This is a genomic window from Pseudoalteromonas sp. MMG005 (assembly GCF_018101015.1).
In the GTDB taxonomy this organism is placed as follows: Bacteria; Pseudomonadota; Gammaproteobacteria; order Enterobacterales; family Alteromonadaceae; genus Pseudoalteromonas; species Pseudoalteromonas aurantia.
In genome coordinates, this window is sequence record NZ_JAGJEK010000011.1 from 115,343 (window position 1) to 173,013 (window position 57,671).

The following is a 57,671-nucleotide window of genomic DNA, read 5'->3' on the forward strand; positions in this document are numbered from 1 at the left end:
GATGCTGCACAGCTAGACTTAACATTTACACAGGTTATAGCGCCGATAGATGGGGTGGTTTCTCGCGCAGAGATCACAACAGGAAATACAGTTCAGGCGGGGCAAAGTGAATTGACTCACATTGTATCTGATTCTCACTTATATGCGTATTTTGATATCAATGAGCGGACTTGGCAAAATGCTTTCGCAACCTTAAAAGGTGATAAACAAACGCCCGTATTAATGCAGCTAACGGCCCAGCAAAGTTTTGCTCACCAAGGTGTGATTGATTTTGTTGATAATCGGATCAACGAGCAAACAGGTACATTAAGAGTACGCGCCATTTTTGATGCTGAGTCACATTTAAAACCGGGAGCATTTGCACGTATTCGTCTCGCAACAAGTGATATTAAAGAACAAGTATTGGTGCCCGAAAAGTCAATTGGTACTGATCTGAAAAACCGATTTGTACTGGTAACCGATGAAAACGATGTTTTGCAATATCGCTTAGTGACGCTAGGTGAAAGATACGGAACATTGCGTGCCATTATTTCGGGCTTACAAGTGGGTGATAAAATTGCAGTCAATGGGCCTGCGCGAGTTGGGCCGGGCATGCCAATCTCTCCAAAGATAGTAGAAATTAGCACAAAAGATCAATTACTCGTATTAGGTAATACCCAGCGCGTGTTGCCAGCGTTAACAATGCAGCGAGGAGAGTAGTATGTCGTTTTCTCACTTTTTTATAAAGCGACCTATTTTTGCAGCCATGCTGTCACTGGTGATCCTCATAGCGGGTGCAATTAGCTTGTTTCAATTGCCGGTGAGTGAGTACCCAGAGGTGGTGCCACCGACGGTTGTAGTAACTGCGAATTACCCTGGTGCGAACCCTAAAGTCATTGCTGAAACCGTCGCCACACCTTTAGAGCAAGAGATCAATGGTACTGAAAATATGCTGTATATGTTTTCACAGGCGACCAGTGATGGACGTATGACATTGACCGTGACGTTTGCATTAGGTACTGATCTGGATAGAGCGCAAGTACAAGTTCAGAACAGAGTAAATAGCGCATTGCCACGTTTGCCTCAGGAAGTTCAACGCTTAGGTGTCGTTGCTGAAAAGGCATCACCAGATCTTACTATGGTGGTCCATTTGTTTTCACCAGAAAAGACCCATGATACTGCTTATTTATCAAACTATGCCGACTTATACGTAAAAGACCAAATCGCCCGTCTTCCAGGTGTGGGGGATGTACAATTATTTGGTGGTGGTAAGTACGCGATGCGTGTTTGGTTGGACCCAGATGCACTGGCCGCGAACCAACTTACTGCGATGGATGTCGTAAGTGCGCTTCGAGCGCAAAACCAACAGGTTGCTGCGGGTAGTTTAGGTGCTCAGCCTACAGCGAATGAAGCCCAATTTCAGGTACTGCTTAATGTCAAAGGTCGCTTAAGTAGTATTGAAGAATTTAATAAAGTTGTTATCAAAGTTGGTAGTAATGGCGCATTGACACGTCTAGGCGATGTGGCACGAATTGAACTAGGTCAGAATTCATATGCACTTCGGGCAATGTTGAACGGACAGCCAGCATTAGCAATGCCTATATTTCAAAGACCGGGTTCGAATGCAATCGAGTTATCAGATCAGGTTCGAGAGACAATGAAAAGGCTGAGTCACTCTTTTCCTGAGGGTGTTGAATATGACATTGTCTATGATCCAACTGTATTTGTAAGAGGCTCAATTGATGCGGTAATTGCGACATTGCTGGAAGCGATTGTATTGGTTGTTTTAGTTGTGATTTTATTTTTGCAAACATGGCGTGCATCTATTATTCCGCTTATAGCAGTACCCGTATCTTTGGTTGGCACATTTGCGGTTATGCAATGGCTGGGAGTGTCTATAAACACCTTATCACTGTTTGGACTCGTACTCGCAATTGGTATTGTGGTGGATGATGCGATAGTGGTTGTGGAAAATGTTGAACGTAATATTGCGAAAGGACTGAGCCCGGTTGAAGCTACAAAAGTCGCTATGAATGAAGTAACAGGCCCTATTATTGCGATTGCGCTCGTCTTATGTGCTGTGTTTATTCCTACTGCGTTTATTACCGGTTTGTCGGGGCAATTTTATAAGCAATTTGCACTAACCATTACTATTTCGACGATTATTTCTGCAATTAACTCTTTGACATTATCACCCGCTTTGTCTGCGATGTTATTAAAGCCTCATGGCAGTAAACCAGACTTTTTGACCAGAGTATTGAACACATTGTTCGCTAAGTGGCTATTTAATCCATTTAACCGGTTTTTTGATAAAAGTAGTGCAGGGTATGAAAAACTTGTCAAAAAGTTGATTAGGATGTCGGCTGTTATTGCAGTGGTTTATATTGCACTACTGGGTTCAACGGTAAAGCTCTTTGATATGGTGCCTGGCGGTTTTATTCCGGCACAAGACAAACAGTATTTGGTGGCCATTGCACAATTACCGGATGCGGCGAGCTTAGATCGTACCGAAGACGTTGTGAAGCAAATGGAACAAATCGCACTGCAAGTGCCAGGTGTTGCAAATACCGTTTCTTTCCCTGGCCTATCTGTGAATGGTTTTACGAATAGCCCTAATGCAGGCATTGTATTTACACCATTGGAACCATTTGAGGATCGAACAGATCCAAGCCAGTCGGCGATGGCAATTGCCATGGAACTAAATAAACGCTTTACGGCAATTGATGCGGCGTTCGTGGCTGTATTCCCGCCGCCACCCATTCAAGGGCTAGGTACTACGGGTGGATTTAAGCTACAAATAGAAGATCGTGACAACAAAGGTTTTGAGGCATTATTCGCGGCATTGAATACCGTGACCAATGAAGCACGAAAAGACCCTGCGTTAACGGGCTTATTTTCAAGTTTTAGAATACAAGTGCCACAAATGGATATTGACATAGACCGCGAACAGGCCTTAATTCAAGGGATCCCTTTATCGGAAGTGTTTCAAGCCTTGCAAGTTTATATGGGCTCGCTATATGTTAATGACTTTAATTTGTTTGGCAGGACATATCAGGTAACGGCACAAGCACAAGCGGAACATCGTTTAGACCCGAAACAAATATTGGACTTAAAAGTACGAAATGCCAGAGGCGATATGGTGCCATTGGGGTCTGTGCTAACGGTGACGCCGACGACAGGACCGGATCGAGTGATGCATTATAATGGCTATCCAAGTGCTGAGTTAAATGGTAGCCCCGCACCCGGTTTTAGTTCAGATCAAGCACAGCAAGCAATGGAAGCAATACTTGCAAAACATTTACCAACAGGTATGGCTTTTGAGTGGACAGACGTGACTTATCAGCAAATATTAGCGGGTAATACTATGATGTACATATTTCCACTGGTTGTACTGTTAGTGTTTATGGTTCTTGCGGCACAATATGAAAGTTTACGCTTACCGTTGGCAATTATATTAATTGTCCCTATGACTATTTTCTCTGCATTGCTTGGAGTGTGGTGGATTGGTGGAGACAATAATATTTTCACTCAAATTGCATTAATCGTACTGGTCGCGTTAGCGTGTAAAAATGCCATTCTTATGGTGGAGTTTGCAAAAGAGCAGAATGATGCAGGACAGAGTTATTTTGAGGCCATTATCGAAGCATGCCGTTTACGATTAAGGCCAATTTTGATGACTTCGATTTCGTTTACCGCTGGGGTTATCCCATTAGTGATGGCATCCGGCGCCGGTGCTGAAATGCGCCATGCAATGGGGATTGCGGTATTCTTTGGTATGATAGGTGTGACGGTATTTGGACTATTATTCACGCCCGTATTCTATATGCTTGTAAATCGTAGAAGCCCCAAAGCGGTCGAGCAAGAGCAGCAAGCGGCAGCCTCTTGTAAAGTTTAGGTTGAGACAACCTTAATAGAATGTTCTAATAATTGACACAATATTGGCTCATGATAGTGAGTCGGCACGGACGCCATAAGTCATTACGTAATGTATTAAAGCTGAGAGAGTTATGGTTGATTTTCCAAACAAAATGAAAGCAATTTTATTGACCGAGGTTGGTCCGGACTTTAAATTGGAGAACGCACAGATACCTATGCCTGTGTGTTGCGACCAAGAAGTACTGGTGAAAATCGAGTATGTCGGTTTAAATGGTTTGGATGCCAAGTTTGCTCAACAAGGCACACCTTGTTGGCAGTACCCTCGAGTGTTTGGGTTAGATGCGGTCGGTACTGTTGTTGCTGGGCCCAAAGGTGTGCATCCAGAAGTTGGCACTAGGGTCATGTGGCATAACGATATAGCCAGTGAAGGGGTACTAAGTGAATATGTAAAAGTGCCTAATTTTGCATTGACTGTATTACCACCGGACATTAACCCAGCAGTTGCAGCTAGTTTACCAACGCCGGGTATGACCGCGCTTATTGCCCTCTACAAGCTGCAACTAAATGAGGGCGATACGGTGTTTATTGAAGCTGGAAATACATGTGTTGGACAGTTGGCGATACAAATGGCCAAACAGCAAGGGTTAACAGTTGTCACAACGTCGCCTAAACAGTGTAAAACGGCCTTGAAAAAACTCGGAGCAGAACTGGTCATTGATGATAAAGAAAATGATATTGCAGAGAAGATCCAGCAGTACTTTGGTGTTGATAATGTTCAAGGGATCATTGACTTATCTGGTCAAAATACCAATAAATTGCTTGAACTGTTGCAATTTTGTGGCCGCATAAGTTGTGTGTCAGGGCTGGCTAAGCTTGATGAGTCATTGCTCTTTATGAAAGCCCCAAATATTGGCATAGTTTCTCTGCCTGGTGCGTGGTTGGCAAAAAGTATTTGTGCTCAGCAACGGATGTCATTTTTGGGTAATGTTTTGACTGATTATTTACAGCAAGAGCAACTGTGTTTATCTGAAAAAGAAATTATTGCATTTGATGCTGAGAATATTCATTCTGCGTTGTCTGCACGTATGACAGGTACTAGCCACTTTTATCAAGTTGTTAAAGTCGCATAGGTAGTATCATCTTGAAATGTAAGCACATAAAGTACTGTTGTGTGCTTACACCTGCGGGTCTAAAGCGTGCAATTACGTCTTCTGTTATTTTGATGGATGCAATATACAGTATCTAACTGAATTTAATCTAATTTTTTATTTTTATTCTTGACACATTTCTTCAATATTCCTTACAAATTCTCACATTTATTTTGTCAATAATTAGATAAAATACGTGTTATCGGAATATGTTACGACCTTTAAATTTAATTGGTGCCACAAGGGCATCAAATATGTGCTTTATTGTATCTTCTATAGCATGATGTTTTTACGTAACATAGCACTATTGAACATTGAGGATGTTACTTATGAACAAATTACTAGTTGCCACTTTATTTCTTTTTTCTACATTTAGCTTTGCCGCTGAATCGCCATTTCAGTTGATAAATCAAGTTGGCGACAAAATGTTTGCAGATATAAAGCATGTGAATGCGGATGGAAATGCAGACAGCAGCACCATGAAAAACATTGTTCGTAGTCGGTTGATGCCTCACATTGATGTTAAATTTGTTTCGTTCAAACTACTAGGTAAACATATTAAAGGGCTTAAGCGCGCAGAGGCGGTTGAATTTATTTCTGCCGTTGATAATTATTTGGTTAGCACTTATGCATCGGCTTTGTTGCAATACAAAGGGCAAGAAGTCATATTTGAAGAGTTGCCACTGAGTAAAGAGAGTGACTTTGCAACTGTGAAAGTATTGATTAAAGAACAAGCTGGTCCAGATATTGATATGCATTTCAAGTTTAGGCAAAGTAAAGATGGCTCTTGGAAAGTGTATGACATGGTTGCAGAAGGTATTTCTTTATTGAGTGCAAAACAAAAAGAAATCACAGGAAGAATATCGCAAGTTGGGTTAGCGACAGTGACCAATGAGTTAAAAAGCAAAGTGTAAAAATTTAACTTTCCGACTTAAAGTTAAAGCTAAAGAGCGGCCCGTTTGGGAGCGCTCTTTTTTTGTATTTAAGCTGTGAGTGATTAAAACTCCCTTGGTGAAACAAATGTACCATCTTGGATATTATTAAATGTTTCAGCTGCTAAGTCATCAAGTGGCGCAAGAGACTGACCTCTACTGGTGATTTGATGTGTAACCGGTAATATATCGATGTCTTCAAACCCTGACATCAAAGCAACTTTAGAAAATATATACGCATGCTTAAACTTTCTTTGTTTGAAGAATAGGCTAGTAAGGGAGGTATACACTTCAATATTCGGCTTTTCACCTTCTTTATTGAGCTCAAGTACTCTATAAAGCAAGTTAATGGTTTTTTCGTCATCAAACTTTGCATAATACGAGGCTAAGAATAATTGAATTTCTGGATCTGAGGTGACTTTTGGTGAGTCTTCCATTTTGAGTAGTTTATTCATCGCTGTTTGATTATTGTTGCGAGACCAGTGGTAGTAAAGTAATCCAGGGTGTGTCGTATCAAGAGAATCTTGGTAAATTCGATTCATTTCTTTTAGGCTCGTAAGGTGTCCTTCAACACGTGACGTTGTCTTTTCTTTTAATTTAATATGTTCAATCTTAGCAGCCAAAGAAACACACTCATCATACTTTTCAAATAACTTTAATAATTGATACGCGTTATCATCTGTAGGGTCTTTGTATTCTATATATCGGGCAATTGTTACTTCAGCACGCTGATCTTTACAATGGCTATCTTTATTTAAATCGGTACAAAAGCCAGGTGTTTCTTTACAAACACGACTCAATGTAAGTGGCTGATCACAAGCCACAAGTAGCAGTGTTGATAAGACAAGGGATTGTCTTAATACCATTTTCGTTTCTCTCTTTCTTCTTATATTTACCATTTTAACGCAATGATTTAATCGGTAACAGTGGAGAATCATAGCAGTTTAAATTAGAATACCGTTGCCCAGAAGGGCTATCCGTTCAAAAAATTGTTTATTAGGCAGAAAAAAATGACCTTATCTCACGAGCAAGAATATCAAAATAGTTGGCAAGAACGCCAAGATTACGCAGAAAACATGCAGCCAATTATTGGCCGTTTATACCGTAATTCAGGTATTGAAATCGCCATCTATGGTCGTCCTCTTGTAAATACCAGTGTTATTGATGTAATTAAAGCACATAAAACAGTGGCACGCTTTGAAGAAAGTAAATTGCGTTTACGTGAAAGCTTCCCGTTCTTAGAAGCGATTAGCAAAATGGACCTCGCACCAGCTCGCATTGATCTTGGTAAATTAGCTTATGCATATATTTACAAGAATGCAGGCGAAGGCCGTTCAATCGAAGAATATCTTAATGCTGAACTGTCTGAATTATTAAATAAAGGCGATGGCCAGAAACCAAGAGATGTGGTTTTATATGGTTTTGGTCGCATTGGTCGTTTATTGGCGCGCTTATTGATTGAACGTGGCGGCTCTCACGCTGATTTACGCCTTCGTGCAATTGTTGTTCGTGGTGGCCGAGACGGTGACTTGGAAAAACGTGCAAGTTTATTACGCCGTGATTCAATCCACGGTCCGTTCAACGGATCTATTACAGTCGATCATGAAAAGAAAGCCATTAAAGCAAATGGTAATTACATTCAAATCATCTATGCAAATTCACCAGATGAGGTGGATTACACTAAATATGGTATTGAAAATGCTCTAATTGTAGATAATACCGGTATTTGGAAAGATGAAGATGGTTTAGGGTTACACCTTAAATCGACAGGCGCAGCAAAAGTGTTGTTAACTGCACCTGCCAAAGGTGAAATTAAAAACGTAGTATATGGCGTAAACAACCAAGATATTGCAAGTGAAGATAAAATTGTTTCAGCAGCAAGCTGTACAACCAATGCAATTACACCGGTGCTAAAAGCTATCAATGATAAGTTTGGTATTAAAAATGGTCACGTTGAAACTGTGCATTCTTACACAAATGACCAAAACTTGATTGATAATTACCACAAGGCAGAGCGCCGTGGTCGCAGTGCTGCATTAAACATGGTTATTACTGAAACAGGTGCTGCTAAAGCCGTTGCTAAAGCGTTACCTGAACTTGCAGGTAAACTAACGGGTAATGCAATCCGAGTTCCTACTCCAAATGTATCGATGGCAATCATTAATTTGAATCTAAATTCAGAAACAGATCGTGATGAGTTAAATGGTTACCTACGTGATACGTCATTGTATTCAGACCTACGTGATCAAATAGATTACACTTCGTCTACTGAAATTGTATCTACCGACTTAGTTGGTAGCCGCTATGCAGGTGTGGTTGATTCACAAGCGACAATTGTTGATGGTGATCGTGCTGTACTTTATGTGTGGTATGACAATGAATTTGGTTATAGCTGTCAGGTTGTACGTGTAATGCGTGACATGGCTGAAGTTGCATTTCCAAGCTTACCGCGTTAATTTGTAGTTTGTTCGAAAAAGCCAGCATTTGCTGGCTTTTTTAGTTTTTGAACGTGTATGGGTATGATACCCTTGCTGTTGTGTGTTACACAAAACTAACATTTTAGATGTGTATTTATCAAAGTAAGGTTAAACACGACGTTTAGATCTTACATATTGCAAAAAAGACTCAATTTAGGGTAAAGAATGAACATCACTAGTAACTTTGACAGTGGTAATATCAAGGTGATCTCACAACAAGATCCGCTAGATATTCAGCTTGAAATTAATAAGGACCATGAGTCTGATTTTTTCCAATGGTTTCATTTTCGTTTAGAAAGCACACCATTTTTATCTCATAAACTACATATTAATGGCTTAGAAAAATCTGCTTATCCTGAAGGATGGGAAGGTTACCAAGCGGTTGCATCCTATGACCGTCAAACTTGGTTTCGTGTGCCAAGTACCTATGAAAATGGTTCATTAATTATCGATTTTGAACCTGAGTTTTCACATACGTTCTTTGCGTATTTTGCACCTTATAGTTATGAGCGCCATTTAGATTTAGTTTATTGGGCACAAAGCCACGATATTTGTGAAATTGAGACGCTAGGCGAAACACTTGATGGGCGAGATATTAGCTTGCTAAAAGTGGGAGAGCCGAACGACGATAAGAAAGTGATTTGGATCACTGCACGTCAACACCCTGGTGAGACCATGGCTGAATGGTTTGTCGAAGGTCTACTACATAAATTACTAGATGATGAAGATCCGCATGCAGCTGCTCTATTATCTAAAGCTGTGTTTTATATTGTACCAAATATGAACCCTGATGGCAGTGTTCGCGGCCACTTACGTACCAATGCGAAAGGCGTGAATTTGAATCGTGAATGGGCCACTCCATCGTTAGATAAATCACCTGAAGTATTTCATGTGTTGAATAAAATGCATGAGTCAGGGCTAGATTTGTATCTTGATATTCATGGCGATGAAGCTTTGCCATATAACTTTGTGGCTGGCGGAGAAGGTATTCCAAGTTATGATGCACGTTTAAAAGACTTAGAAGAGTCATTTAAATCAGCATTATTGGCAATTACTCCGGAGTTTCAAGATGAGTTTGGGTATGACAAAGATGCACCGGGTGAGGCTAACTTGACCGTTGCTTCATGTGCTGTTGGTGAAGCATTTAAAGCCTTGGCATATACCATTGAAATGCCATTTAAAGACAATGCCGACTTACCTGACCCATATTATGGATGGTCAGATAGAAGGTCTTATCAATTTGGCCAAGATACGTTAGCAGCTATTGTGAATGTAGTTGATAAATTAAGATAATAATAAAATTTCAAAAGGCAATTCAGCAATGAATTGCCTTTTATGTATAACAACAATGAGGATGAGTCGTGGATGCATTTGGACAACTGCTAGATAATCTAGATGGTTTATTAGGAGGAGCTTTCTGGTTCCCATACGTTTTACTAGGTGTTGGTTTATTTTTTACCATTTACCTGAAATTTCCCCAAATACGTTACTTTAAACACGCCTGCAAGGTCGTTACAGGTAAGTTCGATAAAAAAGACCAAGAAGGAGATACCACGCATTTTCAAGCGTTAGCAACGGCCCTTTCTGGTACTGTTGGTACGGGTAACATTGGTGGGGTGGCACTTGCGATTTCAATCGGTGGGCCTGCAGCATTGTTTTGGATGTGGATGACCGCTTTTTTTGGTATGACAACAAAATTTGTGGAAGTGACCTTATCTCATAAATACCGAGTGAAGACGGATGATGGTACGATGGCTGGTGGCCCAATGTACTACATGGACCGTCGTTTGAATATGAAATGGTTGGCGGTATTGTTTGCTATCGCCACTGTTATTAGCTCATTTGGTACAGGTAGTTTACCGCAAATTAATAATATTGCTCAGGGTATGGAAGCGACGTTTGGTTTTGAACCTTGGCATACTGGTGGTGTTCTGTCTGTATTGTTAGCTTTAGTTATTCTTGGTGGCATTAAACGTATTGCGGCAATCACATCACGCGTAGTACCACTGATGGCTGCTGTTTATATTATTGGTGCTTTAGGTGTGATTTTATATAACATCGAAAATATTGGTCCGTCATTCGCATCTGTATTTGTTGATGCTTTTTCAGGCTCAGCTGCGGCAGGCGGTTTCTTAGGTGCTTCATTTGCTTATGCATTTAACCGAGGTGTTAACCGCGGGTTATTTTCTAATGAAGCGGGGCAAGGTTCAGCGCCAATCGCTCATGCATCGGCAAAAGGCGACGAACCGGTATCGGAAGGCATGGTATCTATACTAGAGCCATTTATTGATACCATCGTGATCTGTACTTTGACAGGATTAGTTATTTTATCGTCTGGCGTATGGACAGAAAAATTTGATACGCACTTTGAACGTTCATCAATGACCATTGTACAAGGTAAGTTTGATGAAAATGAGCCTGCACAACGAGACGCGTTGTATAAATATTTAAATGGCCACACTGGGCATGGCGTCGAGTTGTATAATGGCGGCATTAACGTTGTTCAAGGTCGCGCAGTTAATAATGACTTTACGATTATCCATTCTCGCTCTATTGGCGAAGATATTCGTTTTGGTATTACACCGCGTCACGTTTATACCGGTGTGGTGAAAGTAGAAAATGGTGTACCAGTTGACAATAGTATCAGTATCATGGGTAAATCATTAGTGCATTCTGCGGAGCTTACAACAAAAGCATTTACGCGAGGTTTTTTTGGTGAAAATGGTAAGTACATCGTATCTATTGGCCTATTATTGTTTGCATTTTCAACCGCAATAGCTTGGTCTTATTACGGTGACCGAGCGATGATTTACTTACTCGGTAGTAAATCAGTTATGCCATATCGGGTCTTTTACGTCGCAGGCTTTTTCTGGGCATCATTTGCAGATACGACACTTGTTTGGAAGTTAGCGGCAGTTGCCATTGTGGTTATGACCTTACCTAACTTGTTTGGTATTTTCTTACTCCGCAAAGAGATGAAAGAGTCAATTGACGACTATTGGACTAAGTTCAAAAAAGAAAATCCGCAAGAAAAATAAACTCATGGTGAATGAATGTAATTGAACAAAGACATTCATTAAGAAAACAAGTAAAATGGCGCCTTAGGGGCGCCATTTTTTTGTAGCATTAGGAGTAGTTATTTATGGCAATTGTGCAATGTCCTAGTTGTAATAAATCAATTTCGAGTAAAAGTATGGTTTGCTCTCATTGTCAAACACAATTAGGTGATGTAACTGAAGAACAGTTGGCTCGAATAGCATCAACTAAACGGATTCAGAAACAACAAATGTTTATTAACCATTCTTTTTTGGCGTTGATTTTATTCTTAGGTGGATTTTTATATTTGTATTGGCAGCAGCCCGCAACTGGCACAGTTCAAATGGCACTGACAAAAGCGGCGATTGGCATTGGGTGCTTTTGGTATCTCGTTAATCGTGTGATCTTGGTTTATTTGAAAAAGAAAAAGTAATATGAATATTGATAGCTTAGTTAACAATTTGACCCCAGAATTATTTGAGCGCTTACAATATGGCGCAGCAACAGGAAAGTGGCCTGATGGCACAATTTTAACGCAAGAACAGAAAGAGCAAACGGTGCAGCTGGTTATGCTGTATCAAGCAAAAGTTGCGAAGAGCAACGAACAATTCACCATAAACTCAGAGGGTGAAATGGTTCAAAAATCTAAACGCGAGTTACAGCAAGAATTCAAAGCCCAAAACGAAATAGCTAGGTTCAGTGAACATGATCTTTAAACACCTTTTTACGCCCAAATGGAAACACCCTAAAACGGAAATACGTTTAGCCGCAATCGATAAGTTGGATACAGGTAAAGATGCCAATTTATTACAAACAATTGCATTAGAAGATAGCTCAGCAGAGATCCGTAAAAAGGCACTTCATAAAGTTAACGACTTAGTTTTGTGGTGGCAGGCATATAAGCAAGACCAAAATTTAAAAGATCTTGCAGAGCAACAGATATCCAGTGCGGTACTAAACAGCAATAGCGCATTGTCAAACGACATTCGTAGTGAATACATAGACCGCTACGCGCCGGCTAAGTTTTTAGAAAAATTGGCATTTGCTGAAAAAGAATTGCAAGTACGATTCAAATTATTGAAGCGTTTAGCGAATGCAAAATTAATTGAAAAAGCCTTTAGAGAAGGCTCTGAAGAATTACAAGTGGTCCTGCTGCCGTTGATTGAACAATATCAACTTGAAAAGTCAATTTTGAAAGTAGCACAAGGCGCTGCCCTTATACATTTACAAGATTATTTAGAACAGCAGCGCTTAGTGAAAGTTATGCCAAAGCAAGTCGAACAGCAGACGAAAATGGTATTAGCTAAATTGAATGCACTGCGTGATAAAACCAGCTATCAATTAGTAGATGAGACGAGTAAAGCTTTATTTAGTGAATGGCAAAGTATTGAATTGAAATGGCTAAGTGAAGAAGATATTAGCATAGTTGATGATAAGTTTAAGCGTATTAGTGAAAAGCTAAACCATCATATCAGTGCGTTAAAAACTCAGTATGATGATGAACAAACAGCTTTATTGGCAAAGCAGCACAAAGCTATGGCATTGGCTGAATTGACTGCGGATATTGATGCCTTTGATATTACATTGACGAATGCATTACAGGCGTTAGATACAGAGCAATCAGTACAATTATCTGCTAAGGTGCTTGAGTTAACAGGCAGCGTAGCTACATCTGAATATCAATCAGATGTGGCGTTCATTGCACAGTTTAACCGCATTGAATCGCTACAAAAAGAACTGGCTCGTTTACCTGAGTTAGTGATTGCTAACTCAGAAATGCAGGATGCATTAACAGCATTAGCAGCTATTACAGCAACAGACAACTTAGCGGAGTTAGATACGAAACTGGTTGCACAAAAAGCTGCGTATGATGTCTGTAAAAAAGCACTCCAGCCTTTGCCACATTCGCTTCGTCAAGTTGCTTCAGAGAAATTACGGACGATAAGCACAGAGTTTAAAGCCGCAATGGAGCCATTAGTAAATAGGCAAGAAGTGCACTTAAAACAGGCTCGTCGTAAAGGAAAAGACGTACAACGTTTATTAGATCAAGGTCGTTTCAACGTTGCTTTTGGTGTTTTTAATGGCTTTTTAGAAAGTTATGCTGAATTGACAGAACGCAATCAACAAAGTATTGAAAAGGTGCATACCGCTCTTTCAACTGCTTTGGCGGATGCCAGAGATTGGCAGAAATATGCAGCCACGCCAAAACGAGCTGAATTATTACTTGCGCTTGATGAAAAGTTAAAAGAAACAGATGTTGATGCAAAGAAACGCGCAGCTGAAGTTAAGTTACTGCGTACACGGTGGAATGAGTTGGGTCGAATTGATACCGACGAAGAGAAGGCTCAGGCTGCGGTATTCGATGAAAAAATTGAATTGTTATTTGCACCGTGTCGTGCACATTTTGCAGAACAAGAAGTACAGCGTAAAGCCGCAAAAACTGAACGAACGCAAATAATCGAGCAAATGAGCGTGCTAACCAATGCACCAACGCAGACATCAGATTTTGATTGGCGTCATTTTGAGAGTCAGTTTAATCGACTAGCAAAGGCTTGGCGAAGTGCTGGTAGCGTTGATGGTGCAGCGTATAAAGCACTTAATGAGCAATATCGAGATGCGCATAGTTGTGTGAATGGCATGTTGAAGTCATTTCATCAAGCCAATGCAGCTGCAAAGCAAAAATTAGTAACTCGCGCGCAAGAGTTAGTGTCAAGCGATGAGTTAGCTACAGCTTGCGATGAGCTAAAGTCATTACAAAAGCAATGGCAAACTCTTGGATTTGCCGGTGCAAAACAAGAGCATACTTTGTGGCAAACATTTAGGCAGCATAACGATACGGTATTTTCTTTGCGCAGTGAGCAGTTTAATGCCCAAAAACAACAGCAAGTTGAAGTAGAGAAAACACAGAAAGCTGAGTTAGCGCAAATTTCGGATACACTTGTCGATACCATGTCAGTTGGTGAGCTTCAAGCTGTTAAAGAGCAGGTTGAAACCTTTGATGCCTTACCAAGTGTACGTAAAATGAAAGCAAGCTTAGCTAAAAAAGTTGATTCGATTTTATCGCAAAAGCAAATTCAAAGAGATAAAGAGAAGTTTGTTTCTTTGTTATCGGCACTGGAACAAGGCACAGAAATCCCAAGTCAGTGGTCTTCAACGCATAAACATATTTTAAGTGCAGAGCAGTTACTACTGCGCCTAGAAATATTGAGTAATATTGACTCTCCGACAGAGCAAAAGTCACAAAGAATGAGAGAGCAGGTGGCGTTACTCGATGATAAATTACAAGGTAATTTAGAGTCGTTTGAACAATATTTGACGGCTTATGTGAACGGCGCAGTGGAGACGTTAAATGTTGAAAGACTGGCATCTGTACTAAAAGCAGACTAGGTAATGGGTTTGTATAAGTTTTAATAAAAAAGCGCCTGATAGGCGCTTTTTTTATGAGAATAGCGCCATGGTTTCAACAATATCTACTTTCTCTGGCAGCTCCTAGTTAATTGTGTCGAGTTTATATTTGCTTGATCATATGAGACTCGATAGGCTCTTTGCATTGAAACAAACGAAAAATGCGGTTAAATAACGGACTGTGACGACGAACACTGGGATATGGCAGGTAAGTTTAAACGAAGATTTATCTACAATAGAAAAAACGATGACAATTGAAATGATCACTGAATTGCAAAGATGCTGAGTGTTTGTGATTCTACTTCTCACTTGTTTTGAAGTTATTGAGTGATTTATTGAAAGATCACATGTTTTTCTATGCTTCTCCACAATAAAGCACCAAACAGGTTAAATTCTTAACCCTTTGAATTTAATGTTAACAATTTAATGTGCCTTCTTTACTTTCCACAAAACTCAATAATTTTTGTTTAGAATGTTAATTTTTGGTTGAATTTTGATCGTTTATTCACAATACTGAATTCCGCCTTAGTGATCTGAGGTCTGACATCTGATGTGTTGGTAATATTAGATTTAAATGACAACAACAAGCTGAGAATTGATATGAAAAAAAATAAAAGCAGTATCACATTAAGCAGTTTATGCGGCATTATCATTGCATTGAGTACGAGCTGCTCTGTGATGAGCAAAGAATATAAAACAATCCTAATCCATGGATTACAACCACAACAACTGATCAGTGCGTCTGCGACTAATGTTGAGGCAGATGGGGCATCTTATTGGTCGTCGTATTGGGGGCAAGTGTCAGACGAGCGCATTGACTGGCCGTCATATGAAAGAATTGAAGGAAAAATAGCGACAGACTGGATTTGGCCAAAATTAAAACAGTTCTCTGAGGCGAACTTATGTGACTCTGGTTGTGTGCTTGTTACACACTCTACAGGGGATCTGGTGGCACGCTATATTATCGACAATCAAGCAAATTGGTTAAGAAATGCAGGGTTACAGCCTCTCAATATTGTAGCAACATTTGACATTGCAGGAGCCGGTGGTGGTAGTGAGCTTGCTGATATTGCCGTGAGTGCATTAACGGGTGCAGCCTCTTGGAGCTTTGTTATTGATCAAGCATTAACATGGTGGTTAGGCAGTGACGTAACAGAAGCGGTTGGTGTACTTCATGACTTGAAAGTGAACAATGCGCGTAAAATATCGCCTGTACCTGATGATAGAGCACCCAGGCTTAGATTTGTGGCTGATGGAGATGATTTCTTTGGTGCCACGAAGTTGTTCTTAAAAGGCAGCGATGACGGTGTCGTTGCATCTCACTCTTCATGTGGCGCAAGTCGTGTAGATTCTTTTAGTAGCTGTAGCCGTCATATTGCATCAGATGGTCAGGTGGGTCATCAAGGTAATGGAGTTTCAGGGTTTATGCCGAATCATTATCCAATGTTAATGTCAGACAATTATAGTCATAACTCAATTCGAAATGCAGGCCACAAGGGGAAGGTGACTGTGGCGAATTACGCTGCCAATGTTGGAGGTAAGCAGGTGTCTTTTCAAACATATGATGAAACAACGGGTCATTGGTTTTGGAAGAAGCAGTATCGATTTGTAGCGGACTCCAATAGGCTAAGTGCATCCGAATTAATCTATGACGCAATCCCTTAAAGCTGATAAATCACGCGCTTTGTTGAAGCATATGGCATAGCAAAGCGCATAAAGAGTGCCAGAATATGAAACATTATAAATTAGGCGTTGGAGTTACTGTATGTGTTTTATCGCTATTTTGGTTTTTTACCGATGATAGCCAAGCAAAAAGTAATACAGTCTCTACAAACAATGGTCAAACTCGTGAAAGCTCAGCTGAATCGATAGTACAAATTGTCAATAAAGCAGAGCAACGTCAGGCACAATTAACATCGCATTTTGATGGCAGCATCAAACTTGCCGCAAAGCAAGTGGCTGTCCAGTACGAAGCGGCATTACGCTATCCGCAATACTCTCAGCCACTAACGAGATTTGATGAAGATAGACTAAAACCAAATGCGTTTTATCCCCTCTCAATCCCCCTTGATGAGAGTGGAAATAAACTGACAATGCGCTTAGAAAAATATCGATTTGTGTACCCTGACCATATCGAATTAGAGATAGAGGGTGATAATATTGAAAATATTGCGGTGAGTTTGATGGATGTAGAGACAAAAAAGATATTTTCACAACGTACGATTTATGGTGAGCAACTCAATGACAAAATCGTATTTTCGGGCGATAAAAGCTACTCTAGGAATTTACAAATTGTTGCGCATGCTAAAATTAAGCGTAAACAGGTCCCAATTGTGGCGCAAATACAATACATGCCGCCTAGTGCGAGGTTAGTTGGCTTTGGTGATGCACGGCCAGATGATGATAAAATGAGTATCCCTGCAAAGCTACAAGTAGAGAAAGCAGGCTTATACAGAGTAAGAGCAAACTTATATGCCGCAGGTGAACCTATCGCACATTTGGTCACGAGAGGGCTGTTGCGCAAAGGGCAACAAAGTATTGACCTATCAGCACATTGGTCTGTACTTAATCCAGATATAGAGACTATGACACTGAGCGGGTTTGTGGTTGAGTTAATGTCACCTAGCCCAGCCCAACCGAGTATCTTTGGTGCGAGTGATATAAAAGAGTTTGATATTACAGAATTTGCCTATGATAGCCTGCAACAAACACCTTATGAACCTTTAGCAAAAGAACGTCAAAGCCTAACTTTTTTACAACATTTAGCCGGCAATTCGGAATAAGTCACTGCCTTACCAAAATCATGGAGCAATCTATATTTGGTGAATCGGGATAGGAAAGCTCAGAGGACAGTGTAATGGTCGTTGGACTACCTAACGCAACATCGTAAGCATTAAGCAGGTTTAATGTAATGCTACGATGTTCGTGTGCTGCGAGTTCTATATAGTCGTGCTCCGTTGGTTTTGCGCGTTTTGCCATCGGACCTTGATAGAGTAGCTCGACACCACTTTGCTCGACATGTAAAAATTGACTCCACCAGCCTTCAAAAGGCGTGTGCCACTTTAGAAACCGAACTGGTTCGTTTGTGGTATTTGTAAATATAAAGGTCACTAAATATTGATTGTCCCCTGACTTTTTTGACTTAATTGTGCAAGTGAGTGAACTATTAGAACCCAAACCAATGAGATTTTTCATGTTCTGATCACACCCACTTGCGAGTAACACTAATCCAACGATAAATGAGCGATACACCATCATATTAATCAAGAGCGTGTTGCCACGCTCCCCCTTTAAATTTAATTTTGCTGCGGAGTATTCTCAGCAAAGTATTCATAACTATCGGCGTTTTCAATCGCTTTCCTAACGTTTGAAATCGCTAAGTTTTTAGCGCCATAGTGCCCATAAGCATGGTCATCGGTTCCTGCAACCGCATTAAAGTGGCTGACTTCATGAATTATAGTCCCTGCTTGTGAATCTGTGCCAGTACGGGACGCATTCCAAAATGCACCACAAAAATACACTTTATAAGGCTGGTTTGGGTATACATATGCAAATGTCCCTGAGCTGGTGCAACCGCAGTCAAATGAAAGCGGCTTATTTTTTATGGCATCTGTGATATCTGAAAAATTCTCTTCAACACGCTCATGGGCCTTGGGTGACCAAAAAGCACCCACGCGTATTGATGGATCACCAAACCATGTTTTGTATCTCGGTGCCGTTTTTAATTGTGTCGTACTGCGGCTACTTAAATAACCAATCGCACTAGCTGACATGTTTTTGGCACTGCTCCATGCACTATTAATGGTGTTTTTCTGACTATTACTACACGATGTATAAGATGTCGCTAGCGTTTGTGTATTGTATGTCACAGTGGAGTTTGCAGCGACTGTTTCTGCTATCGGATCACCTGTAACCCAAGTTGAAATTGCAGTAGAGCGCAAAGCTGAATATGCAAAAGGTACCGCATTGTTCTTTAATGACTGCATATGCTCATTTTTTGGCGCTTTAAATAGATGCAAAGAATTTGCCTGATATTGAACACGATATTCACCTGGGAGTGCAAAATTATAGAGTGAAGAGAGTTCGATTGAGTAGTTAATACTTTGGCCTGGTTTGAGCATTTGGTAATCATTTTCACTCGGTGCTGTGCGCTTGTACAATGCGCCTGTATATTCAACGGGCTCGCCATCGCGGGTAATGTTAAATATATTACCTTGTACGCCATCAGCTGCGGTGTACCATTTAAGCACTTTAACTGGGGAGTTGTCATGGTTGGTTAGTACCAGTTCCACATGAATATCACCTTCAGTTGTCAGTAGAGAGCTTAGGAAATTTATTTGGGCAGAAACTTGCGCAGCACTTGCCGTATTAGCCACAAAGATGGCTGAAGAGAGCGCACTTATTAAAAGTCTTCTTTTCATTACTTTATTCCTTTATGTTGTTGTCTCTAGGAATAATAGCAGCGAAGAACAAAAAATAAACAGCATGTCGTTTTTTTGTTTGTTTTTTGTTAATTTTTGACTCTTTACTAGTGAGGATTTTATGCCATTGTTGGTGGGGGGAGAAAAAATAGGCGCCACAAGTAGGGTGGCGCCTATTGGTTACTTACATGTAATTAAGGGTAGATCACTCTGCCTTAACGCTAAAGGTTACCCCCTTAAAGGTAGAGTTCGTATTCAAGGTGATGTAGCGCCAGCCACGATTTGCCGTAACAACAAGACTTTGTGCTGTGCCAGCTTCATCTGATTTATTTTGTGCATTGGCCTTACTAGCCCAAGTATCGGCGTTGAAGTAAATACCGACATCACCTTCACCACCTTGGCTTTGCAGTGTTAGTGTGGTGTTATCTGCTGCGACCCACACATAGAATGAGTTACGGCCCCCAGCGACACATTCATTTTTGCCAAGTGTTAATTGTCCATAATTAATTGTGGCAGCGCCACAATCTTGAATAGCCCCATTATTAGGATCATTCGGGAACGGGTCACTATTGTCACCCATGCCATCCCCATCGCTGTCGAGCCACTCTGAGCTATCACTTGGAAATGCGTCTTTGTTGTCTCCAAAACCGTCACCATCGGTGTCTTTTGTTTCAGTTGGATCATTTGGGAAAGCATCTTCTGAGTCGATTACGCCATCGCCATCGGCATCGTTATTATTGCCGTTACCATTATCGAGAATATCATTGGTGATCACGTAGTCATTGAGGGTGTTTTCTTCACTCATGACGGCAACGGCTAAACACTGTCCAGACGGTGTGGTGATAGCTGCGCGTCGATTACCAAACCATTTCCAAGAGTCGGCACTTGAGTATGTTTCACCTTGTGCTAATGTTTTAAACTCAAAGCTGTCACTCAATGCACCTGTTTCGTTGTCTACACGATAGATACGTACGGTGGTATCAGTGGTATTGGTGAATTTGAAATCAGCTTCAAATGGACCTGTTAGATGTTTTTCCATTAAGTCACAAGAACCTAACTGATTCGCTGCTGGTAGCACTTCCGGGCTTTTTGCGTTGGCAACCATCGCTTCATCAATGGTAAAGTTGCCAGTTGGGTTATCAAGAACACCCACGCTCAAACAATTTAAGCGTGCATCGGTGATCATGAATCTGCGATTGGCATACCAAATATCAGACGTATAGCTTTGTCCTTTTTGTAATGTGCCATAGCCATAATCAAAACCATCCGCCGCACTTTCATATTTAGGCTTGCCAGTCAGATTGTCTATACGGAATAATCGAACAGGGTAATCTGTGGTATTTGTAATGCTAAATTGATGTGCTTCGTCACCAATAATATGCGGTTTAACTAATTCACAGCTCCCCAAAGTATGCTGGGCCGGCAATGTTTCTGGCACAACATCTTTTACTAAATCTGCGTTTATTGTGAAAGTGTTACCCGCCGACTTCAATGACGCAACGCCGAGACAATTGAGGTTATTGTCTGACAACATGATTCTGTCGAATTCTCGCCAATTTGTTGCGTTATAAGTGTCACCTTGACCTAATGTCTTGTAGTTTTTCGCAAAGTTGGCTGTGCCTTTTTTATTATCAATCCAGAAAATAGACACCGGTGTATCAGTGTTGTTGGTGATCGTGTAGTCGGTGTTATTTGCGTCAACGGGGCGCACATATTGCTGTGTGAGATCACAGCTACCGATTTTTCCAGCGTTAGGTATGACTTCAGCTTTTGCAGCAATGGCTTCAGAATTGGCCATAACAAATGCTTCAAAGTCCGCTTGGCTGCGCTGCGCAACTGCTTTTAAAGAACTTACGTAACCTTCTTTGCTGCCATTTCTTAATGCATCTTTGAGCAAGTGCATATCGCTATTGTGTTGCTCATCTAAGTAACGCATAGCAAAATAGCTCCATGGGTATAACTCATCATAGCCATAAGCCATGAATAACAAGTTATAAAGGGGCGGGATCACTTTGCCTTTTATTGACTTTAATGTACGAGCGATATCAGTGCCATTTGCTAAATATTCAGCCATGCCTTCAGACCAAGACACGTTGTAGTTGTAATAATTAAAACCACCAACTTTGACATACCTGCCATCTAGATAATGTACATATTCGTGGCGTAGGTTGTAAATTTGATCTTCATATTGACAAGAATTACCGACCCAAGCATCAGGGCACTGCATCGCTAGGAATCGTGCTTGGTTCCCCTCTTTTTCTGGTGTCCCTTCTAAGTATATTCCGCCATTATCTGTGTCTACATTATCAAAAAACTCAGGCGCATATTTTTTATATTCATCTGGGCTTGAGAATACGACAACCTCCAGCGTGGTGTTCTTATCGTTAGCAACCGGGCTGCCTTGGGTATTAAAAAATGCATGAAACTCAGTTTCTTGCGTAGCCATTTCAGCGCAAGACTTATTTAGAATTGACTGGCTGATCGTGCTTTGTGCTCGAATAGTGACCGAGTCAGAGCATTTATGAGTCACAGTTAAAATATCAGACTCTTTTGGTGGTACGATACAATGACCAAAGAGTGGATCGGTACTTTCACATAGTCGTTTAGCCGAATCTAGGTACTTTTTAGTGGTCATAGTTTCAATGGTTTCAGTGCTCAACCATGCGATGAGCTTTTCATGGGTTTCAAGCACAATACTGTCAAAGCGTGCTTTTGCTTCGTCAGTGGCAATGGTGGCAATTTTCCCCAATGCGATATAACTGTGTGGCACAATCCATTTACGGTCAGACTCTTTACTCCAACGCAAATCAATGGCCGTTTCACCTAATACTGCAAATGAGCGAATAACAGACATCACATCTAAAATCCGCTCATTAATTGCATTTTTCGCAGCCGGATCACCATACATTGCGGCATTAGCAACCGCACCAAGCATTTCCATCATGGCATCACTGGCGTTGTTTGCCTTGAATGGGTCTGTTTGCAATGAATGATATTGGATTGCGGCCAGTATGTGGGGAAGCTGGTCTTTAAAGTGGTTTGCGCCATTGCCACGTTGAAAATTATTGATGGCCTTTGCATAGCCTTCTTGGATAACACTGCCCGTCGGTGATAAAAACGCAGTCATTTTTGCAACGGCTTGCATCGCGGTATTTAGATTACTTGCTTCTGTTGTGGTAATTGCTTGCGCATAAAATTTATATGACCCAAGGAAATACAATAGTTGGTTTAAATCAGGGTCGGCAATGTCATCGGCATCAGCAAGATAATGAATTGCTTCGAGTACATCAGTGAGTGGGTCATTTTCAGCGCCGGCGAGCGCTTCAAAATCGGCATATTTTGCCGCTAAAATAGTGGGAATTATGCTTCCGTATTGAGATTTTGAACTGATAGCCGGGTTAGGTAAGTTAACGGAGACATTGGTGTTGTAAATAATGTAGTCGCCAAGTGGAGGTGGAATATCTCCTCCAGTAATGTCGACTCTTAATGTGGTTTGCGCAATATTACCGTCGATTTTAAAGTAACGTCTTCCTGCTCGTGATGTTTCTGATACTTGCTCTGTGTTTGTGTCTGCTGTGTCACTGCGCTGTGTGACAGTGCCACTCCAGTGGTTACCCTCATATAGACTTATTGCTGCATCAATTCCGTTGTACGTACCACCTGAAGTGCTGATAACTAGTTGGCTGTTCTCATAGGGGACTTCTACATAGAAATAGTGACCATAATTCGTAATACAGTGTGTTTGGTTGGCGCTTACTTCACCTTGGCGAGGCAGAGTAGGGTCCCCACATTGGGCGTTGGCCAAAGTAATGTTACTACTGAGAGAAAGTAGTACCGCACTTGCTAGAACCGATTTTTTCATAGTTTTATTCATTATTATTATCAACATGTTGTGGTTATATGAACGTAAAGTTTGTTATTCCTTCGCATGACAAACATTTTTGCCAAGCTTACGCACTGTCATCCATTATTTTTATTCGTATTTTTACAATCTTGTCATATTGTCTTAATTTTTATACCGTAAATTGTATACTGTATGCAAAATAATCTTGCCTAATTTATATATCTTTTTTGTCTATAATTATTCTAATTTAAAATTTTCTTTTAAATTCAATTGATTAGTTTTTTGTTTCATCGAGTCTTAAGTAAGAAACTCTCAGTGGTGTGATGCGATTGTTCGCGAAAAGTAAGGAGTAGGTTAATTTAAAATATTTTTGTCATATGCTATTTTTGCTTGAATGATAATTGCCCAGATTCATACCTTACGTTAATCACTCAAACCACAATTTACTAGTGCTTATGTATGAAATAGCTTTAACGTCATCGCTCAAAACGTTTATATGAATTGAAAAATGATTGAAGACAAGTGGGGGAGGTATTAAAAAAGTGGAGGATGACGTTGTGGTAAATTCGGTATAGGGTAAATAGCGACGCCTAAAAGGGCGTATTCACCGAATATGAATAACCCACTCAGGATAAAGGATCCAGATGAGAGGGGGCTTGTATTTTTTATTTATAGTATATGGGTTCGTTATACTTGATTTTAAGGAGAGGAAATAAGGTGTTTAAAATAGAAAGTGAGCGGTTATTAATGAAGCATTTCTCATTCAATGATGCTGACTTTATCATTGAGCTATTGAATGAAGACTCATTTATTAAAAATATTACGGATAAAAATGTGCGCACGATTGCGGATGCACATCAGTATCTTCGCTCTGGGCCGATGGCAAGTTATGAGATGTTTGGCTTTGGACTCACCTTAGTCACTTTAAAAGAGTGCGGTACACCAATCGGTATGTGTGGGTTACTTAAACGAGAAGAGTTGCCTCATGCCGATTTGGGTTATGCATTATTACCGAGATTTTGGGGTAAGGGTTATGCGTATGAAGCGGCTAAAACGGTATTGACATATGAGTTAATGAAGCATGGGTTAGAAAAGGTATTGGCTGTAACTTCACCAACCAATATCAGCTCCAATAATTTACTCGTTAAATTGGGGTTTGAACGAATAGGGTCACTCGAATTGTACGGTAAGCTAAATAACCAATATGCGTTCACATTGAACGTATAGATATGGGGTGTGGATGTCGGTGGTGGTTAAGTTGCGCTGGAAATTTAATTGTGCGATGTTTTGATGGCCAAACCAGCAAGCGAAATCCCGATCATCATAATGATACGCGTGATTTTAGCGCTACTCGTTGATAAAAAACAACCAAAATCAACATTTTTTCAGCAGGTTAGCAGAATAATAGCAATGTGAAACAAAAGCTTGCTAATATTGGCAGAAAATGACGGCTTAGGGTAAATATGGGTAATAAAGACGAAGTTCGGGTAGGTGTTGGCGTGATCATTGTGCGTGAAGGAAAAATATTGCTCGGAAAGCGAATTGGTGCGCATGGTGCCCAAACTTGGGCAACGCCTGGAGGGCATTTAGATTTTACCGAAACCCCTGAGCAGTGCGCAGCTCGTGAAGTGTATGAAGAGACTGGTTTAGTATTGGGAGCAGTAAAAAAACTTGGTTTTACCAACGATATCTTTAAGTTGGAAAACAAGCATTATGTCACCTTATTTATGTTGGGTGAAAGTGAGCAAGGTGAAGCACATATTATGGAGCCAACAAAGTGCTTGCGATGGCAATGGTTTGATATGGATGCACTGCCGGAGCCCCTGTTCTTGCCGTTGGTAAATTTACTGAAGGAACACAATGATCTGAAACAATTTATGAGCGTGCTATAAAGCATGCTGACAGGGGGAAGTTACAGAGTGCGTTAGAGTAAAGCGAATCGTTATATAAGGGGGAACGTACAGTACTAGCCCAATCATGGATATTCTTATTTTCATCATATAATTAATAGCTTATCAATGCTTATGATTATCGAATTAATACTTATGATCACCGAACCGCCCTATAAATCAACCTTGTTAGGTGTTGAAATAGAAACACTTTTAATACCTTTACTATGGCGATAACGTATGTCAAATCACCCACCAGCACCATTTCACGATAAAGTGGTATTTATCAGTGGTGCAGCGTCAGGAATGGGGAAAGCTGCCGCCCTAGCTTATGCTCAACAGGGGGCTAAGTTGGCGTTACTTGATATCAATGAATATGCTTTAATTCTGCTGGTTGAGTCATTGGAGTGTGAGGTACTCTCTTTTGCTGGCGACATTTCCGATGAGGCGTTTATTGTTGATGTATTTGCGCAAATAGATGCGCATTGGCATCGAGTTGATGTTGCCTTTAACAATGCCGGGTATGGCGTAATGCGTTCTGTTATTGAGTGTACCAGTGAACAATGGGATCAAGTACAGAATATTAATTTGAAAGGTACTTGGTTGTGCGTACGGGAGCAACTAAAACTCATGTATCAGCAAGGTTCTGGCTCCATTGTCAATAATGCCTCGGTGTTAGGGCTTACAGCTGCAAAAGGTGCAGATGCCGCTTATTGTGTTGCGAAACATGGCGTGGTTGGACTAACTAAAATGGCGGCATTGGAAAGTGCTGAGTATGGTGTCCGGGTTAATTGCATCTGTCCTGCAAGTGTTAATACACCGATGTTAGCGACTATGGCTGATGATATGCTTGAGCGACTGGCACAGTTACAACCAATTGGCCGAATAGCTTGCAGTGAAGAAGTAATTGCAGCCGTATTATGGCTCTCTTCAGAGCAAGCAAGTTATATGACAGGCGTTGCACTGCCTGTTGATGGGGGAGTATTGGCTGGGATTAATATGGTGTAACGTGTATAACGGCCATCGTCACTGGCGCCTAACTTATAAAATCGATGTATACACACAGCTTAGCATCTTTGTCATTAAACGTCGGAGACGCACTAATAAGTGCGTTGTGTTCATGTTCAAGCCAACTGGTCCCTTTGTAGATTGCAATATCGCCATCACATAAACTGTTGATAGTATGTGCTTGCGGTGGCTTGATCTGTGCGGTAGTTTGATTTTTCTGTAGTGGAAAGTACTGTGCATCTTGTCGTTCAATCCATTGCTCTCCAGAGCCGCCAAGGCTCGATGTCATACGTGCGATCATTCTGTTTTCATGAAATGCAGGGCTGTGTGCATGCTGACAAGCTATGACTCGAAGGCCAATCTCTTCAGGTTGCAATAAGGTGTTGAACATTTCCAGCATGAGCTCGATGTGGCCCAAGATCAAATTACCATGGGGGGATGGCGTAAATTTGCTGCTGAGTTGTTGTATAAGCTTTGGGCTGATTTCCCCTTGATAGGTGAACCTATCGTCAGGATGACGCGTAACAAAACTCTGTGCGGCGCGTGAAAGAGCCCAACTCGCGGGCTGACAATAACATACCAATGAGGTTTCTGAATTATAAATATGCGGTAACACGCTGGCGTTGCTATCGATAATGTAGTGTGAGGAGTACTTTTGTATTTGCAAATTACTTTTCATCAGAATATGAAGTTTTGTTATGTGATATTATATCAATTTAACATTTAAATTGATGACTGAAAAGTATTTTAGGTTGAGACTGGACATTATCCTTTGAAAATGGAAAAGATGTGATACAGCTCACTTATGCTTGTGAGATATTGCAGTATCATCTTGATGTTGAAGAGTATGGTTTTGAATAGCTTTACCGCTGCACGTTTTCGTCTGAGTTTTTTGTAAAATATAGGACTAACATGGCCAATAAATGACGGTGTGCGTGTTATGTTTTTAGCATCATGATTTCGCGAAGTTGTGAGGGAGTCATACCTGTCCAGCGCTTAAAAGTGCGACGAAAGTTGGTTAAGTCGGTAAAGTTTAATTGCTCAGCAGCTTGTTCATTAGAGTAGCCTTTTTCACCAATACTTATTACCGCAAGCTGCTTTTGTAATGTGTCTTTGAGCGTTTGCATTGAAGTATTATGCTGCTTGAATTTTCGCTTTAACGTTGCGGGACTTATGTCTAATTGTTGTGCAATATCATCACAAACACTTTTTGGTTCTTGCAATAAAAGATCACATACATACTGTATAAAACCGACAGTGTGTAGTGTGTTGTGTGCTTGCTGTAAATGATAGTGACACATGATTGGGGGAGTTGATACTTGTTTAACGTGAAGTAATTCATTTGGAATACAAAGACTGAAACAAGGGTAGTCAAACTGATATTGAATCGCTAAGTGGGCATAATATTGCTCAATATGTTTAGGTTTGCTGAAGGGTAGTTTGATCGTTATCTTATTAACAAAACCGAACCGCCACTTACATAAAGCGCTAATTTGCGCTGTGATCATCTCGAAGTAAAATGCAGCAACTAAAGGAGGGGGCGTGGCAATTGCAAAGTTAAGGATATAGTGGGTGTGAGTTTGGCTTCGATAGGGGACAAAGAATACAAATGGGCATAACTCAAACTGCTTAATTTGCAGCACACGGCTCATTTGCGTCAAGTGCTTGCTGTTTAAAAGTGCTTGTCCACTGTGACTCGTTTGATTGAATAACCAATGCTGACCAAGCAAAAAGCTCAGTCCGTCATCGGGCAATAAACGAACCGCATTACTTACGAGTGTATTGAGTTGCGTAAAGCTGATTTTTTTTTGCGGGTTTTGCAAATCTTCATGAAATAGCTTAGTGCCTTTTAGTAACCTGTTACTATTCACGCCACGTTGTATGGCTATTTCAACAATAGGTAACGCCAAAGTATGGCTTGTTAAGCATTCCGTGTCGGTATCAAAGTAATGCTTCATGCTATTGATGCCTTACATTGCGCTAATCCATTGTTAAGCTGTGCAAGTAACCCATCGATGCTATCTGTATGTGCTGCTTCAACGCAATGCCAGCGTATTTCACTAAACCCGGTTATTACCTTCTTGTTGTTGTATGGCGTATGGTACGACACCATTTTTGTGACTTGCTCAACAACGTGTATAGCTTCCTGATAGGATGTATTGGGAAACAGTACAATAAAGCAATCGGAAGCGAAGCGACACGCTAAGTCGGTACTACGCAGGTTTAATGTCATGATTTGCCCTATGTCGAAGAGCAAATTATTGGCTTGAATAACGCCGTATTGTTGATTAAAGCGTGTGAAGTTTTTTATATCAAATAACGCTAAGCAAAAGCCGTGAGAGTGGCTGTTTAGTAGTGCAAGCTCTTGTTCAATGTGTTGCTTCATATAATCCGCTTTATATAACCCTGTAATGTAATCACTGAGGCCATGCGTACGGTAAAAACGCTCTTTTTTTTGTAATAGGTGGTTGAGCACTTGTTGTTCATGAAACCAATAATACATCGCAAAACTCATCAGGATCATGCCAATAACTGCAGGAAAAGCTTCTAAGCTACTTAACCAGTTATAACGTTCTGAAAATATAAAGAATTCATCTAAAAAATCTAATAACATGGAGATATGCATGGCACTTAGGCCAAAAAAAAGCAGATTTGTGACTGCGCCTTTAGGACGGGTAACGAGTGTTGCCAGTAGCCAGATCAAGGTCATAACGGCAATGCCCCCTTCTCCAATGCTGTCAATCCATTCAATCTCATCAAGGTGTTTGAGAGTCCCTAATTGACTCACAGTGAATAGCGTGAGCATTAACATCAATAGCAGTGTGCTAAGCAAGGTAACATGGAGTTTTATAAAGGGTTGAGGCATGGGGACCTTTGTTTTAACTAAATTATTAATCTGAATATGTAGGCCATATTATAAATTTCACTATTTATCTAACAGGGTCACTTTAGCTCACCAAAGTGGATGAATTTATGACAAAAGTTGCCTTTAAATGTGGATTAAGCCCCTTTATTGCAAAAAAAGGCATGTTATAGGGGGTGAAATTGGCTCAAAATGACAGAAATTGGCTAAAAAAATGCGTTATAAGGCATTTTTTTGAAACCGATATAATGTGCTGACATATTTCTTTCATGTGTTTTTTTTACCTTTGCAGCATTGCCGCTTATAGCGGGACAACTAACCTCCTGTGCAAGAGAAAATCACATGAAATTACAAAAACCGTCGAATTTTACCTATACAAAACTGGCGTTAGCAACCGCCGGTGTTTTATTTACCGCACAGAGTTACGCCAATACTCTGCAAGGTCGTATTAGCGACCATGATCAAGCCGTTTATTTTGAAGGAGCAAAAGTCACCATTAAAGAGCTTTCTCGCAGTGTCAGCTCTGCCAGAGATGGCTCATTTAGACTGGCGAATTTACCTGAAGGAGAATATACCTTAGTTGTAAATTATTTAGGTGCGCCACCTGTCGAGCGCACAGTTCGGATCCATCAAGGTGAAACGCTTAACACACATATTCAATTAGGCACAGGTGATGCATTATTAGAAGACGTACTTGTTGTTGGGCACAGAGCAGGTCAAGCTGGTGCACTAAATAGACAAAAAAATGCACTCGGGATTAAGTCGATCGTAAGTAGTGATGCAATAGGCCAATTACCCGATCAAAATGCTGCAGAAGCATTACAAAGGTTACCGGGAATGTTTATTCAGCGTGATCAAGGTGAAGGTCGTTTTGTCGGGATCCGAGGCATCGACCCTAGCCTAAATAACGTCACCATAAATGGGGCTAACGTACCTTCACCAGAGTCTGGCGTACGCAGTGTCGCTATGGATGTGATCCCCAGTGAATTAGTACAAAGCTTAGAAGTGAGTAAGACCGTTACGCCAGATATGGATGCCAGTGCAATTGGCGGGAGTATCGAAGTGAAAAGCCTTAGTGCATTTGATAGACAAGGGCAAAGCTATAGCTTCACAGCTCAAGCAACTCATAATAAACAAGTAGATAAAACCAGTCCAAAAGTATCGGGTAGTTTTACTGATGTGTTTACGCTTTCTAAGCAGTTTGATTTAGGAGTGGCAACGGCTTTGTCGTGGTCGGAACGTCAATTCGGTTCGCACAATATGGAAACGGATGGTGGTTGGCAAATGCTCGATGTTGAGGATACAGCAGGTCAATCAGTGAGCTTGTTTGGTGCTGAGGAAATAGAGCAGCGTCATTATGTGATCAAACGAGAACGACTAGGTGCAGCGTTGAACCTAGATTTACACTCTTCACAGTTAAGCAAATATTACTTTCGATCGTTGTTTAGTGAATTTTCGGATGATGAATTTCGCCTGAGAAACGAGTATAAATTTGCAAAAGGTACACTGGTTGCGGGTTCGAATACATCAACAGCCGCAGTATATAGTGGCGCTGAAATGGACCGTGATACAAAAGACCGATATGAATCACAGACAATTATGTCTGTTGTACTGGGCGCTGAGCATCAGTTTAGTGATTGGTTTGTTGAATATAGCTTAGGGTATTCTAAGTCGAGCGAGGAGGAGCCTAATCGTATTGATGCAGATTTTGCTGGTGAGGATTTAACATTAGGATATGGTAGTTTGGGTGATACCCCTACCTTAAGCCGCACTGAGGCTGCACATGATTTGAATTTGTTTGCATTAGATGAAGTCGTGAGAGAGAACAATAATACAGAGGATGAATCGACTAGTTTCAAAATAGATTTAAGTCGAGAATTCACCATTGCTGGTTTTAACAGTGAATTGAAATTTGGTGCTAAGTATTCAGAACGAGACAAATTTAACGACACACAAACGACAATCTTTGATGGGGGCTTCGATGATGCAACCGCTCTGCAATTTGCGACTGTGGCGCCTGAGTACCACAGTGGTGATTTCGGTCCAGGGCTGTCTAGAGGCAGCATTGCACAATTTGTGATGCAAAACCATCAGCAGTTTGATATTAATCAACAAGACACTGACATAGACAGCAAAGGTAAAAGTTACCAAATTACCGAGGAGGTTGTTGGCGCATATGTGATGATGACCCTAGATATGGGGCGCTGGCAGCTGATCAGTGGACTGCGCTATGAGGGCACTGATTTTAGTACTTCGGGTAATAAAGTCGAGTTAATTAAAGATGAGGTTGCTGATAGTGAACGTGTTGATATAACGGCTTGGCATGCACAAAAAGACTATCATCATGTGATGCCAAACTTGACCGCAAGATATGACGTTAGTGAACAGGTGTTAACGCGTTTTGCGTACACCAACACCATCGCCCGCCCGAGTTTTTCTGATTCATCTGCATTTCAAATCGTAGAAACGGAAACAACACAAGAAGATACCGGCATTGTGATTGAACGTCAGGCCGAGGTGGGTAATCCTCAATTGAACCCTTATGAATCCCACAACTTAGATGTGTCTATAGAGTATTACCCTGGTAAGGTTGGTGTGATATCAGCAGGACTGTTTTATAAAGACATTGATAACTTTATTAGCGTTGAACAAGTCCAAGACAATGGGCAATGGCAAGGCTATAAGAAAGTGACACAAGCGGTGAACGGAGGCGCTGCGAGCTTACGTGGGATTGAACTTGCGTATACAAAACACTTTGAAAATGGAGTGATGTTCTCAGCTAATGGGACCTTTATTGACGCTGATGACGCTTTACCCAACCAGTCAGATACCGTTGCTAACATAATGTTAGGATATGAGAGTACTACCTTAAGTACCAGGTTAAGTGCGAGTTATAAAAGCAAAAGTTTCATGTTTGAAGAAGGAAATGCACGCGTTTTGCAAGATGATCATCTGCAATTGGATTTCAGCGCTAAGTATTACGTCACAGATCAAACCCAACTGTACTTCAATGCCGTCAACCTAACCGATGAGCCTTATTATGCCTATCATGGTACTGCGCAATATAACTATCAATATGAAAGTTATGGACGCTCTTTTGAATTTGGCTTTACGCTCACTTCACTTTGATCCGAATTAAACACGAAAGGACCGCAGGTGTGAGCCTGCGGCTACAATATGAACAAATTTTCTTTAAGATATATTATTGCCGCTATGACCGTTTTAGCGGGTGGAAGCAGCGTAATATACAATGCCACAGCTCAACCTAGCGTCAACAACATTGCATTTTTAGCATTGGGCGATGGGGGATATCACGTTGATTATCCAAAAACAAAGCACATTTTAAATCCCAAAACCAGAACTGAATTTATTGCTGCGGAGAAGGCTGATTGGTTAGAGGAACATAGGCCATTAACTGAGTTTAATCATGCACCTATCTATGTATATCCAAACTCTGACATTGCCACGGAGCAAAGTGGCGCGATTGCAGTAGGTAAAGCAATGGCTGAATTGTGTACGTCTGTCTCATGTGATTTTGCGATTCAATTAGGTGATAATATTTACCCAGATGGCGCTGATGCCAATGATGGTAAAGACGACCAAAAGCGCATGGATGATTTAATTTTAGCACCACTTAAACCTTTGTTTGAACAGCAACCGGAGTTGGTTGTGTATTCGGCATTAGGTAACCATGATTGGAAAACATCAAGGAAAGGGGTGGCATTACAGACTAAATGGATGGATGCACAAGCAAACTTTTATATGCATGAAAAAGGGTATTACAGCTATAAGCAAGGGGCGCCTGGAAACGATGTAGAGTTTTTTGTGCTCGACACCAATATGTTATTAGCTGGACAGCATTACTATGAAGTGCCATTGCGCGAAGACGGGTCTGAACAAGGCTTGGCGAGTGCGCTTGCAAACAAGCAAGCGAGTATAGAAGATATTGAAAAACATGAAACACCAATTAATGGAGAGGATCATAGACAGCTTGCATGGTTAGCCAATGGTTTAAAACACTCTAGTGCAAAATGGAAAGTAGTGTATGGTCACCATATTTTATGGTCAATTGGTGGAAGTAAATATGATGAAGGGCATGTGTTAAGGCGCTTAATTCTACCTGAATTGTGTCAATATGCAGATGCATATATTGCAGGGCATGAGCATGACCTAGAGCTACTCACGGATGATTGTAGTCGAGTATTACCCGGTAATAACCTGCCCAAATTACCATTGATTATTAGTGGTGCGGCTTCAAAAATGCGCGGTAAACATACTCCGTTCGCTGAGCAACAAGAGCGGCGTTATGCAGAATATGATTTGGTGTGGTCGAAAAGTTTTGTGTGGGGTTTTGCACATATTGAGCTTAACAATCTGGCTGATGAACTCAAGGTCGGTTTTTATACTACGCCACATTCTGGCACCGGAGAGTTAGTAAAAGAACGTACATTTAGCTTTAAACACCGAAGCAAATAATACCTTACGACTACAGCACTGTAAGTGACAATAAATGGCAACAGGAGAAAGTGTAGATGATGAAAGCCTTTCTCCATTTATGTTACTCAACAAAGGCTACTTGGCCCATGTTTTAATATATTAACGGCCTGTTTTATACCAAATGACATTAAATGAATAGGCAATTAGCACACCCAAAAGATAGTTCGTGTTTTAAGGTCGTGATTGTTACTCACTGTGCTCAAAATAAATACGATAAGTTGACGACCAAATGGGAAACTCAACCTCCATCGCGTAGCAAGCAAAATGTGTATCATCTAGTTCACTATAGTTCAATAAAAAGCCAATTTTCTCTGCTAGCTCAGGATGTTCGGTTATATAATTTTGTGGGGACTCCAACGAGACGACTTGAAGCTGTGGAAAGTCAGGTAGTCGCTCAGTCCACATATCAGCCGCATTGAGTTTACCCTCATCGACTTTTTGATTGCCATGATAGCAGCCCACTTTAACATTGCTCGTGGCGTTAATTTTTTTGTCGACAAAGACCAATAATGTGAGTTTTTTTGCTGGATTTTTAATTGAAATACTGGTTGATGTGCATTGACTGCTGTGTGTGAGAGGGTTGACGAGCTCATCTGGGTTATTAAAAATAAACGTTGCATCGGTCGTATCATTGTTTGGAATATCGTCAAAGACCATGCCTGAGTTACTCACGGAGTAACTACTATAAGCATCATATAAACCAGACGATGAGTAACGTTCAACAATCCCCATGCTAAATTCGTTGGGTATGATCCGAGAGGCATGTGTTATGAGGGTTGGCTTGTTAAAGTCACTTGGATGAGGGTGACTATAAAATTGCACAAAAGGGGCTGCTTCCTGTGTTCTTGATATCCCTAACTTACTGATCATAGCAACTTCTTGTAGAAAGTTGGGGTTAGTTTGGTTAACGGTCAGAATATAACTGCAACATACATGTTCGACGCTAAAACCAAGTAAAGACTTTGCTGCGTAGTATACTTGCGCGCGGTTATCACTTTTTGATGGCGCATGTTTGGTGTGCATGGCATCCAGTTGTCGTTTGAGATCCGCATGGCTTGTCGCATGGCATGCTATGGCTTGCGCATAGAGTAAATGTGCTTTACTTAGCTTCTCATACGTTACGGTGCTGATGTACGGTTTGGATTTATCAATAAACTCTTCAAATGCTTTAACCCCCGGCAATGCACAAAGTACCTGATGCCCGTCGGTAGACTTTTGCGCATTAAAAATACGTTGACTGTTTGAGCGATGATAGCTTAGAAATTGCGTCATGCTATTGATGCTATGTACATGCGGTGATAACTCAGTGAGCACGAGTTTTAAAACACTTTTTATTCGCTCTCCAAGACGCATAAGTTCTGAAGAAGTTAATTGATTAAGTCCCATGATATTAAGCAGTTCGATTTATCATACTGTTCAGATTACATGGGACTTAGGCTTTTTAAAAGTCAGGTTGAGAACTTATAAAAATTTTATAGGCATTTTCCAACGTCAGTCCATGCGCCCCACGGACCTGATTCCTCAGGGTTTTCACCTTGTACCCACCAATTTGCCTGATATACCGTGTTATTCAGCGTCACTTTATCGCCAGCGGTATATACCGTTGAAGGCGACCATGGTTGAATACCATTACAACCAGAAGTATCGCCATTCGTTACCGTGACCGTCTCAACATGTTGACTCACTTGGCCTTGGTCATCAGTAACATTAAGTGTCACTTGATAGCTTCCAGCCGCTCGGTAGCTGTGGGTTGGAGAAAATTCGGTACTGCTGTTACCATCTCCAAATGACCAATTGCTAGCAACAATTTGACCATTGTCACGACTTAAATTGGTAAATGTGGCGTTCAATTTAGATGTTGTAACGGAAAAGTCAGCGCTCGGCAGCGGATCTGTGGTAACAGAGCAGGCTTTACCCTTTTTCCATACTTGGCTATATAGATCTGGTGCTGCTCCTTGTGACCACCATGTTGCTTCATATTCAAAGCCTTTATAACTGACTTTATCACCCAGTGCGTAAGATTGTGCTGCATCCCATGCTTGAACACCATTACACGGGGTTGTCGTGACACCTATCTCTACTAATTTAGAAGTTGTATGTGTTTGCTGGGCAGTATCAGTCACAGTTAGGCTGACAGTGTAATTACCTGCTTGAGAAAACTGGTAGCTAGGACTGGCGGCATTTGAAGTCCCCCCTTGTTGATCGCCAAATGACCACGCGTGTGCGATGATTCCGTTATCGTCGCTAGAACGATCATTAAACTGTGCAGTGAGTTGACTGACTTGAACATCAAAGTCAGCAACCGGTAGTGCGTCAATTGGGTCTATCAGGCCTGTTTTGTCTTGTATCCAATTTAAATAGCTGGTGGTTCTTGTAAATGCAGTTGCGCCACTACAGCCAATGCCCCAGCTTACTGTACCAATACTGTAAAAATCGTTACCAACACGCACGGCATAGGGCCCGCCACTGTCGCCGTTACAAGCGGACTTCCCACCTTGGCCACCGCCACATATGACCGAACTTGGGATATTATAGTTGAGTTGGCTTGAACAACTGGCATTGCTGATCACTGGTAATGCAACTTCAAGTAGTCGATCACTTGGACGGCCTCTGTTTGAGGTTAACCCCCATCCAGATACGGTTACAGAGTTACCGATATTTGCGTATTGTTGCTCTATGTCGGCGGTTGGAAGCTTAGCTGGCGTATATTTGGCATCAGCCGGCGAAGCTAATCGTAAAACGGCAATGTCGTAACCTGAACGAATCCCATTGGCACCACGCCATTGTTCATGATTAATGATCTGAGATACCCGCAACACTTGACCATCATTTTGTGATAGGGAGTGCGCGCCCACTTTCACAGTCAGGTTACTGGTTGAAGCACTGTCTAAACAATGCGCAGCGGTGAGTACCCAATCTCGGCTTAGCAGAGTGCCGCCACAGCCTTGACGACCATTCATCAACAGCGCAACTTGGTAGGGTCTAGAGTATGCCGGTGTTTCACTACCACCAACGATATTTGGCGTGATATCCAATTCTGAGGCGCTAATACCAGCGCTCAAAAGTGAGGTAAATACTGCCAGTGCAGAAAGTGTAATTTTCATGTTATATCCTTAGATTCTCATTATTGAGTGATCTAGAAATAATCTGAGATACACCTTGGATGCAATAGGTGGTTGATAATTTGCTCATGGTCAGACCTGTTTATTTGGAAGGATACAAAGCGAAATAAGTAGCAAGAACAGAGCTCTATATGTAACCAATTATTTACAGTAGGGGGTAGCGACTAAATCGAATGAAATTCAAACAGAATGAGTTTAAAGACGAAATCATCAATTTACTGGCGTGGTTCCATCTGTCGTATCGTTAGGTGTAGGGTTAATTAAGTTTAACAGTCAGCTGGTGTTGTGCGTTTATGGCATAATGGGCGATATTGCAATTTAAATGTTGAAATATCCCCTGAAGACACAGTCAGCGTCTATGGTCGATTAGGTTATGAGGAGTAGTAATGGAATTGAACAACGCATCGTCGGTATCTGAAAATGAATCAGATGAAATCAAATTTTATGTCGTCTCACAGAGAAAGTTCTTAATTTTATTCATAGCGACAATGGGAATGTACGGTGTGTATTGGTTTTTTAAGCATTGGAATGAGTATAAAAAAAGTACCAATGATGATATGTGGCCTATTGCGCGAGGAATTTTTTCTATATTTTTTACCCACGCTTTATTCGCTCTTTTTGAAATGAAATATGAGCAGAAAACGGGAAGTGCACCTAAAAGTATTAACCATTTAGCAACGATATACGTGGTGGTTGTAATTGGCAGTAATATTAGTAGTCAATTGTCTGATCATGGTTATGGTAATCCGATCACACTATGTTTAGGGCTGCTGATGTATCCGATATCATGCTGGGTTTTGTACCAAGCGCAGTCGTTGGCGAATTATGCCGGTGAAGATGTTAATGGGGCATCAAACAGTAAACTCACTGCGTTAAATTATGTGTGGCTGATACTCGGTTCTTTATTATGGGGACTGATGATTATAGGTATATACGTTACGCTCATAAACACGTAAATCCACGGCCGATAATATATAAATAAAGATTAAACACTCACAGTGCGGTTGCTTTTACGACCGCAAATTTTATTGATTAAGTTACATTTAGGTTTTTGACTGAAGCCATTTTTGGGCACTATGAGACAGTCTTTGAGTAGCAGACCAAATTTACGTTTTTCTATGCAGTTTACTTTGTTGTTCACCCGTATTATGGGTTACGTGAGTGCGGTACGTAACAGTTGCTCACTGAGTTGCTCTAAAATCACTTTGTCTCTTCTTGTTGCTGCGTAAGTACGTATACCGTAAATACCCATTGCTAAAAATTGAGCACGTTCTTGCGCATCAGGGTGTGCTGTAACTTCTTTATTTTGGATGCCGGTATTGATAATTGACGCTAAACTATTTTCGAATGAATTAAGGTTTTTTGCTAAAACAGTTGATACTTCATGGTCTTGGCCTACGAGTTCAGTCAATGTTTTGGTTAACAAACACACCTGTCCAGATTCTCCGTTTAAGCATTCTTCTACAATGACTTCAAGTAACGCATGTAGCGCATCACGGGTGTTGCTATGTTGCGAAAAAAGCGTTTCAAATTGACGATTTCTATCGTGTTGATATTGCTGTATTGCACCGAGCAACAAGCCTTTTTTATTTTTAAATGCGCAGTAAATGGAACCTGGGTGTAAACCTGTGGCTTTGGTTAACATTTGCATACTGGTTTTGTTATAGCCATATTGCATAAATGTCGTCATAGCTTGACGTAATACGTATTCTTTATCGAACTCTGCGCTTCTCATATCATCTAAATATTACTTAATAATAGCGTTTATCATAACTTAATTTGATTACTTATTCAAAAATCACTCTTGAATGATCATTCAAGAGTGATTATATTAAATCCCATGTTGAACAATCATTCAAAAATTCAAGACGTTTGGAGAAACACAATGACAGATGCATTATTTACCCCTTATAAACTGAATAACTCAATTACGTTAAGTAATCGTATTTTGATGGCCCCGCTAACGCGTTGTATGGCAGATGATAAATTGGTACCGACAGAGGAAATGGCTGCCTACTATACGCGTCGCGCCGATACTGGACTTATTATTTCAGAAGCGACTATTATTCGTCCCGATGGTCAAGGATATCCCAATACCCCAGGTTTGTTTACTGATGAACAAATCGCAGGCTGGAAAAAAGTTACAACGTCAGTACATAATGCAGGAGGTAAAATTTTCGCACAGCTTTGGCATGTTGGTCGTGTTGCTCATCCATACTTTTTTGGTGAGGGGGATGTGTTGAGCGCTTCAAGTATTGGTATTGAAGGCTCGGTACCACGTATGCGAGAGCTTACTTTTCAAACCCCAAGAGCTGCGTCAACTGAAGAAATAGCGCAATTGGTGACAGATTATGCGCAAGCTGCAAGTAATGCAATGGCAGCTGGGTTTGATGGTGTGGAAATTCATGGCGCGAATGGATATTTAATTGACCAATTTCTACACTATGCTGCAAATCAACGGGATGATAAATATGGTGGTACACCAGAAAATATGGCACGGTTCGCACTTGAAGTGGTCGATGCTGTGGCTGACAAAATAGGTGCGGACCGAGTTGCGCTAAGGCTATCACCAGGGGCATATTTTTTAATGCAAAGCCATAATGATGACCGCGCGGTGTTTGACTATTTACTCAGAGAACTTAACTCGCGTGATTTGGCTTTTGTTCATATTGGTATTTTTGACGATTCGATGACGTTTGATTACTTGGGCGGTCATGCATCGGATTATGTGCGGAGTATTTATACCGGCACATTGGTAGGAGTAGGCGGATATACAGCTGAAACAGGGGCCAAAGCAATGGCTGATGATCGCTTTGATTTGGTTGCAATTGGACGTCCTATGATTGCAAACCCAGATTATGTACACCGTGTAAAAAACAATGAAACACTTGTGGCTTATGAAGAAAGCATGCTACAAGAACTCGTTTAACAACACTGTGCTCTTACGCAATATGTGGGCACGTTAATCAATCTGGACATATACTTAAGTAAAATAGCGTAAGAGTGTGTCCAGTTGCCACTTCATTCACTGCAAAAGAAAATGACAAAACTACTTCATGGACGATATTTATTATCGCTACGTGAAGCATTTATTGCACTAATTCCCTATTTTGTGAGTAGTGCGTTAGCGATATTGGCATTAAATAGTGCACTGACATTCAATCTAGTATCAAAAGATAGCCAAATTGCACATGTAGTTAGTCATAGTGCGCAAATTATTTTGTTGTTTTTTCCTGTTGTTGTCAGTATTTCTATTGGCTTTTTCTTGACCAAAAATTATGCTCAAAGCGGTATTGTAGGCGCATTATTAGCGGTATTATGTTTTGCTGTTCATGGTGAGTTTTTACAGCTGAACAAAGGTGAATTTACCTTGAGCAGTACATCGACAGCATATGCCATTATTCTACCCAGTATAAGTAGTTTACTGTTTATCTACTTAATGCGCACCTTGCCGCAACCAAGGCGACAATTTAGCGCGTTGAGTCGGTTTTTACGCGAAAAATTTTTAGTGATTCTCCCTTTTACTTTGGTGTTTTTTAGTTTTTATGTCTGGACTCCGTTGTTAGGAGATTTGGGACATTTAATTAGTCTATGGTTGGCACCCGATATATCACAGGCCTCGGTCGCTGAGCTCACATTCCAAAGAATGATGGCCTCTCATACGTTTTGGTTTTTTGGCGTTCATGGTGACAATACGTTTAGTATGCTCTTTGAGGAGCCATTTTTAGCAGAAAATGTGGTGGCTAATTTATCGGCAAAAACATTTTATGACACCTTTGTATTGATTGGTGGTACAGGTTGTTTTGCCGGCTTAATTGTTGCGTCTTTCTGGCTGAAAAAAGGCACTCATGAGCGCAATGTTGCACAGCTATCAATCCCTTTTACAGCATTCAATTTTTGCGAGATCATCCTTTTTGCATTACCGATATTTCTCAACCCAGTGTTACTTATTCCATTTATACTTGCTCCAGCCATTAATTTTTTTATTGCATTTAATGTGTTGGAGTGGGGTTGGGTGAATACCAATAACCTAGAAATAAGTTGGATGACGCCTACCTTAATTAGTGGGTATCAGGTAAGTGGGGGTATATCTGGAGTAATATTACAACTGATGTTACTTATCGTAAATGCATGTATTTATTACCCCTTTTTAAAATGGCACAGTGAACAAATACATTATCAAAAAGCCCTTAATCAGTTAAGTGAGCAGTTAAATATTTCGGAGCAACTACGCTCTGCTAGTGAGTCTCAATTTATACAGACGCAAAGAGCAAAAGAGCGTTCTTCAAAAGCATTGAACAAAGTGTTAGAGGAACTGGCGCAAGGGCAGTTATTGTTGTACTACCAACCGCAAATTAGCCAAGTAACGGGGGGAATTGTCGGTTACGAGGCACTCCTTAGATTAAGAAAATCAGACGGCACGATTGTTGGGCCCTATTTTATTGATGTATTGGTAAAACATGGGCAAACGTCGATTATAGACTCATGGGTGATTGAGCAAGCTGCCGCTGATCTAGAGCATTTTGCATCACAAGAATATTGGCCGGTGATCAGCATTAATGTGAACCCAACACTTATCAGTGATGATAAATCGGTTTTGTATATTTGTGATCGTTTTAAAGACTTTCCTAAGCAGTTAAAAATTGAAGTGGTTGAATCGAGTTACTTTAACGACAAGTCAAGTGTCATTACCAATATCAACCGCTTGAAGCAGCATGAAATAGCAACCGTCATTGATGATTTTGGTACTGGGTATTCCAGTTTATCTATGCTCGCTGATTTGCCGATAGAGCAAGTGAAGTTGGATAAAGCTTTTTTAGATAAGGTAGCCACAGAGCAAGGGCGAGAGTTTTATAGTGCAGTGGTACAACTACTCCATCAAATGAATAAGCAACTAGTTGCTGAGGGCGTTGAGTCACAGCCACAGCTGAACTTTGTCAAAGGACTCAAGATAGAGGTTGTTCAAGGGTGGTATTATGAAAAAGCAATCCCGAAAGAGCATGTATTAAATTACTTTAATGATTTCAAAATAGTATGAAATGTAAGGCAATGAAAGCAGAGCTTCATTTGTGGTTTACCATAAAAAAGTATTGCATGTGGTTGGCGGGTTGTTTATAACTTACACAAACGGTACTGTTTACCAGTGCTAATCGTATTTTAGCAGGCAGTATATGCAAGAAGAATTACTTAATTCGGTGATTAAAATCACCAAAACAAGAGACGTCGACTCTTTGGAATATAGCCTCATTTCGACGATTCAAGAGTTTATCGGTTGCCAAGAAGTTGCTGTGTACAAAGATCTTCAGATACAAGGTGAATTAGCAATTGAAAGAAGCCTATCACTCAGAGTATTGACAGATAGAGAGTATGAATGGGACGAACGCGAAGTGGTACGTTCCCCTGACCCCGAGCTGGTGTCGTGTCTGCAGTCTGCGTGTATCATTACGGTACAATCGACAGACGGCGTTGAACGTCGTTGGTTACCCATTACGTTATTGGAAAAACCCATTGGTGCGATTGCCATTATTAGTAATGGTTTAAAAAGTTCAGATCAAGTACTTTTGAATGCATTTTGCCGCATATTTGAAAATTATTTGACCATTTTACATGAAAATGAAAGGGATAAATTAACTGGCTTATTGAATAGGCAAACGTTTGAGAAAAAGCTCAAGCAATTAATGGAAAAGCAAGTTATTAAACAGCATAAGACGGTGTGGCAAAGTGACTTGCGAAATCAACATCAAGGGGCTACTTCTTGGCTTGCAATGGTAGATATTGATCACTTTAAAAAGGTAAATGATAACTACGGCCATGTATGCGGGGATGAAGTGTTGTTACTGTTAGCACAAAAAATGCGCCAGTTTTTTCGTTCTAGTGATTTGTTGTTTCGATTTGGTGGTGAAGAGTTTGTGATGGTGTTTGAGCCGACAGATTATGAGTCTATCAATAAAAAGCTTAGTGAGTTTATGGAAGTGGTGCGCAGCACGCACTTTCCATTTGTAAAAAAGTTGACAATAAGTGTTGGTATGTCGCGTATTAGCCCCTATGATTTTCCAATAACCGTGCTAGAAAATGCGGATAAAGCACTGTATTACGCGAAAGAAAATGGACGCGATAAGTTATGCTTTTATGAAGAACTGATCGCAAATAAGCTTATTGAAACACATCAAGAAGGCAGTGATATAGACTTGTTCTAGAGCTATCTAAGCGCTTATAAATAACATAAACTGTGCCAAATGAATAAACAAATATAGCTGCTTGATATTGCATCGTTAATGCAGCTTATGATTTAGGTTTGGCACACAATGTTGCATGTAATTCAATCAAACCGTATGGAAGCGCTGCAAACGCAATTCCATACGGTACTTAAAACAGCACCTCTGAGTTCTCCGTTTAAAAAAGAGATTGTGTTAGTGCAGTCACCAGGTATGTCTCAATGGCTTAAAATTGGCATGAGTCAGGCGTTGGGGGTGGCTGCGCAGATCGACTTTCCATTACCTTCGAGTTTTATTTGGCAGCTGTATCAACAATTTTTACCGAATGTGCCAAGCGAGTCACCCTATAACAAATTAAATATGACGTGGAAACTCGTCACTATTTTACCGGCATGCCTGCCTGATACGCGTTATCAAGAGTTATCACAATATTTAGAAGATGATGAACATGGCCTAAAATTATTTTCCTTGTGTGAAAAAATCGCCGATGTTTATGACCAATATTTAATGTATCGGCCGCAATGGCTTAGCACTTGGGACTCAGGCGTGGATACATTGATAGATGTAGACGTCAATATTGCATTATGGCAGCCAGATTTATGGCGTCGTTTAGTGAGTCATACCAAAAGCTTACAACAAAGTGACTACCATCGCGCGAATATGCATACTCAGCTTGTGGCTGCACTAGCTAGTGCTAAACCAGAAGATTTACCGGAAAGGATCAGTATTTTTGGCCTTTCTGCAATGGCAACCAGTCAGTTAGAAATTTTTCAGGCGCTAGCAACTAAAACAACGATTTTGTTATTTTTCTTTAACCCCAGTGAGCACTATTGGGGAGATTTGGTCGATGAGAAAACACAAGCGAAAATTGAGGCGAAATATGCTAAAAAGCCAGAAGTAGACGCACAGCAAGGTGAGTATTACTTTATCGGTAACCCACTATTATCTTCATGGGGAAAGTTAGGACGAGATTATTTTGAACAACTTATACAATTAGACGCGCAGTGGCTTGATGGGTTTGTGGATGATTTTGATGAAACATTACTGGGTAAAGTCCAAGGTGAAGTGTACCAACTGGCTTTTAAAGGAGAGTCGTTGACTGATGATAAAGCGTGGTTTATTAATGACGAAGGTAAATTGCCCATTGCAATTGATGATCGCTCTATTTTATTACAAAATTGCCATACTCCGCTGAGAGAGGTCGAATGTTTGCATGATCACCTGCTCAGGTTGTTTGAACAAGATCCCGTATTATCACCCAAAGATATTATAGTTATGATGCCGGATGTCGGTACCTATAGTCCTTACATCGAAGCGGTATTTGGCGGGGCTGGTGGTGAGCGATTTATTCCTTACGCTTTGGCTGATTTAGCTATTGAACAAGAAAAGCCTATTTTGAGCTCGTTCATTACGCTGGTTAATTTACCATTTAGCCGTTTTGGCGTGTCAGACATCATCGATTTATTGGCCGTCACTCCGATAGCAGAACAGTTTGGTCTTGAAAATAGTGAATTTGACCAACTTAAGTATTGGTTAGATCAAGTGGGTGTTAAGTGGGGGCTCGATGCGGACCACAAGCAAGAGCATGAATTGCCTGCAATGGTGTTAAATACTTGGCAACATGGGCTGCATCGTTTATTACTCGGAATAACTAGTGCAGATGAACACGCTGAATTTAATCATATTTTTCCAGCTGATCAAGTTGAAGGCATGGCGGTTAATACACTCAGTAAATTAATTCATTTTGTTGAAAGTTTATCGAAGTATAAAGAACTCTTGTCACAACGCACCCGATTGAACAGTAAAGCGCAAGTGTTGCGAGATATGGTCACGGAATTTTATCATCAGGAAGCTGAACAAAGTTGGGACTTACTCACACTTGAAAAGGTGATTGATGATTTGGGTAAACATGATGATAATCTTGATATGCAAGACACTGTTTCTGCCCAAGTGATCAGTTACTTGGTCAAGCAGGGGGTACAAGAGAAGGGCGTTGGTCAACGATTTTTAGTGGGGCCAGTTAATTTTTGTACCCTAATGCCAATGCGCGCAGTACCTTTCAAAGTCGTGTGTTTATTGGGCCTTACTGACGCAGATTACCCTCGCTCAGTACAGCCTATTGGATTTGACCTTGTACCTTATTCACATCGTCAAAAAGGAGATCGTTCACGTAAGTTAGACGATCGTTATTTGTTTTTAGAAGCCTTATTAAGTGCGAGAGAATCGTTATATTTAAGCTATGTTGGCCGGTCATGTTTTAATAATGAGCCACAAATGCCATCGGTATTAGTCAGTGAGCTATTTGAGTATTTAGATCGGAGCTTTTGCTATGAAGATAATACGACAAAGCCGTCACAACATTTGCTATATAAATCGCCACTGCAACCTTTTCATCCAAGTTATTATTGCAATGATAACCCATTGCAAAGCTATAACCCTGTCTGGTTGGTCAATCAAGAACCTTTGTCTAAACAGGTGCCAGAACCGCTCAATATTGCTGTGCAAGGTGAAGTTGAATTGCTTCAATTTTTACGCACTGTTATGAATCCGCAAGAAGCATTTTATCAGCAAAGTTTGGGTCTTCGATTACCCCAGCTTATGATGCAAGATAAGGATGAAGAGCCCTTTTTACTTGACACCTTAAACCGGTATTATTATCTGGATGAGTTGTTAGCTTTGTCATTGGCAGAGCAAACAATTAATGATAAGCAATTATTACAGCGCGGTAATCTACCACAGGCGCATGTAGGGGCAATTCAATTAGAGCAGTTGAATCGACGAATTGCGCCCATGGTTAATCAAATTAAACCTTTATTAAAAGACCACAGAGCGCCTGTAGAGGTAAAACTCACGATATCAAATTGTATTTTATTAGGCTGGTTGGATGCTTTGTATGGCAACAAGCAGGTGTTTTATCGCAGCGCGAGTATCAAAGCGAAAGATAAGATCCGAGGCTTTTTAATGCACTGTATTGCGCAGTGTCAAGGTGAAGCGGTGAGCACATATATTTACGGGTTAGATGAGCAAGTTGTATTTTCTCCAATAAAGGAAGAAGTCGCTTATAACTATGTACAACAGTGGTTTGATTTTTATCAGCATGCTTTAACTGAACCCGTGCCATTTTTTCCTAATTCTGGATATGAATTTGTGAGTTCGAAAGACATACATAAAGCGGTTAATAAATTTGCTGGTGGGCAGTATGTTGGTTTTGGTGAATGTGAGAACCCATATGTAGCGCTGAACTTTTCAAATTTATTTGATGTAGAAGTAGAGTTTAGTCAATTGAGTCAGCAATTGCTGAGCGCAATTATTGAACTTGCACAGGAGAAAAAGTATGAAGATACTTAATCCTCAAACGATGCCATTATTTGGACAGAGTTTAATTGAAGCGAGTGCTGGCACCGGAAAAACGTATACCATAACGGGGTTATATTTACGCTGTTTGCTCGGGCTACAAACAGAACATACGCAAATGGCGTTAAGTGTTGATCAAATTTTGGTTGTGACTTTCACCGAAGCAGCAACACAAGAAATTAAAGAGCGTGTGCGTAATCGTATTATTACCGCCCGTGATGCATTGTTAGGTGCTCCCTGTGAAGATGAGTTGATAACAGCAATACTTGCACAAGTGAGTGATCAGCATGCAGCTTTTGCATTGTTAGATGCCGCGGCTAAATCTATGGATGAAGCGGCTATATTCACTATTCATGGTTTTTGCCAACGCATGTTGAAGCAACATGCTTTTGAGTCTAAAGTCGCATTTAATCTTGAATTCATTTTAGATGAATCTGAATTGATTATTGAGGCGGTAAAGGACTATTGGCGAGGGTTTGTTTATCCATTAGATAAAGACACCACATCTGCGGTGTTAGAGCACTTTTCAAGCCCCCATGCTTTGGTCTCTAAAGTAATGAAAATACTGAACAAGGGAAGCGCAAGTGTTACGCCTGAATTCGATTTACAAGCGGTACTTAATTGTCGTAAGGACTATCAATCACGGGCAGTTTCTTTTAAGAAAAAGTTATTGACGAGTGATTTTTTTAGTGTACTAACTGGTTCTGATTTAGCAAAAAATAAAGCCCCTGGCCGGGCTGCAAATATCAATGCATTACGAGATTATTGTGATAATGAGTCGTGGTATTTTGAATTCGGCACAGCGAAGCATTCATTTAATTTGTGGGCCGAAGAGACATTACAAGACTCGCAGTATTACAAAAAAAATGGTCAGTTAATCAATCATTCAATGTTGACTGAGTTTAGTCGCATGGCTCGGTTACATACGCAATTAAGTCAAGGGTTACCTTTGGCAATATTACAACATGCTAGTAAAGCGGTGAAAGAGTTACTTCGTGCGCATAAACTAAAGCATGGTTTAATTACGCCAGATGACTTATTGAGTAATTTATACGATGCGTTGTTGGCAGAGCAAGGAGACATATTACGCACTAAAATTGCAACCTTATATCCGGTCTCTATGATTGATGAGTTTCAAGATACTGACCCCACGCAATATGGTATTTTCAATCGTATTTACCAAGATCAAGATAACACCACGTTGACCATGATAGGAGATCCTAAACAAGCGATTTATGGTTTCAGGGGCGCAGATATATTCACTTATATGGCGGCAAAAGAACGGATCAGTGAGCAAGCAAAATATACCCTCTCTACGAACTACCGATCTGCACAAGGCGTGGTTACCGCGATTAATGGTATTTTTTCCGCCCATGAGCATAGTTTTATTTTTAATCAATCCATTCCATTTGTGAAAGTTGCCGCAAAGGGAAAGAGTGAGTCAAATCGTTTAATGGTGTTGGGGAAAGCGCACAATGCGCTGACGTTTAGTGTCTTAAAAGACGACAGCGCGACGACCAGCAAAGCGGTTGCTTTAAAGTCGCTAAGTTCTATATTTGCTAAAAAAATCACGTTGCTACTAACCCAAGCAGCACAGGGGGAGGCTAATATTGGTGATGTCGCGGTTAAAGCAAGTGATATTTGTATACTGGTACGAGATAGAGCTGAAGCGAGTATTATCAAATCGGCCTTGCAACACCATGCTATCGCCAGTGTGTATTTAGCGAGAGACAGTATTTTTAAACAACCCATTGCTTTAGCGCTCTTACAGTTTTTAACCGTGTTACATGGTAGCTACGATGAAGCTGCGTTACGAGGGGTATTAGCAAGCCCACTGTTTTCCTTACATCATCAGGAGATTTATGAACTCCGTGAGCAAGAAACTGCATGGCAATGTTATTTAGATCAGTTTGCCCAGTTACAGCGAATTTGGCATAAGCAGGGGGCAATGGCAATGTTAGAGCAGCTGCTTATGGATAATCAACTGCCTAGATTGTGGAAAAGTAATGACTACCTCGTTGAGCGGTGGCTAACAGATTATCGTCATCTATCGGAATTGTTGCAGCAAAAGCAAATTGAATTAGACGGCACATTGCGTGTATTACGTTGGTTTTCAGCACAATGTAGCGACGCACAACAAGACGCTGCACAAGTTAGACTAGAAAGTGATGCTGACTTAGTGAAAATTGTCACTATGCATGCGTCGAAAGGGTTGGAATACCCCATCGTGTATATGCCTTTTGCAACCACATACAGAGAGGCTAGCGATGTGGTTTATCATGACAATCAAAAGCTTGTATACAGTGTATTACCTGACGATGAGCAACGCGCCCTGGCCGAAAAAGAACGTCTTGCTGAAGATATACGTTTACTTTATGTTGCTGTTACACGTGCAATACATCATTGTGATATTGGCTTGTTTAATATTGCAGCCGGGCGGACCAAAAAACCAGGCATAAATCACACTGGGCTCGGTTTTGTATTGTTTGGTACACAGCCATTTGTAAACGCTCAGCAGTGGCACGAGCAATTAGTGCAGTTTTGTACAGCACATCCAGATATGGCATGTGATTTTATTGATGATACAGAGGATATTGAAAAAATAGGCGTTCAGGTTGAACAGCACAACGCGCTACATGTTAAAAACGTAAAAACCAAAATAGACAGGCAATGGCGAGCGACCAGTTTTAGTCAACTAAGCTATCAAGCACACAATGATGAGCGGCCATTAGGCGCGTTAGATGAGAATCATCAGCTTGATTTACCTGAGCAACACTCAATGATTGAAGCGTCTGCCTATAGCTTTCCCAAAGGTGCCAAACCCGGTAGTTGTTTGCATGAAATTTTTGAGTTGATTGATTTTACACAGCCAGAGTCGCCTTCGAATTCTGCTCAAATCTCCTTATCAGACGCAGTGGAACAAAGCTTATTGAAGTATAGAATCGATGAACAGTGGCAAAAAACAACGGAGCAATGGATCTCTGCATGTTTAGAATGCACATTAAATGAAGAAACGAATCTTAACTTAGCCGCTTTGACTCCTGCGGATTGTTTGGTGGAAATGGAGTTTTATTTACCTCTGGCCCCACTGAATGCTCCAATGCTTAATAAATTACTGTTAGAAATAACAGGGCAAAGCAGTCATTTACAGTTTGAACAGGTTAAAGGCTTACTCAAAGGGTTTATTGATTTAATATTTATCCATAATGGGCAGTATTTTATATTGGACTATAAATCGAATTACTTGGGAGATAGTGCTTTAGATTATCAAAAAGACAACTTACGCTCCGCAATGGACGCGCATCAATATCACTTACAGTATCTTATTTATTCTGTTGCATTACATCGGCTGTTACAACAGCGTCTTCCAGATTATGACCCTAATGTGCATTTAGGTGGTGTGTATTATTTATTTTTAAGGGCTTTACCAGATGCGTCGGGCGTATTCTTTAATAAATTAACGATACCGCAATTAATGTCATTAGATGCATTGTTTTCTGAAGGAACTTTGTGATGAGCCAGTTAGACTTATTTTCCGCAGGTGGCGAGCCTGAATGTGTTATGGACCATGGTCTCTATCTGAACTATTTAATTGCACAGGGGCGAATTCGCCATAGTGATATTGCACTCGCAAAGCTACTGAATAAAAACGAGACAAATGATATTTTTTATTTGATTTTATTGTTACTGCAGGCAGAGCAAAATCAGCACAGTTGTTTGGCATTTACAGATATTGATTGGAATAACCCTTTTTCTCTCGTGATGGAGCTCATGGATGAAACAATACCAATGACCCCATGGGCGTGCTCTACAGGAACGAAAATATGGCAAGGTTTAGTAAATCACCATGCTGTTGGAGAAGGCAAACCATTACAATTGTTCGCACAACGATTGTATTTGAGCCGGTTGGCAAATTATGAAGTGACTTTAGCTGAGCGCTTTAAGCAAATGCAAGCTCAGAAAATTTCAGTAGACTCTAGCCGATTAACAGCACTATTAACTGACTATTTTGGGGTGACAAACTTATCAACAGGTGAAGTGGATTGGCAAAAAGTAGCCTGCGCGATGGCTGCTACACAAGGTTTTTGTGTATTAACCGGGGGACCTGGTACAGGTAAAACAACCACAGTTACTAAGTTACTAGCGATTTTACAGTCACTATACCACCAAGCACCCTTAACAATTAAGCTGGTTGCGCCAACTGGAAAAGCTGCCGCGCGTTTAAGTGAGTCAATACTAGGCGCTAAAGCAAAACTGAACTTGATGCCTGAGGTGAGTAACTTGATCCCAGAGCATGCGCAAACAATTCATCGGTTATTGGGTGTTATTCCAAATAGTAATCGCTACCGGTTTAACGCAGATAATCAATTGCACTTAGATGTTTTGATTGTGGATGAAGCATCGATGGTTGATTTGTCTTTGCTGGCTAAATTGGTTCGAGCAATCCCTGCACATGCACGACTCATTTTACTGGGCGATAAGGACCAGCTAACGTCAGTGGATACGGGAAGCGTGCTAAGTGATTTGTGCCAAGGGCTTACACTGGGGGACCAGCCACCTTATAGTGAATCATTGACTGCTCAGTTAAATGAGTTGTGCTTTGAGGGGCAAACGTATTTACATCCACGAGAGAGTGAATTTTGCTTGGCCGATAGTATTGCATTTTTACAAACAAGCCATCGATTCGATAGTCATAGCGGCATTGGTCAGCTCGCGTTTTCGGTGAACAATAATAGTCGGGCGCAATTGTCGCATACTATAGAGCAAGGGTATCAAGATTTAGCACTGTTTGATTTAAACACGCACGAATATACGGCATTAATCATACGTGCAGCAATGCAATATCGAACATACTTAGAACTCATGCATCAAGGTGCCAGCCCTGTGGATATTCACCATGCGTTTGGTCAGTATCAATTACTAGCAGCTGTAAAGGAAGGGCCATATGGCGTTAAAACATTAAATAAGCGTATAGAGCAACAGCTATCCTCTCAAGGTCTTATTAATCCTAGCGGCCGTTATTATGCTGGTTTACCGATAATGATTACAAAAAATGATTACCAGCTAAAATTGTTTAACGGAGATATTGGAATTTTACTACCCGATGAGGAAGGGCAATTGAAAGCGGTTTTTATTGACGAACAAGGCGAGCATCGTTCATTTTATCCTGCGAGGTTACCGAATCATAGTAGTGTATTTGTGATGACGATACATAAATCTCAAGGGTCTGAATTTAGCCATACAGCCATGATATTACCGCCAAAGCAACGGGCCTCTAGAGGTATAAATCGGCAGCTTGTTTATACTGGAATAACGCGTGCAAAGCATAAGTTTGAGTTGATTGCTCAGCCAAAGGTGCTGCATATGGCAATGACTAAGTCTGTTTCTCGGTGTTCGGGTTTACGTGAGAGGTTGCTAACTCGTTAAATTAATGATGCAAACTTGTTTTTTTTGATGTGTGTTCTACATTTAACGGTAAGTCACTGTGACGAATTAGATTATGCAATGAGTGTTTATTTGAACCCCTTGCCCCCGGATCCACTGCCCAGTGGTTTTATAATTACCGCCATGCTCTAGTTGTGCGTGGCGGTATTTTTCTGTATTTATTGTATCGGCATCAATAGCGTGAATTATTTTTTAAATAGTCAGTTGCTAAATTAGTTAAAGATTCAACGCCTATGGAGAGTGCTTTTTCGTCAATATAAAAGTGCGGAGAATGGTTACTTGCAGAGAGCGTGGGGTCTTGTTCTTCAGGGGTTATTCCCAAGAAAAAGAATAACCCAGCGGTTTCTAATGCATAGTAAGAAAAATCTTCAGCACCGGTAATTAAATCCATTTCGATGACATTTTTGTCACCGACGGCTTTTTGTAATGTCGGTAACATCTGTGCTGTGAGTTTTGGGTCGTTAATTGTTACGGGGTAGCCATGGTCGATATGTGTATGAGCGACAGCACCCGCAGATTCAGCGACTAACCGAGCAGTATTCGTCAATCGCTTTTTAATGTCTTTACGCATGCCCTGGTCAAAGCTGCGAATGGTGCCGACCAGCTCAACATGATCAGGAATAATATTAGAGCGGATCCCTCCATTAATGGCGCCGAATGAAATAACAGAAGGCGCTTTGGTAACATTGATTTGTCTTGACGCAATCGTTTGAGTCGCCATGATTATTTGCGCAGAGGTTACAATAGGATCAACCCCATTCCATGGGCGAGAGCCGTGTGTTTGTATTCCTTGTACTTTAATTGTGAATGAGTCTTCACTGGCCATGAGAGGGCCACTTCGGTAGCCAATTGTGCCGGTATTTAGTCTATTCGTGACATGAAGGCCAAATATAGCATCCGGTTTATTTTCAGCGAAAATGCCTTCTTTGAGCATGAGCTCTGCACCACCTTCTTCGTCGCCAGGAGCACCTTCCTCTGCGGGTTGGAATATAAACATAACAGAACCAGACAGGTGATCTTTTTGCGCAGCTAACCGGCTGGCTACACCCATTAAAATAGCGACATGTGCATCATGACCACATGCATGCATAACCCCCACTGTTTGCCCACGGTATTGTGTCGTTTGTTTTGATGCAAAAGGGAGCATCACAAGCTCGGTAATGGGTAAGGCATCCATATCGGCTCGTAGCGCAATAAGTGGCCCTTTATTTTTACCGTGTAGGATCGCAGTAACACCGGTGTGTGCAATATTGGTTTTGACTTCTAAGCCTAGGTTTCTTAGATGGTCTTCAATGTACTTGGCGGTTTTATACTCACGATTACTCAGTTCTGGGTATTGATGTAGATGACGACGCCATGTGATGACATCATTATTAATCTTTTCTATTGATTTAAGCTCACTCGCGTGTGTTGTGTTAATGAAACCTGTTAACAGGGCTAAGAAAATGACCGTTAATAATGACCACATATAAATATTCCTATTGTTATTCTTGTCATTTTAAATACGAAACTTTTATTAATTTACAGTGAGTTGAGCGTAATTCAAGTAATTTGCGTTAAAGCCACAATTGACAAATTCAACGATGTATGGTTTAACGAATTAAAGTATTAACTCAAAAGCACAATAACAATGAAAACTCTTTTAGAACATCTAAGCCAGTATGCACACTACCATCGTGATGTGAGAAATATAGCGACCCACTTTGTGGGGGTGCCTTTAATTGTATTGGCGGTTATTTGGCTATTATATGTTCCCATTTTATCCTTGCAAAGCATAGTGTTAACACCTGCTTTGTGTATCTCTATCATAGTGAGTCTTTTTTATTTAAAACTAAATATCGTACTCGGCATTATCATGTCTGCTTTATTGTTCTGTGGGTATATTGTCGCAGAGTATTACTTTTATCTATTAAGTGACGGTCTATTTTTGTTTTATACTTTAGGTTTTCTATTTTTTATTGTTGGTTGGGGGATTCAATTTGTTGGTCATTACTTTGAAGGTAAAAAGCCTGCTTTTGTAGATGATTTAATGGGGTTAGTAATAGGACCTTTATTTGTTGTTGTGGAAATGCTCTTTAAATTAGGCTTATTTAAAGAGCTTGAAAAAGAAATAATATCAATTTCAGGCCCTTACCGAGGAGGCTCATAAGCTTATGCACTATTTAGTGCATATTGAATTTTAAATGGTGATGCGAGTTTCTAATTTACGGCCTTTGATGATCGTAATATCTTGGCTATTTAAGCGAACTCGCCCATTACTTGTTTCAATTAAATACGCAAGCTCTGGGTTTACCTCACCACCGGCATCACAGAGCTGCTTTCTTGCTCTATGTACCATGATATTCATATGATTCATTTGCACACCAAGTGCTTTGACTAATTCTTCACGGTATAGCCAACCCTGTTCATCCAAGTCGTTACCGGCACGTTTGTCTTGTATCCGTGTTCTAGCAAGTAATAGCAGTAAATAGTGATGGGTACGAGTGCCCAAATCAACACTCTCACCACTTAGTTCTACAGAAAGTTGTGTACTTTCCTCATCTTGACTGACGTTGAAGGTTAAGCCACAAGGTTTGACTGTGGGTTGATTATCAAGATGCTTCGTCATAGCGGCCGTACTAGCTGAATAAAAGAGCCATTGATCGTTAAAGGCGCTTACTAAGCCACCATCAATTAATGCTTGGCGATCATTGGTATTCAGATCTTCTAAAAACCAATAATTTAATACATTGTCAAAATAGATAATATGTGTAGGGTCGTCCGAATTAGGCAGTAACGCCTGGTCTTTTACCTCAATGACCTGTTTGCTATTGGTTTGTGACACTAAGTATTGGCAATCATCGCTGAGATTGGCCACAACATATGAGTTTTGTCCTTGTGCTGCAAAGTCAATTTTGTCATTTTCACATAGCTGATAAGGTAGGTTTTTATCTACTTTTTTGTCATTAATCCATATACCATTGGTACTTACATCTCGAATGAGCCACTTCCCTTGTGCTAACTCAATTATTGCATGATGTCGAGAAACACCAGGTTGGTCAATTAACGTATCAACATTAAACTTGTAGCGTCCAATTGTGTGGTAGCTTTTCAGGTATATCTTTTCTAATTTGTGTTCATCTATGAGGTAAGCCATTCATATTCCTTAAATGTTCGTCTACACCACGTTTATTCGGACTATAAGTTAATTTGATATTCTACAATATTTTTCATTTAAAAACATATTAGTAGAGTCCCTTAGGTGATTTTAAAAAAGACCCACATTGAACGTGGGTCCCATCATTGAGGGAAGCTGCTAATTAATCTCTGAGTTAACAGTGGTTAATGAGCATGTTCGCGGTAAAAATCATAATACTGAATTGCATTGTTTTTTTACCAATCGAATTTGGGCATAAATTCGATTGAACGATCATGATTTTAGAATGTTTTTTATTACTTTGCTATTACACAAGATTACACCGTTTAAATATTGCTCTCCTTGCACTATTGCTGCTGGTGAACCATATTTTTAAGAGCGTTGTTTAATGTGAAAATAAAAGAGGTTTTTATGGGTGTGTATAATAAATTAGAGACCGTAAAGCTTGAAGGAAAATATCTATTTTGTGATCAGTTTGATTCTCAGCGTTTAGAGTTGTCAAGCAGTGCGGTTAAAGTGATCACTGACTTCACGCGTAGAGTACCTCAGGTCGTACTTAAAGATGTGGATATTGATCATGCTCTGTATATGATGGTAAATGGCCATGTCCGCTCGAAATTAGTTGTAGATCATGATGATACATTTTTAGGAGTAATTAATTCCAAAGATTTGACAGGAAGAAAAGTGCTCAGTGTTGCCCAACAGCGAAACCAAGCTAGAAGTGATTTAACCGTTGAGGATTTGATGACGCAAAAATCAGATTTACAAGCAATGTCGTACTCAATGGTGCAAACTGCAAAAATTGGTGATGTAATAGAAACATTAAAAGAGTTAGGTCATCAACATGTGCTGTTAGTGGATGAGGAAGGAGGGTTACGGGGGATGATTTCCGCCAGTGACATTGCGAGATCGCTGCATATTCCGATTAACATTTTACAAAAAGCGCATTCATTCAAAGATATATTCTCGATAATCTATGCTCATCAAGAAATGATCGCTTAGATTCAGGCTGGAAATCCAACCTAAATCAGCAAGTAGATTAACGTAGATTAACTAAGTAATTCAGTGCACCTTTTATTGCAGCTACTTGTCCATCAATACACGATTGGGGTGTTGCTTTCAGGCTATCTGGGTATGCTTCGGTGGTTGTCACATAGGGGGCATCTGTGACACCCATACACAATCCAAGTTTGGTACCGTCGTAGTTGATAACACCTTCTTGCTCAATAGGCACGCCAATTAGCTGTTTATTTTCATCCGCAGGTGCAATATGCGTTACTTTAGCAACTTCATCAATGATGGATTTTTGAAAGTTGGGTTCTGGTTTTTGAGTGTGACCAACTAAATAAAATCCATCAGGAATATTCCAATTGTGATTTGTTATACCATCTCGAGCAGCTAAAGCAGGGCGAAATTCGGAGTTATCTGTATCTGTTGTTTCGTGCAAGTCGATATGGCAAATAATATTATTTTGAAATTGTGCTAGGTAGTCAGCTGCCAGCTTTGATTCTTGTGCAGGGCTGCCATTAAAAAATGATCTATTAGGGTCTATCGCGTCTGGGTTCCAACGATTAATTGTTTCGTAACCCCAAGGGCTTAGACAGGGGAGGACAATGAGGTTAAATGTTTCACTATAATGATTACCGTACTGTTCCAGAAACTCTAGCGCACCGTGCACACCACTGGTTTCATAGCCATGGACACCACCGGTGATTAAAATGATTTTTTTGTCTGTAGCCCAGTTTGGTGATTGAATAGCAAATAGGTCAAATACACGGTGTTCGTAGGATAACGAACCGTATTGTGACACGTTAAATCTAGCGCTTAATTCTGATACTTTGGTAACAACATCTGCATCGTAGCTGCGTTTCATGGATTGCGCTTGTAACCACGACTGCTTTTCTGAAGTGCCCCAAGGAGTGCCGACTGTGCCAATAGAATAAGGTTGTGACATGTGATGTCTCTTTAAAGTTATTATTGTGACTGATCCTATTGGCTTTATCGTGCTTAGGCAAATAATCTAGGCTAAATAACCAAGTTGTTTTAATTTGATTTTTTGATTTTTCGCAGGTTTAAACCCTAATAAGTAAATAGACTTATTATCTGTAGATACTTTGGTTACTTTAATCCCCAATCTGGTTTTTACTTTAACATGTGTAATTGTTTCAGATGGAATATATCGTTGAGCGCCAAAGATGTTTACATAGGACAAACCATTATTGCAAAAAAGAACGTGCCTTTGGCCTGTTATTGCTAAAGTGAAATTGATAGTAGCGATCATTATTACGATAATAGAAAGTGCCATTTGTCCTTTGAATAAAAGGCTTAATGTACCACCTAATAAGTTTAACGATATGATATATATTGAAAAAGCAAGAGTACCTACGATGCAATAGAATGCGAAATTCACTTGTAATTTGAGTTCTTTCATTGAACACTTATTCCTATTTTAATGGGCCTTTTTGTTGAGGTTGTGCAAGATATTGAAACAAAATGGATGAAATATGAAGTTAGTAAAAAATAGTGAGATTTTAATTGGGGGGGAATTTAGCGATATTTTTAAGTATAAAACAAAGGGCTTGGTTTTATTTTAAAATTATAGACATTAATCTTAGCTAAGATATGTTGCATTTAATGAATAAACATTTGTTCTGTTAATGAATTTCATTAAAAGAACAAGTATTTAACATGAATTTAAACTAAAATGACAAATAATTAAGAGTGATAATTTGTTATAAGAAACTCATATTATGAATTTATTACAGTATATAGTTGTATTATATGAGTTTTATTTGATGAATCTGAATTTATGTGCTGTATAAAAATTAATTGACGTTGCTATTTTTCAAACATGAAATAATCAAACGTGACAAGCTTCTCACTTTCAAATAAGGTAAAGAGGTATCAACGACCTTATAGAAAGGAAATCAAATGAAATTTGAGCAGCTATTAAGTCATTTTGACAGTGGTATTTGTGTAGAGCAATTGCAGAAAGAGTCTTTATTGGATTTGGCGTTACTCTTT

Annotated in this window: 41 protein-coding genes (2 of these 41 running past the window's edge); 27 read left to right on the forward strand and 14 right to left on the reverse strand. The window is 40.4% G+C overall.

The window, feature by feature from the left end:
• From J8M01_RS10400 to J8M01_RS10415, 4 genes are all read left to right on the forward strand, one after another.
• Positions 1-699: the 3' portion of an efflux RND transporter periplasmic adaptor subunit gene (locus tag J8M01_RS10400; RefSeq protein ID WP_192506971.1), read on the forward strand. The gene continues 489 nt to the left of window position 1, outside the view; only the last 699 of its 1,188 coding nucleotides appear in the window; its start codon lies beyond the left edge, outside the window; its stop codon occupies positions 697-699.
• Between the two features lies 1 nt (position 700).
• Positions 701-3,874: a multidrug efflux RND transporter permease subunit gene (locus J8M01_RS10405; protein ID WP_192506972.1), complete on the forward strand. Its 3,174-nt coding sequence runs from the start codon at positions 701-703 to the stop codon at positions 3,872-3,874.
• A 112-nt stretch (positions 3,875-3,986) separates the two neighbouring features.
• Complete coding sequence (locus J8M01_RS10410; RefSeq protein WP_192506973.1) at positions 3,987-4,985, forward strand: zinc-binding dehydrogenase; 999 nt, start codon at positions 3,987-3,989, stop codon at positions 4,983-4,985.
• 347 nt (positions 4,986-5,332) lie between these two features.
• Complete coding sequence (locus J8M01_RS10415; protein WP_192506974.1) at positions 5,333-5,917, forward strand: ABC transporter substrate-binding protein; 585 nt, start codon at positions 5,333-5,335, stop codon at positions 5,915-5,917.
• Between the two features lie 83 nt (positions 5,918-6,000).
• Here J8M01_RS10415 and J8M01_RS10420 read toward each other — a convergent pair whose 3' ends face one another.
• Positions 6,001-6,801 carry a DUF2989 domain-containing protein gene (locus tag J8M01_RS10420; RefSeq protein WP_192506975.1) on the reverse strand — a complete coding sequence of 267 codons (801 nt, stop codon included), beginning with the start codon at positions 6,799-6,801 and terminating at the stop codon, positions 6,001-6,003.
• A 144-nt stretch (positions 6,802-6,945) separates the two neighbouring features.
• Between J8M01_RS10420 and J8M01_RS10425 the strand changes: the two genes are divergently transcribed.
• The 8 genes from J8M01_RS10425 to J8M01_RS10460 all read left to right on the forward strand — a co-directional run bounded on the left by J8M01_RS10425 (position 6,946) and on the right by J8M01_RS10460 (position 17,636).
• Positions 6,946-8,391 (forward strand): glyceraldehyde-3-phosphate dehydrogenase, encoded by a 1,446-nt coding sequence (locus J8M01_RS10425; RefSeq protein ID WP_192506976.1) that lies wholly within the window; start codon positions 6,946-6,948, stop codon positions 8,389-8,391.
• A 186-nt stretch (positions 8,392-8,577) separates the two neighbouring features.
• Complete coding sequence (locus tag J8M01_RS10430; RefSeq protein WP_211057921.1) at positions 8,578-9,705, forward strand: M14-type cytosolic carboxypeptidase; 1,128 nt, start codon at positions 8,578-8,580, stop codon at positions 9,703-9,705.
• 68 nt (positions 9,706-9,773) lie between these two features.
• Positions 9,774-11,450: an AGCS family amino acid carrier protein gene (locus tag J8M01_RS10435; RefSeq protein WP_210997062.1), complete on the forward strand. Its 1,677-nt coding sequence runs from the start codon at positions 9,774-9,776 to the stop codon at positions 11,448-11,450.
• Positions 11,451-11,554: 104 nt separating this feature from the next.
• On the forward strand, positions 11,555-11,881 hold the full coding sequence (locus J8M01_RS10440) for a hypothetical protein (RefSeq protein WP_192506979.1): 327 nt from the start codon (positions 11,555-11,557) through the stop codon (positions 11,879-11,881).
• Between the two features lies 1 nt (position 11,882).
• Positions 11,883-12,164, forward strand: coding sequence for a DUF1315 family protein (locus J8M01_RS10445; protein WP_192506980.1), 282 nt, complete (start codon positions 11,883-11,885; stop codon positions 12,162-12,164).
• Positions 12,154-14,835: a DUF349 domain-containing protein gene (locus J8M01_RS10450; protein WP_211057922.1), complete on the forward strand. Its 2,682-nt coding sequence runs from the start codon at positions 12,154-12,156 to the stop codon at positions 14,833-14,835. The genes J8M01_RS10445 and J8M01_RS10450 overlap by 11 nt, the downstream gene beginning before the upstream one ends.
• Before the next feature lie 618 nt (positions 14,836-15,453).
• Complete coding sequence (locus J8M01_RS10455) at positions 15,454-16,518, forward strand: hypothetical protein (RefSeq protein ID WP_211057923.1); 1,065 nt, start codon at positions 15,454-15,456, stop codon at positions 16,516-16,518.
• Between the two features lie 65 nt (positions 16,519-16,583).
• A complete protein-coding gene (locus J8M01_RS10460; protein WP_211057924.1) occupies positions 16,584-17,636 on the forward strand; it encodes a hypothetical protein in 1,053 nt (350 codons plus the stop codon).
• Between the two features lies 1 nt (position 17,637).
• On the opposite strand, the gene J8M01_RS10465 is transcribed toward J8M01_RS10460, so the two are convergent.
• From J8M01_RS10465 to J8M01_RS10475, 3 genes are all read right to left on the reverse strand, one after another.
• Positions 17,638-18,111 carry a hypothetical protein gene (locus tag J8M01_RS10465; protein WP_211057925.1) on the reverse strand — a complete coding sequence of 158 codons (474 nt, stop codon included), beginning with the start codon at positions 18,109-18,111 and terminating at the stop codon, positions 17,638-17,640.
• 38 nt (positions 18,112-18,149) lie between these two features.
• The gene (locus J8M01_RS10470; RefSeq protein WP_211057926.1) at positions 18,150-19,274 is read right to left on the reverse strand and encodes a M35 family metallo-endopeptidase; all 1,125 of its coding nucleotides are present in this window, start codon (positions 19,272-19,274) and stop codon (positions 18,150-18,152) included.
• Positions 19,275-19,479: 205 nt separating this feature from the next.
• Entirely contained in the window at positions 19,480-23,136 is a 3,657-nt protein-coding gene (locus J8M01_RS10475) for a collagenase (protein WP_211057927.1), read from the reverse strand.
• A 699-nt stretch (positions 23,137-23,835) separates the two neighbouring features.
• Here J8M01_RS10475 and J8M01_RS10480 point away from each other — a divergent pair.
• The 3 genes from J8M01_RS10480 to J8M01_RS10490 all read left to right on the forward strand — a co-directional run bounded on the left by J8M01_RS10480 (position 23,836) and on the right by J8M01_RS10490 (position 26,015).
• On the forward strand, positions 23,836-24,345 hold the full coding sequence (locus J8M01_RS10480) for a GNAT family N-acetyltransferase (RefSeq protein WP_348772742.1): 510 nt from the start codon (positions 23,836-23,838) through the stop codon (positions 24,343-24,345).
• A gap of 236 nt (positions 24,346-24,581) precedes the next feature.
• Positions 24,582-25,010, forward strand: a complete 429-nt coding sequence (locus tag J8M01_RS10485; protein ID WP_211057928.1) for an NUDIX hydrolase — start codon at positions 24,582-24,584, stop codon at positions 25,008-25,010.
• A 237-nt stretch (positions 25,011-25,247) separates the two neighbouring features.
• On the forward strand, positions 25,248-26,015 hold the full coding sequence (locus J8M01_RS10490; RefSeq protein ID WP_192506989.1) for an SDR family NAD(P)-dependent oxidoreductase: 768 nt from the start codon (positions 25,248-25,250) through the stop codon (positions 26,013-26,015).
• A gap of 28 nt (positions 26,016-26,043) precedes the next feature.
• On the opposite strand, the gene J8M01_RS10495 is transcribed toward J8M01_RS10490, so the two are convergent.
• The 3 genes from J8M01_RS10495 to J8M01_RS10505 all read right to left on the reverse strand — a co-directional run bounded on the left by J8M01_RS10495 (position 26,044) and on the right by J8M01_RS10505 (position 28,881).
• A complete protein-coding gene (locus tag J8M01_RS10495) occupies positions 26,044-26,694 on the reverse strand; it encodes a DUF1826 domain-containing protein (RefSeq protein ID WP_211057929.1) in 651 nt (216 codons plus the stop codon).
• A gap of 259 nt (positions 26,695-26,953) precedes the next feature.
• Positions 26,954-27,973, reverse strand: a complete 1,020-nt coding sequence (locus J8M01_RS10500) for an AraC family transcriptional regulator (RefSeq protein ID WP_211057930.1) — start codon at positions 27,971-27,973, stop codon at positions 26,954-26,956.
• Positions 27,970-28,881 carry a GGDEF domain-containing protein gene (locus J8M01_RS10505; protein WP_211057931.1) on the reverse strand — a complete coding sequence of 304 codons (912 nt, stop codon included), beginning with the start codon at positions 28,879-28,881 and terminating at the stop codon, positions 27,970-27,972. Before J8M01_RS10505 ends, J8M01_RS10500 begins: the two co-directional genes overlap by 4 nt.
• Positions 28,882-29,220: 339 nt before the next feature.
• Between J8M01_RS10505 and J8M01_RS10510 the strand changes: the two genes are divergently transcribed.
• Complete coding sequence (locus tag J8M01_RS10510) at positions 29,221-32,007, forward strand: TonB-dependent receptor (protein WP_211057932.1); 2,787 nt, start codon at positions 29,221-29,223, stop codon at positions 32,005-32,007.
• 84 nt (positions 32,008-32,091) lie between these two features.
• Positions 32,092-33,354, forward strand: a complete 1,263-nt coding sequence (locus tag J8M01_RS10515) for a metallophosphoesterase (protein WP_247671099.1) — start codon at positions 32,092-32,094, stop codon at positions 33,352-33,354.
• Between the two features lie 207 nt (positions 33,355-33,561).
• Here the strand turns inward: J8M01_RS10515 and J8M01_RS10520 are convergent, their stop codons facing one another.
• Positions 33,562-34,761, reverse strand: coding sequence for a hypothetical protein (locus tag J8M01_RS10520; RefSeq protein ID WP_211057934.1), 1,200 nt, complete (start codon positions 34,759-34,761; stop codon positions 33,562-33,564).
• A gap of 86 nt (positions 34,762-34,847) precedes the next feature.
• Positions 34,848-36,479, reverse strand: a complete 1,632-nt coding sequence (locus J8M01_RS10525) for a trypsin-like serine protease (protein WP_211057935.1) — start codon at positions 36,477-36,479, stop codon at positions 34,848-34,850.
• A gap of 404 nt (positions 36,480-36,883) precedes the next feature.
• Here J8M01_RS10525 and J8M01_RS10530 point away from each other — a divergent pair, with 404 nt between their 5' ends.
• Positions 36,884-37,453, forward strand: a complete 570-nt coding sequence (locus J8M01_RS10530) for a hypothetical protein (protein ID WP_210997095.1) — start codon at positions 36,884-36,886, stop codon at positions 37,451-37,453.
• 197 nt (positions 37,454-37,650) lie between these two features.
• On the opposite strand, the gene J8M01_RS10535 is transcribed toward J8M01_RS10530, so the two are convergent.
• On the reverse strand, positions 37,651-38,232 hold the full coding sequence (locus J8M01_RS10535) for a TetR/AcrR family transcriptional regulator (RefSeq protein WP_211057936.1): 582 nt from the start codon (positions 38,230-38,232) through the stop codon (positions 37,651-37,653).
• A gap of 150 nt (positions 38,233-38,382) precedes the next feature.
• Here J8M01_RS10535 and J8M01_RS10540 point away from each other — a divergent pair, with 150 nt between their 5' ends.
• From J8M01_RS10540 to recD, 6 genes are all read left to right on the forward strand, one after another.
• A complete protein-coding gene (locus J8M01_RS10540) occupies positions 38,383-39,426 on the forward strand; it encodes an alkene reductase (RefSeq protein ID WP_211050393.1) in 1,044 nt (347 codons plus the stop codon).
• A gap of 111 nt (positions 39,427-39,537) precedes the next feature.
• On the forward strand, positions 39,538-41,535 hold the full coding sequence (locus tag J8M01_RS10545; RefSeq protein WP_247671089.1) for an EAL domain-containing protein: 1,998 nt from the start codon (positions 39,538-39,540) through the stop codon (positions 41,533-41,535).
• A 133-nt stretch (positions 41,536-41,668) separates the two neighbouring features.
• The gene (locus J8M01_RS10550) at positions 41,669-42,694 is read left to right on the forward strand and encodes a GGDEF domain-containing protein (RefSeq protein ID WP_211057938.1); all 1,026 of its coding nucleotides are present in this window, start codon (positions 41,669-41,671) and stop codon (positions 42,692-42,694) included.
• Positions 42,695-42,802: 108 nt separating this feature from the next.
• Positions 42,803-46,060 carry an exodeoxyribonuclease V subunit gamma gene (gene recC / locus J8M01_RS10555; RefSeq protein WP_211057939.1) on the forward strand — a complete coding sequence of 1,086 codons (3,258 nt, stop codon included), beginning with the start codon at positions 42,803-42,805 and terminating at the stop codon, positions 46,058-46,060.
• Positions 46,047-49,580: an exodeoxyribonuclease V subunit beta gene (gene recB / locus J8M01_RS10560; RefSeq protein ID WP_211057940.1), complete on the forward strand. Its 3,534-nt coding sequence runs from the start codon at positions 46,047-46,049 to the stop codon at positions 49,578-49,580. Before recC ends, recB begins: the two co-directional genes overlap by 14 nt.
• A gap of 47 nt (positions 49,581-49,627) precedes the next feature.
• The gene (gene recD / locus J8M01_RS10565; RefSeq protein ID WP_247671100.1) at positions 49,628-51,493 is read left to right on the forward strand and encodes an exodeoxyribonuclease V subunit alpha; all 1,866 of its coding nucleotides are present in this window, start codon (positions 49,628-49,630) and stop codon (positions 51,491-51,493) included.
• Positions 51,494-51,683: 190 nt separating this feature from the next.
• On the opposite strand, the gene J8M01_RS10570 is transcribed toward recD, so the two are convergent.
• Positions 51,684-52,979, reverse strand: coding sequence for an amidohydrolase (locus J8M01_RS10570; RefSeq protein ID WP_211057942.1), 1,296 nt, complete (start codon positions 52,977-52,979; stop codon positions 51,684-51,686).
• A gap of 162 nt (positions 52,980-53,141) precedes the next feature.
• On the opposite strand from J8M01_RS10570, the gene J8M01_RS10575 reads away from it, so the two are divergent.
• Positions 53,142-53,660 (forward strand): Mpo1-like protein, encoded by a 519-nt coding sequence (locus J8M01_RS10575; protein ID WP_211050382.1) that lies wholly within the window; start codon positions 53,142-53,144, stop codon positions 53,658-53,660.
• Between the two features lie 30 nt (positions 53,661-53,690).
• Here J8M01_RS10575 and J8M01_RS10580 read toward each other — a convergent pair whose 3' ends face one another.
• Positions 53,691-54,647, reverse strand: coding sequence for an FHA domain-containing protein (locus tag J8M01_RS10580; RefSeq protein WP_192507007.1), 957 nt, complete (start codon positions 54,645-54,647; stop codon positions 53,691-53,693).
• A gap of 411 nt (positions 54,648-55,058) precedes the next feature.
• On the opposite strand from J8M01_RS10580, the gene J8M01_RS10585 reads away from it, so the two are divergent.
• The gene (locus J8M01_RS10585; protein ID WP_211057943.1) at positions 55,059-55,649 is read left to right on the forward strand and encodes a CBS domain-containing protein; all 591 of its coding nucleotides are present in this window, start codon (positions 55,059-55,061) and stop codon (positions 55,647-55,649) included.
• 37 nt (positions 55,650-55,686) lie between these two features.
• Here the strand turns inward: J8M01_RS10585 and J8M01_RS10590 are convergent, their stop codons facing one another.
• Together J8M01_RS10590 and J8M01_RS10595 are read right to left on the reverse strand one after the other, a co-directional pair.
• Positions 55,687-56,601 carry a M14 family metallocarboxypeptidase gene (locus tag J8M01_RS10590; RefSeq protein WP_211057944.1) on the reverse strand — a complete coding sequence of 305 codons (915 nt, stop codon included), beginning with the start codon at positions 56,599-56,601 and terminating at the stop codon, positions 55,687-55,689.
• A 66-nt stretch (positions 56,602-56,667) separates the two neighbouring features.
• On the reverse strand, positions 56,668-57,078 hold the full coding sequence (locus tag J8M01_RS10595) for a hypothetical protein (RefSeq protein WP_211057945.1): 411 nt from the start codon (positions 57,076-57,078) through the stop codon (positions 56,668-56,670).
• Positions 57,079-57,578: 500 nt separating this feature from the next.
• Between J8M01_RS10595 and J8M01_RS10600 the strand changes: the two genes are divergently transcribed.
• Positions 57,579-57,671, forward strand: partial view of a hypothetical protein gene (locus J8M01_RS10600; protein WP_192507011.1) — the 5' portion only. Its footprint extends 300 nt past the window's final position; the window shows 93 of its 393 coding nt (coding positions 1-93); its start codon is at positions 57,579-57,581; its stop codon lies off the right edge, out of view.

What these genes read in the sequence shown, in the direction of transcription:
- J8M01_RS10535 (WP_211057936.1), bottom strand. Translation starts at nt 38,232, where the DNA reads ATGAGAAGCGCAGAGTTCGATAAAGAATACGTATTACGTCAAGCTATG.
- J8M01_RS10430 (WP_211057921.1), top strand. Translation starts at nt 8,578, where the DNA reads ATGAACATCACTAGTAACTTTGACAGTGGTAATATCAAGGTGATCTCA.
- J8M01_RS10415 (WP_192506974.1), top strand. Translation starts at nt 5,333, where the DNA reads ATGAACAAATTACTAGTTGCCACTTTATTTCTTTTTTCTACATTTAGC.
- J8M01_RS10455 (WP_211057923.1), top strand. Translation starts at nt 15,454, where the DNA reads ATGAAAAAAAATAAAAGCAGTATCACATTAAGCAGTTTATGCGGCATT.
- J8M01_RS10475 (WP_211057927.1), bottom strand. Translation starts at nt 23,136, where the DNA reads ATGAAAAAATCGGTTCTAGCAAGTGCGGTACTACTTTCTCTCAGTAGT.
- J8M01_RS10495 (WP_211057929.1), bottom strand. Translation starts at nt 26,694, where the DNA reads ATGAAAAGTAATTTGCAAATACAAAAGTACTCCTCACACTACATTATC.
- J8M01_RS10500 (WP_211057930.1), bottom strand. Translation starts at nt 27,973, where the DNA reads ATGAAGCATTACTTTGATACCGACACGGAATGCTTAACAAGCCATACT.
- J8M01_RS10580 (WP_192507007.1), bottom strand. Translation starts at nt 54,647, where the DNA reads ATGGCTTACCTCATAGATGAACACAAATTAGAAAAGATATACCTGAAA.
- J8M01_RS10425 (WP_192506976.1), top strand. Translation starts at nt 6,946, where the DNA reads ATGACCTTATCTCACGAGCAAGAATATCAAAATAGTTGGCAAGAACGC.
- J8M01_RS10530 (WP_210997095.1), top strand. Translation starts at nt 36,884, where the DNA reads ATGGAATTGAACAACGCATCGTCGGTATCTGAAAATGAATCAGATGAA.
- J8M01_RS10550 (WP_211057938.1), top strand. Translation starts at nt 41,669, where the DNA reads ATGCAAGAAGAATTACTTAATTCGGTGATTAAAATCACCAAAACAAGA.
- J8M01_RS10570 (WP_211057942.1), bottom strand. Translation starts at nt 52,979, where the DNA reads ATGTGGTCATTATTAACGGTCATTTTCTTAGCCCTGTTAACAGGTTTC.
- J8M01_RS10440 (WP_192506979.1), top strand. Translation starts at nt 11,555, where the DNA reads ATGGCAATTGTGCAATGTCCTAGTTGTAATAAATCAATTTCGAGTAAA.
- J8M01_RS10520 (WP_211057934.1), bottom strand. Translation starts at nt 34,761, where the DNA reads ATGGGACTTAATCAATTAACTTCTTCAGAACTTATGCGTCTTGGAGAG.
- recD (WP_247671100.1), top strand. Translation starts at nt 49,628, where the DNA reads ATGGACCATGGTCTCTATCTGAACTATTTAATTGCACAGGGGCGAATT.
- J8M01_RS10465 (WP_211057925.1), bottom strand. Translation starts at nt 18,111, where the DNA reads ATGATGGTGTATCGCTCATTTATCGTTGGATTAGTGTTACTCGCAAGT.
- J8M01_RS10590 (WP_211057944.1), bottom strand. Translation starts at nt 56,601, where the DNA reads ATGTCACAACCTTATTCTATTGGCACAGTCGGCACTCCTTGGGGCACT.
- J8M01_RS10505 (WP_211057931.1), bottom strand. Translation starts at nt 28,881, where the DNA reads ATGCCTCAACCCTTTATAAAACTCCATGTTACCTTGCTTAGCACACTG.
- J8M01_RS10485 (WP_211057928.1), top strand. Translation starts at nt 24,582, where the DNA reads ATGGGTAATAAAGACGAAGTTCGGGTAGGTGTTGGCGTGATCATTGTG.
- J8M01_RS10545 (WP_247671089.1), top strand. Translation starts at nt 39,538, where the DNA reads ATGACAAAACTACTTCATGGACGATATTTATTATCGCTACGTGAAGCA.
- J8M01_RS10450 (WP_211057922.1), top strand. Translation starts at nt 12,154, where the DNA reads ATGATCTTTAAACACCTTTTTACGCCCAAATGGAAACACCCTAAAACG.
- J8M01_RS10510 (WP_211057932.1), top strand. Translation starts at nt 29,221, where the DNA reads ATGAAATTACAAAAACCGTCGAATTTTACCTATACAAAACTGGCGTTA.
- recC (WP_211057939.1), top strand. Translation starts at nt 42,803, where the DNA reads ATGTTGCATGTAATTCAATCAAACCGTATGGAAGCGCTGCAAACGCAA.
- J8M01_RS10490 (WP_192506989.1), top strand. Translation starts at nt 25,248, where the DNA reads ATGTCAAATCACCCACCAGCACCATTTCACGATAAAGTGGTATTTATC.
- J8M01_RS10420 (WP_192506975.1), bottom strand. Translation starts at nt 6,801, where the DNA reads ATGGTATTAAGACAATCCCTTGTCTTATCAACACTGCTACTTGTGGCT.
- J8M01_RS10515 (WP_247671099.1), top strand. Translation starts at nt 32,092, where the DNA reads ATGACCGTTTTAGCGGGTGGAAGCAGCGTAATATACAATGCCACAGCT.
- J8M01_RS10595 (WP_211057945.1), bottom strand. Translation starts at nt 57,078, where the DNA reads ATGAAAGAACTCAAATTACAAGTGAATTTCGCATTCTATTGCATCGTA.
- J8M01_RS10575 (WP_211050382.1), top strand. Translation starts at nt 53,142, where the DNA reads ATGAAAACTCTTTTAGAACATCTAAGCCAGTATGCACACTACCATCGT.
- J8M01_RS10525 (WP_211057935.1), bottom strand. Translation starts at nt 36,479, where the DNA reads ATGAAAATTACACTTTCTGCACTGGCAGTATTTACCTCACTTTTGAGC.
- J8M01_RS10460 (WP_211057924.1), top strand. Translation starts at nt 16,584, where the DNA reads ATGAAACATTATAAATTAGGCGTTGGAGTTACTGTATGTGTTTTATCG.
- recB (WP_211057940.1), top strand. Translation starts at nt 46,047, where the DNA reads ATGAAGATACTTAATCCTCAAACGATGCCATTATTTGGACAGAGTTTA.
- J8M01_RS10585 (WP_211057943.1), top strand. Translation starts at nt 55,059, where the DNA reads ATGGGTGTGTATAATAAATTAGAGACCGTAAAGCTTGAAGGAAAATAT.
- J8M01_RS10405 (WP_192506972.1), top strand. Translation starts at nt 701, where the DNA reads ATGTCGTTTTCTCACTTTTTTATAAAGCGACCTATTTTTGCAGCCATG.
- J8M01_RS10410 (WP_192506973.1), top strand. Translation starts at nt 3,987, where the DNA reads ATGGTTGATTTTCCAAACAAAATGAAAGCAATTTTATTGACCGAGGTT.
- J8M01_RS10445 (WP_192506980.1), top strand. Translation starts at nt 11,883, where the DNA reads ATGAATATTGATAGCTTAGTTAACAATTTGACCCCAGAATTATTTGAG.
- J8M01_RS10540 (WP_211050393.1), top strand. Translation starts at nt 38,383, where the DNA reads ATGACAGATGCATTATTTACCCCTTATAAACTGAATAACTCAATTACG.
- J8M01_RS10470 (WP_211057926.1), bottom strand. Translation starts at nt 19,274, where the DNA reads ATGAAAAGAAGACTTTTAATAAGTGCGCTCTCTTCAGCCATCTTTGTG.